52 protein-coding genes and 4 pseudogenes (1 of these 56 running past the window's edge) are annotated in these 57,671 nt (G+C 41.8%); 44 read left to right on the plus strand and 12 right to left on the minus strand.

Features of this window, described 5'->3' with window-relative positions:
* From AC5590_RS14695 to AC5590_RS14740, 10 genes and pseudogenes are all read left to right on the plus strand, one after another.
* The coding region (locus tag AC5590_RS14695) for a hypothetical protein (RefSeq protein ID WP_211178370.1) at nucleotides 1–182 on the plus strand (182 nt) is incomplete at its 5' end.
* Nucleotides 183–603: 421 nt separating this feature from the next.
* A pseudogene (locus tag AC5590_RS14700) lies at nucleotides 604–3,819 on the plus strand (phosphorylase b kinase regulatory subunit alpha/beta).
* Nucleotides 3,820–4,565: 746 nt separating this feature from the next.
* Nucleotides 4,566–5,111: a phosphate-starvation-inducible PsiE family protein gene (locus AC5590_RS14705; RefSeq protein ID WP_169264359.1), complete on the plus strand. Its 546-nt coding sequence runs from the start codon at nucleotides 4,566–4,568 to the stop codon at nucleotides 5,109–5,111.
* A gap of 377 nt (nucleotides 5,112–5,488) precedes the next feature.
* A complete protein-coding gene (locus tag AC5590_RS14710; RefSeq protein WP_211178371.1) occupies nucleotides 5,489–5,896 on the plus strand; it encodes a hypothetical protein in 408 nt (135 codons plus the stop codon).
* Nucleotides 5,893–6,051, plus strand: coding sequence for a hypothetical protein (locus AC5590_RS14715; protein WP_169264360.1), 159 nt, complete (start codon nucleotides 5,893–5,895; stop codon nucleotides 6,049–6,051). Before AC5590_RS14710 ends, AC5590_RS14715 begins: the two co-directional genes overlap by 4 nt.
* A 151-nt stretch (nucleotides 6,052–6,202) precedes the next feature.
* Nucleotides 6,203–6,385: an HNH endonuclease gene (locus AC5590_RS14720; protein WP_348982699.1), complete on the plus strand. Its 183-nt coding sequence runs from the start codon at nucleotides 6,203–6,205 to the stop codon at nucleotides 6,383–6,385.
* Nucleotides 6,386–6,405: 20 nt separating this feature from the next.
* Nucleotides 6,406–6,870, plus strand: a complete 465-nt coding sequence (locus AC5590_RS14725; RefSeq protein WP_169264361.1) for a hypothetical protein — start codon at nucleotides 6,406–6,408, stop codon at nucleotides 6,868–6,870.
* Between the two features lie 87 nt (nucleotides 6,871–6,957).
* Nucleotides 6,958–7,281 carry a hypothetical protein gene (locus AC5590_RS14730; protein ID WP_211178372.1) on the plus strand — a complete coding sequence of 108 codons (324 nt, stop codon included), beginning with the start codon at nucleotides 6,958–6,960 and terminating at the stop codon, nucleotides 7,279–7,281.
* Nucleotides 7,282–7,333: 52 nt separating this feature from the next.
* Nucleotides 7,334–9,133 carry a DnaJ domain-containing protein gene (locus tag AC5590_RS14735; protein ID WP_169264362.1) on the plus strand — a complete coding sequence of 600 codons (1,800 nt, stop codon included), beginning with the start codon at nucleotides 7,334–7,336 and terminating at the stop codon, nucleotides 9,131–9,133.
* A gap of 225 nt (nucleotides 9,134–9,358) precedes the next feature.
* A pseudogene (locus AC5590_RS14740) lies at nucleotides 9,359–10,230 on the plus strand (Rpn family recombination-promoting nuclease/putative transposase).
* 24 nt (nucleotides 10,231–10,254) lie between these two features.
* Here AC5590_RS14740 and AC5590_RS14745 read toward each other — a convergent pair.
* Together AC5590_RS14745 and AC5590_RS14750 are read right to left on the minus strand one after the other, a co-directional pair.
* Nucleotides 10,255–11,058 (minus strand): sugar phosphate nucleotidyltransferase, encoded by an 804-nt coding sequence (locus AC5590_RS14745; RefSeq protein WP_169264363.1) that lies wholly within the window; start codon nucleotides 11,056–11,058, stop codon nucleotides 10,255–10,257.
* A 178-nt stretch (nucleotides 11,059–11,236) separates the two neighbouring features.
* Entirely contained in the window at nucleotides 11,237–11,551 is a 315-nt protein-coding gene (locus AC5590_RS14750) for a YkvA family protein (protein WP_169264364.1), read from the minus strand.
* 218 nt (nucleotides 11,552–11,769) lie between these two features.
* Between AC5590_RS14750 and AC5590_RS14755 the strand changes: the two genes are divergently transcribed.
* Nucleotides 11,770–12,552, plus strand: coding sequence for a MotA/TolQ/ExbB proton channel family protein (locus tag AC5590_RS14755; RefSeq protein WP_169264365.1), 783 nt, complete (start codon nucleotides 11,770–11,772; stop codon nucleotides 12,550–12,552).
* Nucleotides 12,553–12,589: 37 nt separating this feature from the next.
* Nucleotides 12,590–13,282: an ExbD/TolR family protein gene (locus AC5590_RS14760; protein ID WP_169264366.1), complete on the plus strand. Its 693-nt coding sequence runs from the start codon at nucleotides 12,590–12,592 to the stop codon at nucleotides 13,280–13,282.
* Between the two features lie 236 nt (nucleotides 13,283–13,518).
* On the opposite strand, the gene psb29 is transcribed toward AC5590_RS14760, so the two are convergent.
* Nucleotides 13,519–14,226 carry a photosystem II biogenesis protein Psp29 gene (gene psb29 / locus AC5590_RS14765; protein WP_169264367.1) on the minus strand — a complete coding sequence of 236 codons (708 nt, stop codon included), beginning with the start codon at nucleotides 14,224–14,226 and terminating at the stop codon, nucleotides 13,519–13,521.
* A 208-nt stretch (nucleotides 14,227–14,434) separates the two neighbouring features.
* On the opposite strand from psb29, the gene AC5590_RS14770 reads away from it, so the two are divergent.
* Nucleotides 14,435–15,031 carry a chromophore lyase CpcT/CpeT gene (locus tag AC5590_RS14770; protein ID WP_169264403.1) on the plus strand — a complete coding sequence of 199 codons (597 nt, stop codon included), beginning with the start codon at nucleotides 14,435–14,437 and terminating at the stop codon, nucleotides 15,029–15,031.
* A gap of 436 nt (nucleotides 15,032–15,467) precedes the next feature.
* Here the strand turns inward: AC5590_RS14770 and AC5590_RS14775 are convergent, their stop codons facing one another.
* Entirely contained in the window at nucleotides 15,468–15,836 is a 369-nt protein-coding gene (locus AC5590_RS14775; protein ID WP_169264404.1) for an STAS domain-containing protein, read from the minus strand.
* A 347-nt stretch (nucleotides 15,837–16,183) separates the two neighbouring features.
* The gene (hemF, locus tag AC5590_RS14780; RefSeq protein WP_169264405.1) at nucleotides 16,184–17,233 is read right to left on the minus strand and encodes an oxygen-dependent coproporphyrinogen oxidase; all 1,050 of its coding nucleotides are present in this window, start codon (nucleotides 17,231–17,233) and stop codon (nucleotides 16,184–16,186) included.
* 751 nt (nucleotides 17,234–17,984) lie between these two features.
* Here hemF and AC5590_RS14785 point away from each other — a divergent pair.
* From AC5590_RS14785 to AC5590_RS14820, 8 genes are all read left to right on the plus strand, one after another.
* The gene (locus AC5590_RS14785) at nucleotides 17,985–18,509 is read left to right on the plus strand and encodes an SRPBCC family protein (protein WP_169264368.1); all 525 of its coding nucleotides are present in this window, start codon (nucleotides 17,985–17,987) and stop codon (nucleotides 18,507–18,509) included.
* Between the two features lie 186 nt (nucleotides 18,510–18,695).
* Nucleotides 18,696–19,766 carry an Mrp/NBP35 family ATP-binding protein gene (locus AC5590_RS14790; protein ID WP_169264369.1) on the plus strand — a complete coding sequence of 357 codons (1,071 nt, stop codon included), beginning with the start codon at nucleotides 18,696–18,698 and terminating at the stop codon, nucleotides 19,764–19,766.
* Between the two features lie 107 nt (nucleotides 19,767–19,873).
* Nucleotides 19,874–21,187 (plus strand): rod shape-determining protein RodA, encoded by a 1,314-nt coding sequence (gene rodA / locus AC5590_RS14795; RefSeq protein ID WP_169264370.1) that lies wholly within the window; start codon nucleotides 19,874–19,876, stop codon nucleotides 21,185–21,187.
* Between the two features lie 169 nt (nucleotides 21,188–21,356).
* A complete protein-coding gene (locus tag AC5590_RS14800) occupies nucleotides 21,357–21,554 on the plus strand; it encodes an NAD(P)H dehydrogenase subunit NdhS (RefSeq protein WP_169264406.1) in 198 nt (65 codons plus the stop codon).
* A gap of 592 nt (nucleotides 21,555–22,146) precedes the next feature.
* Nucleotides 22,147–22,803, plus strand: coding sequence for an HAS-barrel domain-containing protein (locus AC5590_RS14805; protein WP_169264371.1), 657 nt, complete (start codon nucleotides 22,147–22,149; stop codon nucleotides 22,801–22,803).
* Nucleotides 22,804–22,946: 143 nt separating this feature from the next.
* The gene (locus AC5590_RS14810; protein WP_169264372.1) at nucleotides 22,947–25,097 is read left to right on the plus strand and encodes a cation:proton antiporter domain-containing protein; all 2,151 of its coding nucleotides are present in this window, start codon (nucleotides 22,947–22,949) and stop codon (nucleotides 25,095–25,097) included.
* A gap of 1,151 nt (nucleotides 25,098–26,248) precedes the next feature.
* Entirely contained in the window at nucleotides 26,249–27,187 is a 939-nt protein-coding gene (locus AC5590_RS14815; RefSeq protein WP_169264373.1) for a UDP-glucuronic acid decarboxylase family protein, read from the plus strand.
* Between the two features lie 139 nt (nucleotides 27,188–27,326).
* Nucleotides 27,327–28,718, plus strand: coding sequence for a UDP-glucose dehydrogenase family protein (locus AC5590_RS14820; protein ID WP_169264374.1), 1,392 nt, complete (start codon nucleotides 27,327–27,329; stop codon nucleotides 28,716–28,718).
* 86 nt (nucleotides 28,719–28,804) lie between these two features.
* Here the strand turns inward: AC5590_RS14820 and AC5590_RS14825 are convergent, their stop codons facing one another.
* Nucleotides 28,805–29,599 carry an LmeA family phospholipid-binding protein gene (locus AC5590_RS14825; protein ID WP_169264375.1) on the minus strand — a complete coding sequence of 265 codons (795 nt, stop codon included), beginning with the start codon at nucleotides 29,597–29,599 and terminating at the stop codon, nucleotides 28,805–28,807.
* Nucleotides 29,600–29,676: 77 nt separating this feature from the next.
* Between AC5590_RS14825 and AC5590_RS14830 the strand changes: the two genes are divergently transcribed.
* The 5 genes from AC5590_RS14830 to AC5590_RS14850 all read left to right on the plus strand — a co-directional run bounded on the left by AC5590_RS14830 (nucleotide 29,677) and on the right by AC5590_RS14850 (nucleotide 33,716).
* Complete coding sequence (locus AC5590_RS14830) at nucleotides 29,677–29,895, plus strand: hypothetical protein (protein WP_169264358.1); 219 nt, start codon at nucleotides 29,677–29,679, stop codon at nucleotides 29,893–29,895.
* A gap of 506 nt (nucleotides 29,896–30,401) precedes the next feature.
* Nucleotides 30,402–31,001, plus strand: coding sequence for an EF-hand domain-containing protein (locus AC5590_RS14835; protein WP_169264376.1), 600 nt, complete (start codon nucleotides 30,402–30,404; stop codon nucleotides 30,999–31,001).
* Between the two features lie 182 nt (nucleotides 31,002–31,183).
* Nucleotides 31,184–31,609 carry a cupin domain-containing protein gene (locus tag AC5590_RS14840; protein WP_169264377.1) on the plus strand — a complete coding sequence of 142 codons (426 nt, stop codon included), beginning with the start codon at nucleotides 31,184–31,186 and terminating at the stop codon, nucleotides 31,607–31,609.
* A gap of 94 nt (nucleotides 31,610–31,703) precedes the next feature.
* Nucleotides 31,704–31,976 (plus strand): hypothetical protein, encoded by a 273-nt coding sequence (locus AC5590_RS14845; RefSeq protein WP_246163122.1) that lies wholly within the window; start codon nucleotides 31,704–31,706, stop codon nucleotides 31,974–31,976.
* Nucleotides 31,977–32,141: 165 nt separating this feature from the next.
* The gene (locus AC5590_RS14850) at nucleotides 32,142–33,716 is read left to right on the plus strand and encodes a mechanosensitive ion channel family protein (protein ID WP_169264378.1); all 1,575 of its coding nucleotides are present in this window, start codon (nucleotides 32,142–32,144) and stop codon (nucleotides 33,714–33,716) included.
* A 278-nt stretch (nucleotides 33,717–33,994) separates the two neighbouring features.
* Here the strand turns inward: AC5590_RS14850 and AC5590_RS14855 are convergent, their stop codons facing one another.
* Nucleotides 33,995–35,980 (minus strand): CASTOR/POLLUX-related putative ion channel, encoded by a 1,986-nt coding sequence (locus AC5590_RS14855; RefSeq protein WP_211178373.1) that lies wholly within the window; start codon nucleotides 35,978–35,980, stop codon nucleotides 33,995–33,997.
* A gap of 444 nt (nucleotides 35,981–36,424) precedes the next feature.
* Between AC5590_RS14855 and AC5590_RS14860 the strand changes: the two genes are divergently transcribed.
* The 6 genes from AC5590_RS14860 to AC5590_RS14885 all read left to right on the plus strand — a co-directional run bounded on the left by AC5590_RS14860 (nucleotide 36,425) and on the right by AC5590_RS14885 (nucleotide 42,973).
* Complete coding sequence (locus tag AC5590_RS14860) at nucleotides 36,425–37,147, plus strand: tetratricopeptide repeat protein (protein WP_169264379.1); 723 nt, start codon at nucleotides 36,425–36,427, stop codon at nucleotides 37,145–37,147.
* Between the two features lie 374 nt (nucleotides 37,148–37,521).
* On the plus strand, nucleotides 37,522–38,232 hold the full coding sequence (locus AC5590_RS14865; RefSeq protein WP_169264380.1) for a tetratricopeptide repeat protein: 711 nt from the start codon (nucleotides 37,522–37,524) through the stop codon (nucleotides 38,230–38,232).
* Nucleotides 38,233–38,282: 50 nt separating this feature from the next.
* The gene (locus AC5590_RS14870; protein WP_169264381.1) at nucleotides 38,283–38,978 is read left to right on the plus strand and encodes a hypothetical protein; all 696 of its coding nucleotides are present in this window, start codon (nucleotides 38,283–38,285) and stop codon (nucleotides 38,976–38,978) included.
* Nucleotides 38,975–41,875 (plus strand): CAAX protease, encoded by a 2,901-nt coding sequence (locus tag AC5590_RS14875; protein WP_169264382.1) that lies wholly within the window; start codon nucleotides 38,975–38,977, stop codon nucleotides 41,873–41,875. The genes AC5590_RS14870 and AC5590_RS14875 overlap by 4 nt, the downstream gene beginning before the upstream one ends.
* A 138-nt stretch (nucleotides 41,876–42,013) precedes the next feature.
* On the plus strand, nucleotides 42,014–42,607 hold the full coding sequence (locus tag AC5590_RS14880; protein WP_169264383.1) for a MarC family protein: 594 nt from the start codon (nucleotides 42,014–42,016) through the stop codon (nucleotides 42,605–42,607).
* 75 nt (nucleotides 42,608–42,682) lie between these two features.
* Nucleotides 42,683–42,973 carry a nucleotidyltransferase family protein gene (locus tag AC5590_RS14885; RefSeq protein ID WP_169264384.1) on the plus strand — a complete coding sequence of 97 codons (291 nt, stop codon included), beginning with the start codon at nucleotides 42,683–42,685 and terminating at the stop codon, nucleotides 42,971–42,973.
* A 193-nt stretch (nucleotides 42,974–43,166) separates the two neighbouring features.
* Here the strand turns inward: AC5590_RS14885 and AC5590_RS14890 are convergent, their stop codons facing one another.
* From AC5590_RS14890 to AC5590_RS14900, 3 genes are read right to left on the minus strand one after another with little or no spacing between them, the layout of a single operon-like run.
* Nucleotides 43,167–43,385, minus strand: a complete 219-nt coding sequence (locus AC5590_RS14890; RefSeq protein ID WP_169264385.1) for a toxin-antitoxin system HicB family antitoxin — start codon at nucleotides 43,383–43,385, stop codon at nucleotides 43,167–43,169.
* A 6-nt stretch (nucleotides 43,386–43,391) separates the two neighbouring features.
* Complete coding sequence (locus tag AC5590_RS14895) at nucleotides 43,392–43,814, minus strand: putative toxin-antitoxin system toxin component, PIN family (protein ID WP_169264386.1); 423 nt, start codon at nucleotides 43,812–43,814, stop codon at nucleotides 43,392–43,394.
* A 48-nt stretch (nucleotides 43,815–43,862) separates the two neighbouring features.
* Nucleotides 43,863–44,183 carry a prevent-host-death protein gene (locus AC5590_RS14900; RefSeq protein WP_246163124.1) on the minus strand — a complete coding sequence of 107 codons (321 nt, stop codon included), beginning with the start codon at nucleotides 44,181–44,183 and terminating at the stop codon, nucleotides 43,863–43,865.
* Nucleotides 44,184–44,641: 458 nt separating this feature from the next.
* On the opposite strand from AC5590_RS14900, the gene AC5590_RS14905 reads away from it, so the two are divergent.
* The 3 genes from AC5590_RS14905 to AC5590_RS14915 all read left to right on the plus strand — a co-directional run bounded on the left by AC5590_RS14905 (nucleotide 44,642) and on the right by AC5590_RS14915 (nucleotide 47,416).
* The gene (locus AC5590_RS14905) at nucleotides 44,642–45,151 is read left to right on the plus strand and encodes an SET domain-containing protein (RefSeq protein ID WP_246163126.1); all 510 of its coding nucleotides are present in this window, start codon (nucleotides 44,642–44,644) and stop codon (nucleotides 45,149–45,151) included.
* Between the two features lie 345 nt (nucleotides 45,152–45,496).
* Complete coding sequence (locus tag AC5590_RS14910) at nucleotides 45,497–46,378, plus strand: DMT family transporter (RefSeq protein WP_169264387.1); 882 nt, start codon at nucleotides 45,497–45,499, stop codon at nucleotides 46,376–46,378.
* A gap of 249 nt (nucleotides 46,379–46,627) precedes the next feature.
* On the plus strand, nucleotides 46,628–47,416 hold the full coding sequence (locus AC5590_RS14915) for a HalD/BesD family halogenase (protein ID WP_169264388.1): 789 nt from the start codon (nucleotides 46,628–46,630) through the stop codon (nucleotides 47,414–47,416).
* An 89-nt stretch (nucleotides 47,417–47,505) separates the two neighbouring features.
* Here the strand turns inward: AC5590_RS14915 and AC5590_RS14920 are convergent, their stop codons facing one another.
* Nucleotides 47,506–49,098: a helix-turn-helix domain-containing protein gene (locus AC5590_RS14920; protein ID WP_169264389.1), complete on the minus strand. Its 1,593-nt coding sequence runs from the start codon at nucleotides 49,096–49,098 to the stop codon at nucleotides 47,506–47,508.
* A 450-nt stretch (nucleotides 49,099–49,548) separates the two neighbouring features.
* Between AC5590_RS14920 and fdxB the strand changes: the two are divergent.
* The 8 genes and pseudogenes from fdxB to AC5590_RS14960 all read left to right on the plus strand — a co-directional run bounded on the left by fdxB (nucleotide 49,549) and on the right by AC5590_RS14960 (nucleotide 56,796).
* Nucleotides 49,549–49,839: pseudogene (fdxB, locus tag AC5590_RS14925) on the plus strand (ferredoxin III, nif-specific).
* Between the two features lie 738 nt (nucleotides 49,840–50,577).
* The gene (locus AC5590_RS14930; RefSeq protein WP_169264390.1) at nucleotides 50,578–51,579 is read left to right on the plus strand and encodes a cytochrome c oxidase subunit II; all 1,002 of its coding nucleotides are present in this window, start codon (nucleotides 50,578–50,580) and stop codon (nucleotides 51,577–51,579) included.
* 120 nt (nucleotides 51,580–51,699) lie between these two features.
* Complete coding sequence (ctaD, locus tag AC5590_RS14935; RefSeq protein WP_169264391.1) at nucleotides 51,700–53,388, plus strand: cytochrome c oxidase subunit I; 1,689 nt, start codon at nucleotides 51,700–51,702, stop codon at nucleotides 53,386–53,388.
* 347 nt (nucleotides 53,389–53,735) lie between these two features.
* Entirely contained in the window at nucleotides 53,736–54,329 is a 594-nt protein-coding gene (locus tag AC5590_RS14940) for a cytochrome c oxidase subunit 3 (RefSeq protein ID WP_169264392.1), read from the plus strand.
* Between the two features lie 61 nt (nucleotides 54,330–54,390).
* A complete protein-coding gene (locus tag AC5590_RS14945) occupies nucleotides 54,391–54,876 on the plus strand; it encodes a hypothetical protein (RefSeq protein ID WP_169264393.1) in 486 nt (161 codons plus the stop codon).
* 196 nt (nucleotides 54,877–55,072) lie between these two features.
* Nucleotides 55,073–55,684: a cysteine dioxygenase family protein gene (locus AC5590_RS14950; RefSeq protein WP_169264394.1), complete on the plus strand. Its 612-nt coding sequence runs from the start codon at nucleotides 55,073–55,075 to the stop codon at nucleotides 55,682–55,684.
* Nucleotides 55,685–55,769: 85 nt separating this feature from the next.
* Nucleotides 55,770–56,219 (plus strand): ArsC/Spx/MgsR family protein, encoded by a 450-nt coding sequence (locus AC5590_RS14955; RefSeq protein WP_169264395.1) that lies wholly within the window; start codon nucleotides 55,770–55,772, stop codon nucleotides 56,217–56,219.
* Nucleotides 56,220–56,517: 298 nt separating this feature from the next.
* Nucleotides 56,518–56,796 (plus strand): DUF7219 family protein, encoded by a 279-nt coding sequence (locus tag AC5590_RS14960; RefSeq protein ID WP_169264396.1) that lies wholly within the window; start codon nucleotides 56,518–56,520, stop codon nucleotides 56,794–56,796.
* 62 nt (nucleotides 56,797–56,858) lie between these two features.
* Here AC5590_RS14960 and AC5590_RS14965 read toward each other — a convergent pair.
* Nucleotides 56,859–57,311 (minus strand): annotated as a pseudogene (locus tag AC5590_RS14965) (SRPBCC family protein).
* A 313-nt stretch (nucleotides 57,312–57,624) separates the two neighbouring features.
* On the opposite strand from AC5590_RS14965, the gene AC5590_RS14970 reads away from it, so the two are divergent.
* Nucleotides 57,625–57,671: the beginning of a mechanosensitive ion channel gene (locus AC5590_RS14970; protein ID WP_169264397.1), read on the plus strand. 1,606 nt of this gene lie beyond the right edge of the window; the window shows 47 of its 1,653 coding nt (coding positions 1–47); it begins with the start codon at nucleotides 57,625–57,627; the stop codon falls past the right edge of the window.

Below are 57,671 nucleotides of genomic sequence, written 5' to 3' on the forward strand. Positions count from 1 at the left end.
CGGAGGGAGACCCTCCCGCAGCACTGGTCTCACCTCCTGCAGCGCTGTCTCACCGTGGGCGGGTCCCCCGACTTGAGGCACCTGGCGTGGTGAGGTTGAAAAATGTACTTCATGCAAACGAGAACTGCTATAACTCCACTGGTATCAATTCAGTCGTGCAGTTGACTTTGACTTGGGAATAAACAACTTTTAGTAATTGAGAATTATTTTGCTTTTCAGGTATAAACAGATATTAACTCCTTCTAAAAAAATGATAATTAGATATCTGTTTTATGTTTTGAAAAACTACAATTTTTCTAGCGATTTCCTACGTGTCTATGACCCTTATGTAGAAGTTTATTCTTATGGAGTATTAATAAAACTAATTTTCAGAACAAGAGAAAGTCGTCTAATAGCTGATAAATATTTGAAAAAATTTGACATTTCGAGTATCTTTCTCTAAAAATGGAGAAGCTAACTTGTATCTTGACAGGAGACGACAATTCATTTCTCATTTCGATCCACAAAACAAGTGCCTACTACAAAGGTAGTTTTGGCTTTGCTGACATAATTTACTTCACGATCTCAGGGTTGCATTCGGTGAAACAACGTAACAAATTAACTATGAAAACAGCCACTCAACTACAAGCTCGTCTTGAATGTTATTATCAGCAAATCAAGACAATTATCCTTACCCGTCAAAACCCAATTACAGGTTTGCTACCAGCAAGCACAGCGATAACTGCCCACGGAGATTACACTGATGCTTGGGTACGTGATAACGTTTACAGCATTCTGGCAGTTTGGGGGTTGGCGATCGCCTACCGGAAAGTTGATGATGACAAGGGACGCACATATGAGCTAGAACATAGCGTCGTTAAGTTGATGCGGGGTTTGTTATTTGCTATGATGCGCCAAAGCGCTAAATTAGAGCAATTCAAGCACACTCAATCTTCGTTGGATGCTTTACACGCTAAGTACAACACTGCTACGGGTGATATTGTTGTTGGTGATGACGAATGGGGACATTTGCAATTAGATGCCACATCAATATTTATTCTGATATTGGCGCAAATGACTGCTTCAGGATTGCAGATCATTTACACATTTGATGAAGTGAATTTCGTCCAAAATTTAGTTTACTATATTGGACGGGCGTATCGTACTCCAGATTTCGGTATTTGGGAACGAGGTAATAAAATTAATCATGGCAATGCAGAATTGAATGCCAGTTCTGTAGGTATGGCAAAAGCTGCATTGGAAGCGATTAATGGTTTGGATTTATTTGGTGTACACGGTTGTCAAGCATCGGTGATTCATGCGCTGCCAGATGAAATCGCTCGTGCCAGGATTACGCTAGAATCTCTATTACCTAGAGAATCGTCTTCAAAAGAAATCGATGCCGCGTTGTTGAGCGTTATTGGTTTTCCAGCATTTGCTGTAGAAGATGTAGATCTGCGGGAACGTACCCACAACGATATTATCAATAAACTCGAAGGAAAATACGGCTGCAAGCGCTTCCTGCGTGATGGACACCAAACAGTTTTAGAAGACAAAAACCGCTTACACTACGAACCATTAGAACTCAAACAATTCGAGCAAATTGAGTGTGAATGGCCTTTATTTTTCACCTATTTATTTCTAGATGGTTTGTTTCGTGGCGAACAAGAACAAGTGAAACATTACCAAGAGCGTTTAGAATCTTTATTGATTGAGCGTGATGGTTTGCATCTAGTTCCAGAACTTTATTATCTCCCAGAAGAATCTATAGAGGCAGAGAAGTTAGCACCTCAAACTCAGCCACGTTTACCTAACGAAAATGTTCCGCTCGTATGGGCGCAGAGTTTGTATTTTCTAGGTCAAATGTTAAGTGAAGGATTGATAGCAGTTGGAGATATTGACCCTTTGGGAAGATATTTATGCGTAGGAAAAAACCAGCAAGCTGTCGTACAAATCGCTTTACTTGCAGAAGATGAAGATTTACAAGCCAAACTGGCAGTTCATGGAATTGAGACACAAACACCCAAACAAGTCGAACCAATTCAGGTTCGACTCGCAGAGGATCTTTCAGCTATTTATACCCAAGTTGGACGCAACGATAAACTTGGTTTAACAGGACGTCCAGTGCGACGTTTGAGAAGTCTCACAACATCTAAGATTTTTCGTATTCGTGGGGAGACAGTTGTTTTTCTGCCCTCGGTTTTGGACTCTCAAGTGTTTTACTTAACTCTTGATTACCATTTTCTGGTTTATCAAATTAGAAGTGAACTTGCTTATATCCAAAAATATTGGATTGATTTAGGGCGTCCTATCCTGACTTTAATGTTGACTCATACCATGTTGGAAACAGGTAGTGAGGCATTACTTGCTCTGATGCAAGAACTAAATAACGGCATTTGTAACGGTGTACGGGTAAAATTGGGGCGTCTTAATCAGTTGATGTTGACTGCTGGAACACAACGGATTGATTTTCTTCAAGATGATTTTGAATATTCTCTATCTTCCATCAAAGATACTGCGCCTCGCTGCTCGTATCTAATTTACAATCCAGAAGGAAATTGGCCCTTAAAACATACTCAAGAATTTAAAATGGAGTGCGAAACAACCTTAAAATTGTTGCTCTCCTCTTTACGTTCATCGGAAAATCTCTACGAGCAAATAGAATTATTGCAGACTTTGGTTCGTTTGGAAGGGTTAGAATTTGATACAGGCTTTGGCGGAGCAGAAAATCCCGTAACTGTGGCAGATTTGCTGGATGAAGTTTACACTAAAGCAGGCGATTCCGGCATTTGGGCAGTTGTGCGTCGTGCTGCAGGGTTGCGACAAATGAGCGATATCGGCTTGTCGGACGTAGTGACAAGTATTGTGGTGCGGGGTAAGCAAGTTGCTGTGGGTAAGTCTTACAGCTAAGATTCACTCATCACTATTCCTCTGTCGCACAGCGAAATTGTTGAGAAAATAAATGACTATTGTCGGGAAGATATAAGCGATCGCGTTCTGACTCAAGAAGTTCTGATTTATCTGAGTGCTTTAATCAAGACAGAACCAGAACTGTTTAAAGGACTACTTACCCTCAGAATTGGTTACATGATTCTGTTGATTACCAGCGAACTGGTGCAAGAGTTAAACCTTACTCAGGATGAGGCTTATGAACACCTTATGCAACTGTCACCTTCGGAAGTTCAAACACGAGTACGTCAGGTATTATTTGAATACGTCAACTTGAGTCAGCTATTACGTCAGCAAGAATCTCTGCACCTCAAACAAAAAGAAAGTGACATAGATTGGATCGTGGTACCAGCTTCAGGAGATGAAATAGATGTACCATCCGGCGGTTGGCGACGGTTCCGCCAAGCTGAGGGAGCAACAGGACGTGTTCCAAAAGACTTTTTCAAGCAGGTTTGGCTGGTGATGGAACATTGCAAAGGGTTGGTGATTGGCGATAAGCTAGAACGCCGCAACCGTTTGGATAGCGAAGTCATTTTGTCAGAAATGACAGCAGGAGAAAAGAATTTTGCCTTGCAAGTAGAGCATTTGCTAAATAAAATAGAGGCTCCCGAATACCGACAAGTTAATATTGAGGCGTTGACGGAATTAGCAGCAGTTGCATCCAACAACCCCAACTTACAAATTGAAGAATATATCGTGTTGGATGTGTTAATCGGTCACGCCGTGCGATTAGCATGGTTAGAGAGTCATCCGAAAAGGGGCGATCGCTATGATGAAGATAAAGCCAATGCATGGCGATCATTCTACAACACCTCTCCAAAAGAGTGTGCTAGCTATATTCTGAAAGCGTTCCGCTTCTTGATAGAGTTTGGGCAAAATATAGCAGCTTAAGTCTGAAGTGGGTATAGGGTGCGTTACCGCTGCGTTAACGCACCTTTTTAAAGCAAAAGCTGTGAATTAAAGACTCTCCGAGATAGAAACAAAAATATGAATCAACTAACAATAGAACAATTGGATTTACTCCAGAATACTTTACGCCTTGCAGGGCAATTGTGAAACATACTACCTCAGCTACACTGACCAAATGCACCTGCGCAAGCTATAACATTAAGGGGGATTAAACCCAAGTTTTGGTATCAAATAATCTCTCATAAAATATAAAAAGTGTTTCTTGTACCACACCTCTGTAAGGATGTTTGGAAAGTGTCGTCTTGTACCAAGATTTATCGGCGAGTTCCCTAAATCCTCGGTGCCTTGAGAGCATTCTAATCTTGTGAACCTAATGCGAGCCGGAAAACTCGCATTAGTACACGAGCTTTCCGGCTCGCACTGCATTTAGGATGTTTCCGGATGCGGTTGGGAGGTAAAGGGAAATCTAAATGGTGTATTTGTTGACAACAATACTTCTCAAACATCCTGTTCTGAGATTGTGCCAGCTACATTTTGAAAGCTTTTCGTAATTTTCTTTAGGTAAGAAAATTACGAAAAAGATCGTTTGGGAATATTTTGCAAGCAATCGTAAATAATTTTTGTTCAAAGCTTGCCACTCATAGAACTCTCAAAAAAACTCTAGTTCTTGTTAATAACATTAGGTGGACTGACTAATTTGCTCTGTAGTTGTGCCGGTGGAAATGAAAATGCAAAAAAAAAAGCGCCAGAAGAGTCAATATTTATTTCACAATCGCTGGATTGACAGACAACGAATTGTTCGCAACATGGAGGCTTTCCAAGACTTAATTGTGATTGTCCTGTGTTTGAGTTTGTTTGCCTACATGGTTATGCAACTGTGGGAGATATTTACCCAGCTTACAGTGCCATTAAATCATCAACAAGTGACTGCAAAAATACTATTTTTGTTGATTTTGGTCGAATTATTCCGACTTCTAATGGTTTACTTGCAGGAGCATAGCATTGCTGTAGGAGTAGCAGTGGAGGTGTCAATAGTATCTGTACTACGAGAAGTCATTGTTCACGGAGCACTGGAAATTACTTGGGTTCAGGCTGCATCAATTTGTGGTTTACTGTTGATTCTGGCTGCGCTACTGCTAGTTTGTGCCAAGACACCACACATGGATTACATGATTAGTAAGACTAACCATAGCGCTCTTAACCACAGTGATGATGAGGAACAGGAAAACGGGAATAAAATGTCACATTCAACTCAATATGAGGAGATTGTTTAGAGGTAGAAGCTATTTTTATTTCATTTTCTTGTCTACCTAAGAATGGATGCTCACGGTGATTGTTGTTAGAGTTTCTTGTAAATAAGTTGACATAATTCCAGACTATACTGCAAGGTATGTCTGGAATTTTCAAATTCATCTATGCCAAACTTGGTGAAAGCGTAACAAATAGTACTTTTAAATTCTGAATAAACACTCTTGGGTGAGGGAGTGAGGAAAGTGTTGGTTTCATCCATAACGGGTTGCAATCCCCAGCAGTGGAGGGCTTTAAACAAACTTTAAGAAGATTAGACAATATTTTATTGATTATTCCTGGACAGTAACAATTTAGTTGTTTAGGTTAGATGTAATATACTTAAGCATACGTAAGTCAAATAATGACAGATAATCATAACGAAGAACTGAAAGATAAAGTAGAAGGTACAGCATTAGTAGCTGGAGGAACTATAGCTGGTGTTAGTGTATCCGCAATCGTTGGCGGTATGGGATTAGTTGGAGGTTTTGGAGGCGTAGCAATCGGCATGGCTCCTGTGACTGCTGCTGGTGCAGTTATTGGCACCGCTGCTTATGGGGCTAAGAAGGCAATAGAAGAGGGAGACGCCACAGCTATAGGTGCAGTCGCAGGAGGAGCAGCAGTTGGAGTAGGAGTTTCTGCTGTCGTTGGAGGTATGGGTTTAGCAGTTGGAGGAACTGCTGTCGCTATTGGTGCTGCGCCGGTTGTAGCAGCTGGCGCAGTAGTTGGACTCGCAGCTTATGGTTTGAAAAAGCTGTTTGATAAGTCGTGACAAAACAGACTCCCAATCCTGTCCAGAAATTTGTGCGTGGTTTGATTCGGGATTTGATTCATCAGGCTAACAGTGAAAAGGCTGATAAATCTAAAAAGCCAAAGGTGAAAAAGTCTGCTGCTACCAAATCCCGAACTAATACCAATTCTCCATGAAGATGCACTTAATATTTATTAAACGAACCGCCAAGACGCCAAGAACGCCAAGAATTAAAGAGTAAGTATTAAGTGCAAGTTTACAGAGAACTGGTATAAGTCAAAGCAAGATAGTAGTAAACGCTCCCGCCACATTCCTGCATCAGTTCGTGTGTCGGTTTTACACAAAGACGGTTATAAGTGCGTTTTTTGTGGTCGCAGTAGTCAGCAAGTGCAATTAGAAGTTGATCATATTGTACCTTTTTCCAAAGGTGGTAGTAATGACCTCAACAATTTGCAAACGTTGTGTACAGATTGCAATCGTGGGAAAGGAGCGCGTTTCTTGAAAAAGTAAGACTGAGTAAAATTAATATTATGTTATTTGATGTTTTTCAAGCAGGAATTAACTTATTTCGTGAAGTACATGAAACCAGATGGAATCCTTATGGTTTAGAAAGAGATATTTTACTATTTTTTAGAGATTTCAAAAAATCAATTGACTCCAAAGACGTACAAAGACTTCAAAGCTTAATCTCTGACAATTATTATAGTAGCTCTTATGTGAACCAGGATAAAAAACAGCTAATTTCCTGGTTTCAGACAGTTTTCCAAAAAATACCATCGTTTATATATCCTTCTCTAGAAATCGAAATATGTAAAGCACCAGAAGTAAGAAGTGAGGATACAGTTTATCTCGTCATCAGACCAACTCTGAATATTCACATTCTAGGAATTAATTTAGCATCTCAACTATTTGGAACTAACAATCGCATAGCTATGCTTATAGAGAGAAATGCCAGTTCTGGCTTATTCTCTCTTATCAATATGGAAGAAGTTTGATAACGAGTTGAAAAAAATAGTTAAAAAACACAAATCATTGGTTAAGTGTGGAAACAAAGTAATATAACAACTTGGATAAGGAAAAACATGGCTTACGTACACGAAATAAAATTCTACATCAGCAGCGAATCTGGCAAGTTAAAAGTAGCTCTCTATGACAGACCTGCAATTTTTTGCGACGAATTCTGGATCAAGAATGTCGATGCTTCAGAGATGGGTTTCATTTGCATACCAGATGGTTTGAAGCTTGAACAAAAATACAAAGTAGAAGTACTTGGTATCAAGCCTTTTCATGCTTCTAAGCCGGAATTTGATTTTATTGACAAATGTGCTGAAGCAGCTTTTTACGCAGCTAAACAAGCAGCTATGCAGGCAGTAATACCCAATCCGGGTTTACTACCTCCTTTGTGAGCTATGGGGTGTGAGTAGCTTAGGTAACTGAAATTACAGAGGACAAAAATAAGTGACACACAACTCCAAAACTGGTGCAGCATTTATTGCAGGAGGAACTATAGCAGGTGCTGGTATTTCTGCAACAGTAGGCGGGATGGGATTAGCCGGAGGATTTGGGGCAGTTGGAATTGGCACAGTTCCTGTAGTTGGTGCTGGCGCTGTCGTTGGTGCTGCTGCTTATGGTGTTTTCAAGGGAAGAGCAGAGGGAGATGCAGCTGCTTATGGTGCAATAGGGATTGGTGCAATAGGCGGTGCTGGTGTTTCTAGCGTTGTCGGTGGTATGGGATTAGTCGCACCCAAAATAGGTTTAGCTTTTGGAATTGGCACAGTTCCTATGGCAGGAATTGGTGCTGTGTTTGGACTCGCCGCCTACGGTATTGCCAAGTTGCTAGACGAAACCAGAACAAGAGAAACACCACCACAGGTTTTCGACAGAATGGAAGAGAAAATCTTGCAGATGGAAACTTATTCTGCTGTGTTCGAGTTAGACGCGTTGATGGAGTTAGAGGCATTTTTGACTGGTGAAGATCTCAACCAAAAATTTGCCGCTCTGGAAGTTGAGGATGAGTTACAGATGCTCAAGACAGAATTACACAAAAAAGCTCAAACTTCTCCTCCTAACATTGAAACAGAAGTTGTCTCCCTCAAAGGAGCATCACCTGAAACTTGGAAATGTGTGCAGACTCTTAGGGGACACACAGCCGCAGTGAATGCTATCGCCATCACTCCCGACAGCCAAACCCTAGCGAGTGCAAGCAATGACACAACAGTTCGTCTGTGGAACTTAAAAACAGGAAAATGGCTTTACACTTTAGCTGGGCAAGAAGAGGCAGTTTTATCTGTTGCTATCACCTCCGATAGTAAGACACTTGTCAGTGGGAGTGTTGCTCGCAAAATCAGCAGTTGGTATTTAGACACAAAAAAATTTTCCCGTACACTCTTCTATTTGAACTCTCCCTACAGTCATACTGGCTTTGTTTACTCAGTAGCCTTCAACCCTGACGGAAAAATTCTAGCAAGTGGTAGTGCCGATAAGACTATCAGAATTTGGGGACGATACACAGGAGAAGTAAAACGTACCTTAAATGGACACTCAGATGCCGTTTTGTCTGTTGCTTTTAGTCCCAATGGCGAAATTCTTGCCAGTGGAAGCGCCGATAAAACTATCAGAATTTGGGATTTAAAAAATTGGGGGCAATCTCATATTATCAGAGGACATTCAGGAGCAGTGAACACAGTTACTGTCAGTCCTGTTCGCGCAGCGTCCCCGAAGGGGTTTAATCAAACTCTAATTAGTGGTAGTACAGACACTACCATCAAACTGTGGAATCTCCACACTAGAGAATTGCTCAAAACTCTAAATGGACACTCAGCATCGGCTGTATCTGTTGCGATAAACCCAAATGGGCAAACTCTTGCAAGTAGCAGCACAGACGGTATTATTAATATTTGGAATTTACGAACTGGGCAACTACTACAAACTCTTTCTGGATGCAGTCCCGTTGCCTTCAGTTATGATGGCAAGACACTGGTGAGTGGTGGAAAAAGCGGCACAATCAAGATTTGGCGTCAAACCTTTGGCAGTGATGAATCCATACTTGAGTTTGTACCATCTGGAGAATGGTGGGAAGTTTTAGGTGTAGAAAAAACTGACAATCCAAAAGATGTAAAACGTGCTTATTTGAGATTAGCAAGGCTATATCACCCTGATGTCAACACTTCTAGCAATGCAAAAGCTGGAATCCAAGCAATTAATCAGGCTTATAGAGAGTACCGTCAAAAAATTAACGGTCAAACTTTTATAGTTTAAGGTGACACGCATTTGTCAATAAGCAATATTGCTAAAAAATAAGCAGAGATTGGGGTTGAAAGAGTTCTCCACCGTTCCGGAGTGAGGGTAATCGGATGCTTAATGGGTAGGCGATAGCTTCGCTTGCCTCACGCGCAAAGCGCACGCACTCGCGTTCGGCAGATCGCCTTTTTACCCATAACCTACTAAAATGAGTCATCGCCACAACCGCGCATCAACTCCCTCATGCCAAAATCCGCTGACATCAGCACCAAAAAATTAATCAGCCTCGCACCCGATAACTGGGTGAAATGGGTAACGCAACTTCCCGACATTACAGCCCAAGAAGTTCTCAACTCCGAATTCCAATGGATTAGCCGCGAGAGTGACGTATTAATCCGCGCTCAAAGTCCTCAATATGGGCAATTTCTCGTACTCAACGAGTTACAATTACGCTACAAACCGGAAATGCCTAAGCGAATGCGAGCATACGCTGCACTAGCGAGAAATTTGATTTGCCTACCTACCCCGTACTTATCAATATCCTTAAAGACAAAGAAGGTGATATCGAAATTCCCACGCGCTATGAGTCAGAGTTTGCAGGTTTACAAGTGCGTCAAGACTACCGCGTAATAAATCTTTGGGAAGTCGATGTGGAAATAGCTTTTCAACAACCCGTGCTATCTTTGCTTCCCTTTGTACCAATCCTCAAGGGAGGCGCCGAAGAAACCACCATACAACAAGCTTTGCAAATTCTCCGCGCAGACGAGCAATTGAATCAGTTAGAAACCGTTCTAGCATTTTTTGCTAGCTTCGTATTAGACAGTGCATTAGTTCAGCAAATCATGAGGTGGGATATGGCAGTGTTAAACGAATCTCCCTGGTATCAGCAAATTTTGAGAGAAGGAGAAGCACGAGGAGAAGCACGAGGTGAGGAACGAGGACGGCGAGAGGAGAAGCTGTCGAGTATTGAAATGGGTTTGGAAGTAAAATTTGGCACTGAAGGGTTACAGTTGATGCCAGAAATCGCTCGAATTTCCAATTTACAGCGATTAAAAGCAATTCAACGAGCTATCCTAACGGTAAATACTCTAGATGAATTACGGCAACTCATCTGACATACCCAGATGACGCCATCGCCTTTACTCACCTTCCTCACCAACCAAAGCAGCAAAATGCCGCACAGCCCGCACTAAATCATCTGGTGTACCAATATCAAGGTAAGTACCATCGGCAAATACTTCTGCTTCCACGTGAAAACCTTTATTAATCGCAGCTTGAATCACATCGCCAATCGGTATTTCTGGTTGCAGCGATAGGTTACTATTTACCGGAAGAGTCATAAGATACTCGTGCAAAAACAGTGTGAAAGCAGGTGTCCAAACTGCAATACCCCACATGTATCGCAAATCTGACTGGGGAGGTTTTTCAATTATCAGCCGTACTTTACCTTGATCGTCAAAGTCAACCATACCTGCTTTGTGAGGTTTATCAGTCGGGAATAATCCTAAGACGACATCAGCGTTACTAACTTCAAGGCGTGTCAAGATTCGTACGTAGGCATCTTTAGGTTGAAATAAAATATCAGGAAAACCCAAGGCTATGATCGCATCTTGGACAAAAGGATAAGCCTGATCTAAGGTGAAAGGCACACCATAAGACAAGCCCATAATGAGATAGCCCAAACTCATGGAAAGCATCGTGCCATCTCCAAAATATGCTGGTATATCCCACTTTCCAGAACGCAGTATAAAATATGCTTTATCAATGCCTGCTAGTTGCATTTTTTCTAGCAGATATTGAGAAACAACCTTCGGACGCCAGTTAGATTTAACACCAAAATCTTGAAAACCAATCGGATATAACTCTTTGCTAAGTGGTAAAGGAGAAATCCGGGTTGCTTGTCCACCAGCAGGTAGCAGTCCGATGATTTGGCGTTTTGTCATAGGTAATGAAAAATAAATAATTAAAAATTCTCTCTGCTATATTTGGTATATATTTTAACTACTTATAAGCTGAATAACTAATGACTAAATAAAAAATATCCCCCTTCCTAAAAAGTCCATTTGTCAGCAGCGACAAACAAAAAGGAGGGGGTTGTTAGGTTTTATAATGTTAGAAATACTACTTAACAGAAACAGCATCCACATCAATTGTATTCGCGCTGGAGGTAGAATCCTGGGTAGTAGTATTAGTGGCTTGAGGGTCAACCTGACCTTTACGCGTTTTAAAGCCTTCAATCATTAGCCCAGACACCTCAGTAACTAGCAATGTCATCAGAAAGACATCATCAATTTCTCCTACAATCGGAATGAAGTCCGGAACAACATCAATTGGGCTGACAAAATAAAGCAGTGTTCCTAAAATTACCCACCAGCGGTACTTAGGGTTACGAAGTACATTGCGGTACCAAGTATAAAGTGATTGGATCGGATTCATAGATTTTTACCTTCAGTTACCTTTAATTTTGGCAAATAATGACCTACACTTCCTGTGGGAATAACCGCCCTAGTTGGTCTGGAAGATGCTACTCGTAAGTTATTGCACTCATCTCAACTCTTGAATGGTAAACAATTATGATAGTTGTGCTTTAATCTCTAAAATAATCGGTGCTTCAGGACAATTGTACTACAAATGAAAGGAGGAAACTTACAACAGTGGATATCCTAGACTTGTTTAAGAAGGGCGGACCAGCAATGTGGCCATTGCTTGCTCTGTCGATTTTATCTTTAAGTGTGATTTTTGAGCGTTTGTGGTTCTGGTTACGAATTTTAAGCCAGGAAAAGGAGATAGTTAATCGTGTTTTGGATGCAGCTCGTGTTGATTGGATGTCGGCTGCTGATATTGCAAGACTTGCAACAAAGCAGCCCATCGGACGGTTTCTCTATGCACCTCTAAGTCTTCCCAAAAGCGATCTAGAAAGTTTCCGACTGGCGTTAGAAGCAACAGCAGAAGATGAATTGGCTGGAATGCGACGCGGCGAAAAACTCCTAGAAACTGTGATTGCTCTTGCACCTTTGTTAGGATTGTTAGGTACGGTTTTAGGGTTAATCCAATCTTTACGCTCTATTCGCATTGGTGATCTAGGAACCGAATCTACAGCCGGAGTTACCACTGGTATTGGAGAATCTTTGATTAGTACGGCAACAGGACTTATTGTTGCGATCGTTACTTTGGCATTCTACCGCTTATTTCAAGGCATAGTCGTTAACCAAGTGAAAATTTTTCGCAGGGCAGGCAATGATATGGAGTTGCTGTATCTCCAGTCTCCACCTGACTACACAAAGATGAGATCTGAAAATATAATACCACCTGTAACAATCATAGGGGATTCCATACCAGATAAGCTCAATTCTCCTCGAAAAAGAGGTAAATCCAAGTTTTCTGAAACACCTGAACCCTCCTCAGAGTCTGATTTGTCGGAACCAAAAGATAGTTAACAAAAAAAGCCCCAAACTCAGGTAGAAGAGCAAGAAAATGAAAATTAACCTACAGACTCCAGTAGAAGACGTCCAAATTCAAATCATTCCCTTAATAGATGTCGTTTTTTGTATATTGACATTTTTTCTTTTGGCAGCTTTGCAATTCACTCGCCAAGAGGAAATTAGTATAAATTTACCGAAATCAACTACCAGTACGCCATCTATTACTAATAAACCTAATGCAAATACACTTAGTGCAACAGCTCAACGGCAAATATTAACTTTGACGATCGATGCTATAGGGCAAACTTACGTAGAGAATGACTCAGTTAAACGGGAACAGATCAAAGAAACTTTTAAGAGCCACCTGCAACAAACTCCCAACGCTATTTTAGCTTTGAAAGTCAGTCAAACTGCGACATACAATGATGTTATATCAATGATAGACTTGTGGCGACAAGTGGGAGGCGATCGCATATCTTTTGTCACAACACCATCTTTCTCTAATCAACCGACAACTTCGCCTCTACCCTCGTCTGGTTCTGCGCCAGCAATACCATCTCTACCCAACACTTCACCCATCACTCCCATCAATCCACAAACTAACCCCTACTTCAATCTTCCCACAATACCCAATCCATCTCAAATTAACCAAGGTGTTAGCCCAGTTAATCCAGGAACTTCTCCTGTATTACCTAAAGTACCAACAGCGCCTTCCGGACAAACCAATCCTACTCCGAAAAGGTAATGAGGATGAGGGGGAAGTATTTTCTCTTCCTGCTTCCCCTGCACAAGATGGTTTGTTGTTGCTAAAACCTAAACATATAGAAAATAAATTTTAGTAAGTCTTTCGATTATTAATAGCTTTATATACAAACTACTACGTTTCTAAAGTAAGGGATAAACGAGCATCAATGATGAATTGTGAATCAGAGGTCTAGCTTCATAATTCATCATTATGCGTTTTATAGTTACAACTTATAACTATTCGTTAGCTTTTGGCGGAGCGACTTTGGTATTTGATTGTTGAGCACGCTGTTCCCGCTTTTTTCGGTCGGCTAAAACCATATCTGACATCGCTGTCAAAGCTTGTGACATCTTCTCTATATTAGAATAATAAATCTCTAAATCTTTGTTGAGTTTGTCATCAGAGATCTTCAAGCCATTGGCTATTGTTTTTAGTGCTTCGTTGCGTTTCTTTTCGTCCTTCACTAACTCTGGCTCTGAGTATTCTAATAAAGAGAATAAACCGATCGCGAACAAGCGGCTGTATTTAAATTTTGGATTGTTCGCTATTGCTTGTAAAGAGCCTTGAAAGTCAGCATCTCGATTGAGAGGAGTTTGTTGGCTTAACCACGCAGTGAGTTCTGAAGCGCTTATGCTTGTCGCCAATGCTTGTAAACGTTGAGCATCATGTTTGTAGCGTTGTGGATCTTCTTCTACAGATCGAAGGAGCGCATTAAAAATAGACTCCTTATCCCGTTCTGGCTGATAGCCTTCCATGAAGCGGTCAAAAGCAGTGATGACGCCCAAGGCATAAATAGGATCGTAGCTACAATCAACTTTTACTGACAGTAGGTGCATTTCCACCATTAATTCTTCCACAACCCGACGATAAATAGTGTTTATCGGACGGGTATGAAGGTTGTAGAAAGTTCGCTTAGTATCAGATACGGTACGGAGGTTATTCACAAAGCAAATATCAAGGGCGACGTAGTATTATTCTCTCGCTTTAATGGCACTTTGCCAAGTTTCAGTTTTAAGCGCGAAAACTGTAGTGCCAAAATTACTTTTATGGTGTGCAATTCTTTGAGCACAGAAGATGTAAGCTGTGATTATAACAACAATTCACCACATTGCACAACCAAATTGCTTGCATGGAATCGTGAATATGACACCTATGACTTTTCCAGCACAACTACTTACCGTAGCTAATTATCTCTCTGGTGAATTTGATAATCGAGAACAAGCTGTTGCAGAGCCGGCTTGGTACGTTCACCTTCGTCTGTGGCACAGACTTGTCCCTCTTTTTTCAGAAGACAGCGTTACCATATTTGCTGAACAAGCCAATATTGTCAACCTAGAGCGACCCTACCGCCAGCGCATTATGCGGATTTTGCAAGGAAGTGAGCCTGATGTAGCTCTAAAAATCCAGTATTATATGATCAAAGACCCAAGTACTTTGATTGGTGCTGGTCAAAATCCTGCTTTACTCAACACATTGACACCCAATCATTTAGAGTTACTACCGGGCTGTGTGCTTAACCTTACCCAGCAGTTATTAGCCCCCAATAGTTATAAGTTCAACGCTACCCCACCTCCAGACACTCCTTGCTGCTTTAGTGTCGGTGGTAATATCGTGCAAGTTTCCTTAGGCTTTGAGGTCACTGATGATAAATTTCTCAGCTACGACAAAGGAATTGATCCCACCACTGGAAAAGCCACTTGGGGAGCACTTTTAGGTCCCTACTGCTATACAAAGAGAGAACAGTACTGAGTTGTAACGTGAAAATTCTTCTGTTGCTCATACCAAGTTGCATTCAGAAATAGCATCTAGAAATAGGGGGATGGTAATGCGTGAATTATCTGATCTCCACGCCAGGTGCTACCCTATGGCGCTCCGCCACGCCTGACGGCTATCGGGAAGCCTTCTGGCGGGCGTCTACAAGTCGGGAAACCCGGACGTCCTTCGGGGAGAACCTCCGGTTCGGCTGCGCGCTCCCCAACGCACTGGCTCCAGTAGATGCTATGGGGGCTTTTGACTACTACACCTCTCCAAAAATGGCTATGAAACCAATACCCCGCGCTTGTACTAAAAATCATTTTTGGAGAGGTCTACTCACCGAACAGCCAAAATCCGTGTGGTGAGTAAGTGCACTGCTTCTTAATCCAAGCTACTACCTTTGAATGCAACTCAGTACTAGCTAGCAATATTAGCTAGCAATACTATCAGATTCACTTTCTAAAGCCTCCTGTTCTGTTTCAAATATTTCAAAAACTGTATCCATCATGGTGACTTCAAACACCAATTTTGCTTCTGGATGTACATTACAAATGCGAAAACTGCCCTTAACTTTATCAGCATCGCGCATTCCAGCGACTAAAGAGGTCAGACCGGAACTATCTATGAAATTGATTTGACCGAGATTCACTACAAGATGACGACTGAGTTTAGAAATACACTCTTGCAACTTCAGACGAAATTGCCAAGCAGTAGTAATATCCAAGCGACCAGTCGGTGTTAAAACGGTAACAGTTTTCCCCTCTTGGGTAGTATAAGTTTTTTGATCTATGTAATATATCACTGAACTTTCCCTTGACACTCCTCTATAAAGAGACTACGGTATAGTTTCCTCTTCACAGGATAAAAGCCAAAACCCTTGTTTTTGCGACTCTTCTCCTCGTTTTTACTACTGGAATAAGTTCCAGACTGAGTGAGGAACCCAAACCTGCGACAAGTTTATCGATGCTGTAGCTTATGATTTAAAAGCTACAACATCAACTGTCATATTTATTGCTAAGTGCTTCTCTTTAGTAGTCTAACTCACTAAAGAAGTAGTGAGTGCTGAATACTGAGTGTAGAATTTTCGTATTTAGCTTCTCAAGGGAATTTGGAGTTGCAGATGATTAATACTTCACTTCTTGGAACTCATGATTTCGGACTACTCGGTATCCAGTTTACCCAGTCTTGAGGTTTGAGGAAGATTTCGTACAACTCGGCTTCAGGAGAGTTTGGTTCAGGTTGATAACCGTATTCCCAGCGGACCAAGGGTGGTAGAGACATCAGAATTGACTCAGTGCGTCCGTTGGTTTGCAATCCAAAAATCGTCCCTCGGTCATACACCAAGTTGAATTCTACATACCTTCCCCGGCGATACAGTTGAAAATTTCGTTCGCGATCGCCATATTCCATTTTGTGTCGCTTTTCAACAATTGGTACATAAGCTGGTAAAAAGGCGTAACCACATTCTTGTGCAAAAGCAAACAGTTCTTCCCAACTGCGTGGTTCTAGTGTACCGACTTGGTTACTGTAACTAGCTGCAGGACCATCATTCTCAGGACCGCGATACAAGGAACCCCGACCTTCTTGGTAATCAAAAAACAGTCCGCCAACACCCCGCGTTTCTCCACGGTGTTTTAAGTAGAAGTATTCATCACACCAGCGCTTAAACACCGGGTAATATTCTGGGTGATGAGCATCACACGCTTGCTTTAGTGTTTTATGGAAATGGACTGCATCTTCGGCAAAGGGGTAATAAGGCGTTAAATCTACACCGCCACCGAACCACCACACTGGACCGGCCTCAAAGTAGCGATAATTGAGGTGAACAGTTGGTACATACGGACTACGTGGATGTAACACCATTGAGGTGCCTGTGGCATAAAAACCGTGCCCTGCTGCCTCTGGGCGCTGGGCTAAAATTGAAGGTGGTAGATGAGAACCCCAAACTTCCGAAAAACCGACCCCAGCTTGCTCAAATATTGCACCCTCACGTAGAATGCGCGATCGCCCTCCGCCTCCTTCTGGGCGTTCCCACGTATCTTCTTGAAATTTCCCTACACCATCCAGTTCTGCCAACGTTTGAGTGATTTTGTCTTGCAATTGTTTCATGAACTGACTAACTCTGGCTTTGGCGTCAGCTGGTAGAGTTTGAGTAGATTCTGCCCGCATTGTTGGAGTTTGGGAGTTGATGACCATAGACTCAAGAACCATTTATTACAATTTTGGTAAAAGCAAGAATTTTTCAACTGAAAATTTCTGAGCAACTGACACCAGAAAGCAGGCTAAAATTGCCCAATAAAAATATAGTCAAGCATTAATCACAACTGACGCACCTGACTACAGATAGTTATTTTCCCTCAAATGGGTGTGTACTTGTGCTTTTATTGATTTTTTTCAAGTTGTTTATGTTTATGTAAAGTTTTAGGATGGACACAACACTCTGGCAAATAAGTCTATAAGCACTTTTTATCTAGGAAATTTCAACTTCTGTCCAAAGAATAATTTCTGACCACATTAGCAGGGGGCGCTGATTGATATATATAAGGAAAGTTGTTTTTCGCCCAGAGGATTTCTGATCTGGCCGTCACTAACCAAGTAGTTTCACAAGAGCACTATGTTAATTTTTTTTTTGCTGCCCAAATTAACACGCTAGAGTGATAATCGAGTTATGAGCCAGGATTTGAAAATAATGCACGATGGATTTTCGATGAGCAGAGACTTCCCCGAAAGGCGAACGTATATTAATGTCCCCGGACTCAAAGAGCGTATTTGTTAATCAAAGTTAATGAAAAAGTCTGAGTTACACTTCACTCATCAAATTAGCATATATATGAAATGGCGACTTACTATGCTGAGGACAATTTTGAAAAAATTTAATGCAAGGGCTGAAGGCAAATGCTGACCATGCCAGAGTTTCCAAAAAGGTGTAGCGAGGAGAAATAGGAAAATGGGATCTTGGTTATCCAAATTCGTCCAGCGCAAACGTCGTCGGTTTTGCCTTTCTCTAGTGCGGACTTACCAAGAAATCAGTTCTGCTTCTGTGGATGAACTTTGGCAAAAAGTGGTTGATATAGCAGATGTTTCTTGGCATCCATTATTCAAAAGCACTAACGTTCCATATGGATTAGTACCCAAACCTGGACTCATCTATCAAGCGGTTACACGCTTGTCGCCAATTCCGATTCGCATTTTTGTAGAACGCGTCAATCCTAGGGAATTACTGAGTGTCAGAGTACTAGCAATTCCAGGTGTAGAAGAACGGGTGACTTATAAAGTAGAATCTACAGTCTGTGGCACTTGTTTGTCATATTCTGTAACGTTACGTGGTTGGTTGTCGCCCTTAATCTGGTCTTTTTCTCGTCCTTACGCAGATCGCGTAGCACGAGCCTTAGTCCAAGCAGTTGAGGAAGCAACATTACAAGCGGTATCCAGAAAACGAAAATCTCTCAAGGATGGTTGTTTTGATTGTTAGTCATGAGTCATGAGTCATTAGTCATTAGTCATGAGTAAAAGAACGACTGAGTTTGGACTCACCGACTACAGATTACTGCCTATTGACTTAAGACTGTGAAAAATTAAGAGTCACTAAAAGTTAAGATTCTAGTAGATAACAAAACGTTTTGTTAAAAATTATTGCAATCGAAAGACTAAAAACATTATGTATGATGTCCTTGATACTCGTTCAGTCCTAAAAGTGTTGCAACCAGTGCAAGACCCAGAACTTCGCAAAAGTCTGGTAGATCTCAACATGATTCGCAACGTCAAAATTGAGGGAGGCAAGGTTAGCTTTACCTTAGTGTTGACAACACCTGCCTGTCCTTTGCGTGAATTTATTGTGGAAGATTGCCAAAAAGCTGTGAAACAGCTTCCAGGAGTCAAAGAAGTATCTGTAGAAGTTACAGCCGAAACACCGCAACAGAAAACTTTAAGCGATCGCACTGGTATTGCTGGAGTTAAGAATATCATTGCAGTTTCCAGTGGCAAAGGAGGCGTTGGCAAAAGTACGGTTGCTGTAAATGTCGCAGTTGCTTTGGCTCAAACAGGGGCGAAGGTTGGTTTACTAGATGCTGATATCTATGGTCCTAACGATCCCACTATGCTAGGACTGGGTGAAGCCGAGATGGTAGTGCGTTCAACAGACAAAGGCGAAATTCTGGAACCTGCTTTCAATTACGGCGTCAAATTAGTCTCAATGGGGTTTTTAATCGACCGGGATCAGCCAGTCATTTGGCGTGGACCAATGCTTAATGGAGTGATTCGCCAGTTTCTCTACCAAGTGGAATGGGGAGAAATAGACTATCTGATTGTGGATATGCCACCTGGAACAGGCGATGCTCAACTCACATTAGCCCAAGCAGTGCCAATGGTGGGAGCAGTTATTGTCACCACACCCCAAAATGTAGCACTGCTCGATTCTCGAAAGGGCTTGCGAATGTTCCAGCAGATGAATGTGCCCATCATAGGAATAGTAGAAAATATGAGCTATTTTATTCCACCAGATATGCCAGATAAGCAGTATGACATTTTTGGTTCCGGCGGTGGTTCCAAGACAGCCGCTGAGTTAGGAGTGCCATTGCTGGGGTGCGTACCACTGGAGATTTCTACTAGAATTGGTGGTGACAAAGGTGTACCAGTGGTTGTTGCTGAACCAGAATCGCCTAGTGCCCAAGCATTAAAGGCGATCGCCCTGACAATTGCTGGCAAAGTATCAGTTGCTGCTTTGACATAACTTGACAAAAAATTCAAATTTTTGCCTGGTTGGAGTTGCTCAGTCTAGAATACAGATTTTAGGTTATTTTAATTTAAAATCTCATACTTAAAGTGTAAACGCATACAATGTTGGCAAAACGTTCGCTTCCCAGAGTTAGTTGGAAGTTCTGGGTCAAACCTTGGCATCAAGTAGATTTATTGTTATTTTGTTTACCAATTGCTCTCACCATATTTGGCGGTATCATGATCCGCAGTACGGAGTTGAATCAGGGACTCACTGATTGGTGGTGGCACTGGCTCATGGGAGGCATTGGCTTAATTATTGCCCTATTTATTGCTAGAAGCCGTTACGAAAATTTGATTCACTTGCACTGGATCACTTACGGCATCACCAACTTTAGCCTGATTGCTGTGATGGTAGTTGGTCAAAGTGCTAAAGGAGCACAACGGTGGATTAACATTGCTGGTATTGCGGTACAACCTTCAGAATTTGCCAAACTAGGATTAATTATTACCCTAGCAGCACTGTTACACAAGCGCACTGCTTCTAATCTTGATAATGTCTTCAGGGCTTTAGCAATCACCGCTGTGCCTTGGGGATTGGTCTTCTTACAGCCAGATTTGGCAACATCATTGGTTTTTGGTTCGATTGTCTTGGGAATGTTGTATTGGGCAAATGCCCATCCTGGCTGGTTAATACTACTAATCTCTCCGATTATTGCAGGGATTTTGTTCAGCATATCTTGGCCGTTATCTGAACAACCGATAGTTTTGTTTAATCAACTATCCCTCACAGCCTTAGGGTTAATCTGGTCAGCTACTATGGGACTGGTTGGATTTTTAACTCTGCCTAGGAAACAAAACGTCATCGGCGGTATAGGCGCGATCGCTCTTAACCTTTTGGGTGGTGAATTAGGTATCTTTGCCTGGAATCATGTTTTGAAGGAGTATCAAAAAAACCGACTGACTGTATTCATGAATCCTGAACACGATCCTCTAAACGCGGGATATCACCTTATTCAATCGCGCATTGCCATTGGTGCTGGTGAATGGTGGGGATGGGGTCTTTTCAAAGGTCCTATGACTCAATTAAATTTTGTCCCAGAACAGCATACAGACTTTATCTTCTCCGCTGTAGGTGAAGAATTTGGTTTTATTGGCTGTCTAGTCGTATTGGTTATCTTCTGCTTCATTTGTCAGCGGCTATTACATGTTGCCCAAACTGCCAAAGATAACTTTGGCTCTTTGGTCGCTGCAGGCGTTTTGTCTATGATTGTGTTTCAGATGATTGTTAACATTGGTATGACCGTTGGTTTAGCACCAGTAGCAGGGATTCCCCTTCCTTGGATGAGTTATGGTCGTTCAGCAATGCTAACAAACTTCATTGCCTTGGGGCTGGTAGAATCGGTCGCAAATTTTCGACAACGGCAGAAGTATTAGTTGTTGAAACTCAGCCGAAAGCAGCGACTGTCTGTCCCACTTCTTGTAGGAGTGGGTTTTATTAACCCAAATTATAGTGGTTAATCAATAGCATGAGTAAATAGTACTAATACAAACCTAGCTTAAGAAAGATTAAGCTATTAACAGGAAACAACCAAGGGAAAAGATGATGATCTTACCAGGAGCAACTGTTCGCGTCAAAAATCCACAAGACACCTACTATCGTTTTGAAGGACTTGTGCAACGCCTGAGTGATGGCAAAGTTGCTGTCCTGTTTGAAGGTGGAAACTGGGATAAACTCGTTACCTTTCGCCTCTCGGAATTAGAAGTTGTAGAAACCACAGCAGGACGTAAGAAAGCGAAATAGTCATTAGTCGTTAGTCATTAGTCATTAGTTAAACAACCTTGCACCTGTTAGTCAGGAGGAGGTAGCGCTATGGGGAGCCAGCGCCCTTCGGGTATCTCCTGCCCAGACGCTACCTTGTAACTCCCAAAGGGACACACTTGCGCTTACGCAGTCGCCTTTGTCGGGAGACAAGGACTTCGCCGTGCTGTCTTACCGTGCACAGGTTCGCTCCGTTGAGGCGACTGGTATCGGGTTTCGCGACTTGTGGACGCCCTCTAGGTAGCTTCGTGTAACGTGGCGACTGTCGCCTCCTGGCTAAGGGCTTTGTTAAGCTAAGTGAATTTTTGATTGAGTGGTCAACAACACACTGGCGCTTTGTTGACCTTACTAATTGCCTTCTGACTTGTGATCCCTTGGGGGTTCGCCAGTCGCTCATGGGGAGCCAGTACTGTTCAAAGCAGCGTGGCACTTTGTGCCATAGTCCTGGTTTCCCTCTCCTGACCCAGACGCTACTTTGAACACGCTTGTTCTGGCGTTGGAAACCCCCAACCCCAAGACCGCCCTGGCTCACTTCTGGCTTGGGAATTGGTAAATTCTTCTTTTTGAATTGCTTATGCGCCTTCCTTTACCACAGTTTGATAGAAGCGATCGCCATCCGAATCATATCGCGGAGGTTATCGAAACTTCTAGTTGCGAATTTTTAGCTCAGTGTTTGGAACCCGACGATTTGAGCTTTCCCTCTATGCCGAGCTTTGGCAGCTGGGTACGTTCAGTTGATGAGGAGTCAGGCAATCAAATTTATGCTGTGGTGTATTCTGCAACAACTATGCCTGTGGATTCCGTACATCGGGCAGTTGCTCTAGGATTGTCACTGCAGGACTTGCGAGAGGAACAACCCCAGATATTTGCTATGCTAAAAACAGAGTTTCGTGCTGCAATTGTAGGATTTGAGCAATCACCAGATGCTCATGTTTCAAATACTAGGGTATTTCAGTATCTGCCTCCTCGTCCCCCACAAGTTCATCAAGCGGTTTTCCGATGTGAAAGCGAAGCAATTATTAAGTTTACCGAAGAATTAGATTTTTTGCGAACACTACTTTCTATCAATGGTGCTCCTGTAGAATCTTTAACTGCAGCTGCCATTCGAGAGGTTTATCAGTTACGCAAAGCTGATCGACAATGGATAATCAAAGCCGGACGTACCTTGAGCGTATTGCTTAAAGATGACTACGATCGCTTACGGTTCATATTGAGCCAGATCCATCCATAGATAGTTAGTTCTTAGATCATCGTTTTGGTAGTCTAGCTAAGGTTTTTTGATTTTTTCATTAGGGTGACTTTTGCAATTGAATAGATTCAGCGATTACGCTTAAGTAATCAAAGTTTCACTATGCCCACTTCTGCGTCCTACCTATGGAACTCATCTTACAAGTTCTTGCGTTGGAACCAACTTCCCAAATTTTCGCCAAGGAACCAATCGTTCCCTTTGCGATTTTACTGGTAGTTATTTTAGTCGTGCCTATCCTGTTTGAGCGGTTGCAACTACCAGGATTAGTAGGTTTGCTAGTTTCCGGAGTCGTGCTTGGTCCTTACGGCTGGAATTTATTACACACAGAATCAGCGATGATGCCTGTGCTATCAAACATTGGGTTAGTTTACTTAATGTTTGTCGCAGGCTTAGAAATAGATATACAGCAGTTTCGTCGCACAAAAAATCAATCGTTGGGATTTGGCAGCTTGAGCTTTTTGGTTCCTTTAGTCGTGGGAACTTTTATTGGGCGGTTTTTTGACTTTGAGTGGAATTCGTCAATATTAATTGGCTCTTTGTTCGCATCTCATACCCTTTTGGCATATCCCATTCTTAGTCGTTTGGGTGTAGTCAATAATGAAGCCATAAGTGTTTCTATTGGGGCTAGTATTGTTACTGATCTTGCTGCCTTGTTAGTGTTAGCCATCTGTGTAGCAATCAAAGATGGATCATTCAGCTTTGGGCGGCTGATGACATTAATAACTTTATTAACACTCTACTCAATTGTCGTTTTAGTAGGTTTTGATTGGGCAGGTAAACAATTTTTTCGCCGTTCTGGTGATGAAGAGGGCAATCAGTTTTTGTTTGTGTTACTCTGTGTTTTTCTTGCTACTGTGGGAGCACAATTGATTGGAGTAGAAAAAATTGTTGGAGCCTTTTTAGCAGGGTTGGCTGTTAATGAAACTGTGGGAGAAGGTCCAGTTAAAGAAAAGGTCGTGTTTGTTGGGAGTGTATTGTTTATTCCCATCTTCTTTGTTAACGTTGGCTTGCTCGTTAATGTGCCTGCCTTTTTACAAAGCATTGATACCCTTGAGCTAACATTTTTTATTATTATCGGTTTAGTAGCAAGCAAATTTATCGCTGCTTATTTGGTAAAACTTATTTATCGCTACAACTGGCAAGAAACGCTTACAATGTGGTCGCTGTCTGTACCTCAAGTGGGTGCAACGTTAGGAGCAACCATTATGGGATATCAAGCTAAGCTGCTTGATGATAGGATATTGAGTAGCGTTATCGTCCTTATGCTCATCACTTCAACCTTGGGACTATTCATAACCAGTCGAGTCGCTGTAGGTTTGACGAACTCAGGAATGAAAGACATAGGGACTGTCAATCTGACTTACCAGAACCAAGAAGAAAACGATAGCTCATACAGTATAGTAGTTCCTGTCCACAATCCCCAAACACAACAGCACCTGATTGAAATGGCGGCGCTATTGGCACGACAGTCTCATGGCAGAATTATACCACTAGCGATCGCAACCGCTTTTGCTCATATGGATGCACCCCAATTAGACGCTTCTGTGCAAAGAAGTCACCGCTTACTGGCAAAAGCCACCGCACTGAGTAAAGTCTTGGGAGTCGAAGCAGAACCATTGCTAAGAATTGACGATGCTTTTGCCCAAGGAATTAGTAGGGCTTCGCGAGAACAAAAAGCTAGTTTGATTATCATGGGTTGGGGTAAACGTACTGGATTCAAAGCACGTTTATTTGGTAATGTAATTGATAACGTTTTGTGGGCATCCCATTGTCCAGTAGCAGTCACACGTCTGGTAGAATCACCAAAAAAATTTCAGCGCATCTTGGTACCACTGGAAAATTTGATGACACCTTCATTGCAGCCTGTAAAATTTGCACAGATTTTAGCAGATGCAAATCAAGCCCAAGTTACCGTATTAAATGTCTGCGAACGACGTACTAGTTCAAGTAAGATTGCTTGGAGGCGATCGCAATTATCTCTACTGATTTCTAGATTAGCACTGCAAAATCCACCAGAAATCCAAATCATACCTCATGAGAATACTGCTCAAGCGATTTTGCAAGCAGCACGATTATATGACTTAGTTGTATTACCTTTTATACGTAATCGCACTGTTCCAGGAGGATTAGCTATTAGCGATGTCACAACTCAATTAGCTAAGCAACTCACCTGTTCAATTGTTATGCTAGGAGAACCTCAACGTACTCAAGATATTATTGTACAAACTGAAGTCACTAGTAGTACCACAGCTGCTATGTCAGAAGGAATTGTGTAATTCAACATGGTTATATAGGACTGGTTTGGTTTATGAACAAACTCGTTGAGGTAGAGAACTCTTAACGCTTAACACAAACTGTACTGACTTGCGTTCAAAAATCTGCGGAGGAATCGTATATGTCGATAGAGTTCAGTTAATCAGAAGAGTTTTTTTAAACTTTTGAGTGTGATCCTTAAAGAACCCCTTAAAAATCGTCGGTTTCACCTAGATATGTATAAAACTGATAGATATTATATTTTTTTCTCTATCATATAGCAACTTGGTATTAATTCAAAGAACGAAAACTTCAGCAAGCCCCATAACCTATAAAACTTACTTTTCCTACTTTTCCCGCCTATTCACAATACTGGAAAATGAAACGAAAAAGTTTTCCTCTTCTATGAGCAACAACGCAGAACACAAAACTCAGAATCCAATACGGTTCAGTTAAGAAATTTATCTGTTGATACCAAGTTTCATTCATACAGGTAATCTTCTTTTTTCTTCCTTAGCGCTCTGTGCGCGAAGGCGCACGCACTCGCGTTCGCGTCTATGTCCTATGGACACGTTAGCGTTCGCAAAGCGTGTCGCTTTGCGAACGCTAACGTGGTTCGTTTATGAAATTATCTCTTTGAACGCAACTTAGTATGAGGTAGGTAGAGGAAGTAGAGGGAGTCAAATGTATCAGGATTTTTGTGAAAGGGTATTAATTGAAAAATTGAGGAATCAAAGACTGTGGACATGAGCATAGATTATAACCTCTCCACTCAGTTGTACAGAATTCACACGCTATATAAGGTAAAGCTTGTTTTAGTTAGCTGATTTAGTTCTTTTATGGTTAAAATTTAACCGGCTTTACGTAAGTAAAAACTTTGAATATCTACGAAAAACTTTATATTTTTAAAGATTCGGTGAAATATTGCGAAACAGCTTACATTTTTGCGATGATTTTGCTATTTTTCTAGTGTAAACCAAGGTATTTGTGACTTACAATCAAAAAAATTGAAGCAAAAAGATGCAAAGATAACAAAAATGCATTTCTGGGTAAACTGCTAAGTTTAACAAAACCTTATCAATGAGACACTAGTAGTGTACTTTGGTTTCAAGGCTGGGTCATCTGAAGACAAGCGCAATCACTACTGCAAATATCTGTAAGTAATTGGGGAACTATGAGAATTTTGGTAACGGGCGGTGCTGGGTTTATTGGCTCCCATCTAATCGACCGATTAATAGCTGGTGGGCACGATATCCTTTGCTTGGATAACTTTTACACAGGGCACAAAGGGAACATACTCAAATGGTTAGATCATCCTTCCTTTGAAATGATCCGCCATGACATTACTGAACCGATTCGCTTGGAAGTTGATCAAATTTACCATCTGGCTTGTCCAGCCTCCCCAGTACATTACCAGTACAACCCCGTGAAAACAGTCAAAACTAACGTTATGGGGACGTTAAATATGCTGGGGTTGGCTAAACGTGTGAAGGCACGGTTTTTGTTGGCTTCTACGAGTGAAGTCTACGGTGATCCAGAAATTCATCCTCAAAGCGAAGAATACTGGGGTAACGTTAATCCTATTGGAATTCGCTCATGTTATGACGAAGGCAAAAGAATTGCTGAGACTTTGACATTTGATTATTACAGACAAAATAAAGTCGATGTTCGGGTAGCCCGCATATTTAACACTTATGGGCCTCGAATGCTAGAAAACGATGGTCGAGTTGTCAGCAACTTTGTCGTTCAAGCGTTGCGGGGTATTCCTTTAACCGTTTATGGAGAGGGTTTGCAAACCCGTAGTTTTTGTTACGTATCAGATTTGGTAGACGGACTGATACGACTGATGAATAACGAATACGTTGGTCCTGTCAATTTGGGAAATCCTGATGAGTATACGATTTTAGAATTGGCGAAAGCAGTACAAGATTTGGTGAACCCCGACGCACAGATCAAGTTTGAACCATTACCTTCTGACGATCCACGTCGCCGCCGTCCCGACATTACAAGGGCAAAAACTTGGTTAAATTGGGAACCTAGCATTCCTTTGCAACAGGGGTTAAAGCTGACTATAGAAGATTTCCGCGAGCGTGTGGCGCCCCGTAACTCCTAGCCCTCGAACGAAAGGAAACCCCTTGATGCAACAAGGGCGATATCTCCTGAGTTGTTATTGGGTGAGTTTGATACTCAGGACTTCAAAACGGAAAATATCTTGTAAAAAATTAACCCCTAAAAGTGAGGAATAGCAAAAAATGCGTGTTTGCGTCATCGGTACTGGTTATGTAGGTCTGGTCACAGGTGCATGTTTAGCTCACATCGGGCATGATGTTGTTTGTATAGATAACAACGAAGAGAAAGTCAAAATAATGAAGTCGGGGCAGTCGCCTATCTTTGAACCTGGACTATCAGACATTATGCAATCTGCGATTAATACAGGTAAGATTGAGTTCTCAACAGACTTAGCTGCAGGAGTAGCCCACGGGGAAATTTTATTTATTGCCGTGGGAACACCACCTTTACCAACAGGGGAGAGCGATACCCGCTACGTTGAAGCAGTTGCCCGTGGTATTGGTGCCCATTTAGACGGTGGGTACAAGGTGATTGTGAATAAATCTACAGTGCCCATTGGTTCAGGAGACTGGGTGCGGATGATTGTTTTAGATGGCATTGCCGAACGCCAAAATACACTCATCACCGCAGGTGGAGCGCCAAGCTACGATAACTTAGCTGAGACAACAGCAAAATTTGATGTCGTTAGTAATCCAGAGTTTTTACGGGAAGGGTCGGCGGTGTCTGATACGTTTAATCCTGACCGTATCGTCTTAGGAGGCAACAGTCCCAGAGCGATCGCCATGATGCAAGAACTGTATGCCCCGATTGTTGAGCGCAAATTTGCAGCTGATCCATCTCTACCCCCAGTACCAGTGCTGGTAACAGACTTGAGTTCAGCGGAGATGATTAAATATGCTGCTAATGCTTTTTTGGCAACTAAAATTAGTTTTATAAACGAAGTTGCAAATATTTGCGATCGCGTTGGTGCTGACGTCACTCAAGTGGCAAAAGGTATCGGTTTAGATTCCCGTATTGGTAACAAGTTCTTAAACGCTGGTATTGGTTGGGGTGGTTCTTGCTTCCCCAAAGATGTTTCTGCACTTATTCACACCGCCGATGATTACGGTTACGAGACACAATTGCTCAAAGCTGCTGTGAGTGTCAATGAACGCCAGCGGTTACTTGCTATTGAAAAACTCCAGCAAACCCTGAAAATTCTTAAAGGTAAAACTGTCGGATTGCTAGGTTTAACTTTCAAGCCTGATACCGATGATATGCGGGATGCTCCAGCGCTTAATGTTATTGAACAGTTGAATAGATTGGGAGCAAGAGTTAAGGCATACGATCCAATTGTTTCTCAAACAGGTATGCGTCATGGTCTTTCTGGTGTGCTGGTAGAAACGGATGCTGAAAGACTTGCTGATGGTTGTGACGCCTTGGTGCTTGTGACAGAATGGCAGCAGTTCAAAAACTTGGAATACGCAAAAATGGCACAGTTGATGAGCCACCCTGTGATGATTGACGGTCGTAATTTCCTTGATCCCGAGACGATGATTAGAGCAGGTTTCCAGTACGTAGGTATTGGTCGCTAACTCAACACTTAATTTCTCGTTCCCAGGCTGTGCCTGGGATCGCTATTTTGGAGACTCTGCGTCCAGCAGATGAAGATAAATAAAAATCAGGGATTTTTGGGGATACGCTCAATTTCTGCATAACCACTAAAAATCAGCCGTTCACCCTCTGTTTCTAAACGATTAAGACGCATTTTCACCCCATCCAAATCAAAGCGGTCTAAATCCACCATATTATCTAAAATTTCCACCAGCGCTAGACTCAAGGTTCGTGAGATTTCCTTTTGTGCTTCGCTTACCTCGTTAAGATCAATTTCTGGGTTTTTAAAAGAAATACGTCGTCGCCGTTCGATACCTATAGTTACGGTCATATTCAGGGGTACAAGTTCACCATTGTTTAAATCTGCCTTGGCTAAAATTCGCAATCGGTTTTGAGGCAATAACTTTACTTCGACTTCGGGAAAAGAGACTGGTTGACCGCCAGATAACGCTGTCAGTGCTGGTGTAGTAAGATTTTCTAAGCGCGTTTTCACCAATTCTGCTTTAAAAGATTGGTTGATGCCTGCTTCTAGTAAGGTAACTTGAGCAATAGCCTGAGTCGGTTGCTTTAGGCGCAGCTTACCGCTTAAAACTGAGCTAAAATCAATGGCAACGGCATCAGTTTCTACAAAAAGTTCTTCAGCTGCGAATTGTCTGCGGATAACTAAACCACGACCTTTCATTGTGAAGCTATCGATGCTGCCCTGCAAAAGTTTACTTGAAGGATTGCAGCGAACAGAGACTTCCACTGACTCGCTTTGAGAGAACAAGTGGCGAATCGTTTGGCTCGCGACAGTGTTGAGCATACGCTCGCCCCAGTCACCGCCTTTAGGATCTGTTAAACCAGTAAGTCCGCCTAGCATTCTAGTTTAAGTTTATAGAAGTTCTCTGTACTTTTGTAACAAATTGTGGATGATTAAGCAAGTTTATAAAGATTGAATTGTTAGCGATACGCCCAGGAGTCTCAGCCCTTTGGGCGATCGCCTTCTGGCTCATTCCCCCAGCAGGTCTTTTATTAATGTCAAGCTTCTTGCTCCCTGGTGATCCTGCGCAAGCTGGCTGGTGGTCTTACCCGCCCATTAGTATCCAAAATTTATCGGTCAGTAGCGATCGCCTCCTCTGGAATTCCTTTAGTCAGCATTTTCGTCTGGTTGGATAAGTTGCGGCGATATTTACCGAATTGGCTGCAGCGCTTCCTAACCGATAGGTGGGGGAAGCGCTGATGACGAGCATGGCAAAACGTTGTTTGGTTTCACTGTACTGCGCGAGCGTGCAAAGTATTTTTGCATTTTTACCATAAAGCGTAAATTTTTTTAACTGTCTGCTTAACGATTTACAACTCATAAAATATCTAGCTGTGGAACACAGCTGGATATTTTATTTTTTCTTATCTTCCTTAACTGTCTTATCTGTCCTAATAATTTTTTAACTGTCTGCTTAACTGTCTTATCTGTCCTTTATATCTTCCTTATGTGTATGATATGATGAGCACAAAATAATACATCATAATATACGTAAAAAAACCAGCTACTATACTGCTTTTTGAGTGGTTCTTATCCAGATGAGGCGCTGATTGATCTAATGTGGTGTGTTATTTTTTACGGGTGTTGTCTATGCGCTTCGCCACATCTAACCCAAGTTGCAAACACATAATGGAGATTAAGTATGTCTGTCGCAGCACCTCAAGATTTGTTAGATAGAAAATTCGATGTTTGTTTTACTCACGCCGATATCGACGGTAACGGTTTTTTTGAATGGGAAGATGTACTCGCTCTGGCCACTCGTATTGCTGATTGTCTCGGCGAGCCTAAGGACAGTCCCAAAGGACAAAAACTGTTCCAGACGTTTACAGACTTTTGGACTTATGTACAAGCCAAGATGGATGTCGATAACGATGGCAAAGTGAGTCCAGAGGAGTGGCGCAATGGCTTACGCAATGCATTCGCCAAAGACCCCGAAGCTTATAAAGCAGGCTTCCGTCCCCTCGCGGAAGCGACCTTCAAAGTCTGCGACCGAGATGGTGACGGTTCCCTCGAACAAAGTGAGTTCGCCAAATTTCACGAAGCCTTTGGCTGTAAGTCGGCAAACAGCGAGCTAGCCTTCCAGAAGCTCGACAGTGACGGCGACGGAGAGCTTACGGTCGATGAACTCCTGAGCGCGTGGGAGGAATACTACACCAGCAACGACCCAAATGCGCGAGGCAACTGGCTGTACGGTGACGTTTGGGACGAAACCGTGGTAGTAGGTAGCAAGATAATAAGATAACCGGGAGCGGGGACGCCGTTGCCAGACTGACGCGAAGATCGCTCGTCTTGTCTCGGTCGGCGTCTAAATAAATATTTTTTGACTGTCTTAACTGTCCTTGTATTCTTAATTAAGAGTCTGACATGTTAAAAAATGTAACAACTAATTTCTTTTGAATAGTATAGTTTTTAAGCTGATAGTTTATGAGTTCTGAAATTTTAGATACTTCCATCCCACAGCAAGTGAGTAGTGTTGTAGTTGTTGAGGAGCCAGAAAGGATTTGTGATACAGATCATGGGTATGTTCGAGGCTGGGGTGTAACTGAAGAAACTGTCGGCTCAAAGCACCTTAGTATGGCTCACGGGGTAATTCCTCCAGGAGCAGGTGCAACCCCACACTATCATCCTTTTGAGACTGCGATATACATTATTACAGGAACGTGTAGAGTTTTATTAGGTGTTGAAAATAATAGATTTGTAGATATAAAAGCAGGTGATTTCCTATATATTCCAACTGGTGTCGTGCATTGCCCGGTTAATTCTGGGCAGGAAGTGATGGAATATATCGTTGCCCGAAGTTCGTCACAAGAGATTTGTCTTTATCATGACCAAAAATATAGCTCATCTTAACCTTAGAGACTTCCAAAAAATAAAACATCCCGTTTTATATAATGCTAATCATTAATATAAGCACTGACTAACATAAGAAACATTTCAGCATTATATGGCGATCGCACTGATGTTTGGCGTCCAAGCCGTTGACCTTCGCACACATGTAATTGCTGGTCATTACGATGCACGTGTGTGCCTTTCCCCCGCTACTGTAGAATTATACACGGCAGTTCGCAAGGTCGTTGCACAGCCACCAACTTCCACCCGTCCATACATTTGGGATGATCATGACCAGTTCTTTGATGAGCATATTGCTCTGATTTCATCTGATATAGCTGCTGGTGGTTTAATTGTGCAAGCGGTTGAAAATATCTTGTCGGGGTAAAAGTAGCTGTAGGAGCCTGCAATAAAAAACGTTCAATATGCAGCTATGACTACGCCACGCAAGCTATCAGATAGGATTGGTGTAAGTACTTAATATTCCCAGGTTTGACTGCAGTTGATATTATTAATAATACTATCTCAATTATTTGACATTCATGTTCAAAAAATGAATATACTAATTGTTCTGGCTGAAGTCGTCTCTTTAATAGTTATTTTCTCTCTATTCAACTTGCTGATTGGAATAATTTTCAGACAGATTACTAAAGTTTCTTGGCTTCAAGGAAGAACTGCGAATATCACCTTTGTGCGCAGAAATATCAGCAGACTTTTGATTTTGATTTGTGTGGTGCTGTGTCTTGCGCTGATTGGTGTGAATGGGATGGTGATTTATCGAGCCGGAAACGTCAAGGAATTCCAACTTAACTTTGTTCGCAGTATTCCCACTCAATTCTGGGTCAATATCTTCACGGCAACCTTGAAAAGTCTGAGCTTACTGATGCTGGTTAAATTCAGCATACCACCCTTACAGCGAGGTATAGACTCGGTCTGCGATTACGCCAAGAGCGCTGATCAAATAAAAGCTAATGATGAGAGTACCGAGGCTTTTTTTAAGGTATTAAAAAGAATTATCACTCATACTATTTGGCTCTCATCTGCTATCTTATGCGCTAAATTTTTTAACCTTCCAGAAGTCGTTCCCAAATATCTTTACATTGCCTTAAAAATCTATATCATCATCACAGTTGGTTTACTCATTGTCAAAGCCGTTGCTACTATCGTTGACACCCTTGATGCTCTTAGTCTTAAATACTCCAGTTCTAACAATCTACTCCGTTTATACGAGCGTTTACGCCATCTAATTCCACTCTTCAAAAAATGTTTGGAATACGTCCTTTATGTCGGCATAGTAAATCTCGTTGTTCCAGAAATAGAGTTTATCGCTTGGCTCGGTACTTATACCCCCAAAATTGTTCAGATTATTGGTGTTTTCTTTCTCAGCAATGTTTTGATTCAAGTCGCCTACTTCATCCTTGATGAATTCTACCTAAGAACTACAGATTCAGATGACTCAAACCGACAGAAACGGCTGACGCTCATTCCCTTAATACGGAGTTTCACCAAATATTTTATCTACTTCACTGCCGGAGTTACCATACTCAAGGTCATTGGCATTGATCCTGCGCCTATCTTAGCAGGTGCAGGGATTGTGGGTATAGCAGTTGGTCTTGGAGCACAAAATCTCATTAATGATGTCGTTTGTGGATTTTTGATTCTGTTTGAAAACTATTACTTGGTGGGTGACTATATCGAAGCTGGGAAAATGGAAGAAAGACCTGTCGAGGGGATTGTGGAGGCGATTGAATTAAGAACAACTCAGATTCGACATCCTGATGGTCAATTACAGATTATTCGTAATGGGGATATTGGATCAATTATCAACTATTCTAAGCAGTATATATATGCAAGAGTGGAAGTTAGCGTTTCCTATGACTCCAATTTAGATCACGTCTACAGAGTCGTTGAGAACATAGGACAAAAGCTAAAGGCAGATGATCACGATGTTCTCGAACCTACGCGAGTCGCTGGAATAGAACATTTTGGGCAGGATAACCTGTTGCTTCTGACACTGACAAAAGTAAAACCAGGAAAACACCTTAATATCCAGCGTGTTCTCCGCAAGATATTAAAAGAAACTTTTAGGCAGGAAGAGATTGAAATTTTTGGTTTTTCCAAGGATTGATAAGTGTAGTTCCCCATGAACTCACCATCTGTATTGCAGTTTGGTCACTATTTTTATCGCCGCTAGCCCCTTTGAGGGGCGCTACGCAAACGCGACGAGGGTGTAAGGGTGTAAGGGTGTAAGGGTTAAGGCGCGAAGGTTTCCAGTGCTTTCCATAACTTTAAACTTCTTCGGAAGTTGAATTGATGGAAACTTAAACTCATCCAACCGCCCTAAACTCGAAATGGTCTTCTAAACTTCTTCGGAAGTTGAATTCATAAAAACATAAAATTAGCTTCTCATGTTTCATCCTCAGCTAAAGTAATCAGTGCATCATCAAAAGTCAAATTTAGTGGCTTATCTAAACTTGGTACTAAGTCAATCCCAAAATTTTGATTTTTATTTTGAGCTAGTGCGCTAATTTTTACACCAAGACACAATTCGTCACGTTCTTGTGCAGCTTTTACACAGTCAGCGAAAGTCAACCTACCAAGTTCTTTGCTTGAGAAGTAAAGCGATATCGGCTTGATATACAGTTCACTCCCGTCTACTGAAAACAAATCCTCATAGATTGACATCACACTAGGCTCTTGAGATACCTGAGCGAGAATTTTAGAAACAAATTGGTTAGTAAGGATAAAGTCTTTAACACCTGCTTTAATGACTAGATCGGTGTCTTGTGAGTCAATTATTTCTGCAATTAATTCGGTGGTGACTTGGTTTTTGGTTTCGGCGGTATATTCTCGGAAAATTTGCCGCAGTTCTAACAAAATGGTGAGGGTTTTAGCATCAATTTCTTCTGAGTTTTCTCCTCTACCTGCCAAAATTGAGATGCTGTTATATTCATACGGTTTGAGGCGAAGAAGCTGCTCAACTGAGTCTAGATTAACTTGCAGAGCATCCATCTTAATGTCTGAGTAACTTTCGGCAATAATATCAAATTCAGCTTTCACTTGTGATGTTAAATCTTGTACCACCAGATTAACCTCGGAACCTGAAATTAGATATTTAGCATATTCACTTAGGGTAATAGGAGTTTTGCCATTCCAACCAATAATAAGATGTTTTTCAGGTTTTCGCTCTAGGGTTTTGCAACAGTCACCATAGTTAAAATTATTAGGTTGCACGACAGGTTGTGAATGAAACTGGATACTTGAGTCATCTTCTGCCAGAATGATAACTTCATCACTTTCAAGTAACTGGTAATCTTTGCTTGGTTTTATTGTTAAGGTGGCATTTGCATGACGCAGACCTATGGCTATACCATTTGAAAAATGAAATGGTAATTCACCGAAATTCAGGCTATGCCAGCCTTTTTCTGGACGATAAAAATAGAATTCGTTACCTTCAAAACCCACTAAGTTTAAGTAAACTGCCGCTAGTCCTACACTCCGCGAAGTCTGAACTAAAATCCGAGCCAAAATATCAGCTTCATTCAGAGTGGTAACTGCTCCTGGAGCAATATTTTCCGCGAGTCGCCGATATTGGTGCGAGTGTAATTCTACAACAATAGATGGCAGGGAGTCCTCTTCGTTAGCTGCCAACACTGCCAAGACTGCTTTGACAACCCGTGCATCTGCTAAAGTCTTCACTTCATCAGGATCTGAAGTTTTGGCATCATTCAAAATGATTACCGATTTAGCAACTTTTATTCCAACTTTATTTAATTCATTTAAATTAGTGATTGATCCATTACGAGTCACCACTCGTGTGGTTTTAAGCTCGCCAAGATTATTTCTCAGGAAATTATCCATCTCCTCTTTCTCTTGTTTAGAGAGGATAACAACTACTGCATCTGGTTCTGATTCATTACCAACTACTAACTCTTGAATAATATCTATAACTCTGTCGGTAAAGCCTAGAATAAGTGTATGATTTTCTTCTATAACTGGACTTTGACCCTGACGCAATATCTGAAGTCTTGATTCAAATTCTTGGGTAATGAAAGCTACTAGGCTGGAGAACAAAACTAAACCAAGAAAAATTGTGATCACACCAATAATCTTAGTCGCTAAATTGGCATTGTCTCCTGTGTCTCTAAGCCCAATAAGCTGTACAAATACCTCCCAATATAACTCTGAACTACTTTCTATATCTTTGTTGGGAAACAACAATTCAGATATATAACGAACAATTGTCATGACAACAAAAGTTCCAAAAAATAAGGACAACAATGCCAGAAATACTGACAATCCCCCCTTAGACATAAAATTGTCGAAATTGTACTGTAGGCGCTTCTGCCAAGAAACTTGATTTTTAAAATCTCTGTTAGTATTGCTAGTCAATTTTACTCCTAACCTTTATCAGTAATTGTTAGTAATTGGTAATCGGTAATTGGATGAGGTATGAGTCATTACCTATTACCACATTAGCAGTTACCAAATACTTATCGCGTGCAATCAATACGTGTTAATTATACTTCAACTGAGTTGAACGACTTTCTCGCGAAGCGAGCTATTTTTATCTACAGTATGATATTTGCGATCCGATCGCCTTTAAGCACCTTATTACCCAAAGTTTCTACTTTGAGTCCGCCTGTTGCCGGAGGAATAAGCTTGGCAAAACAAGGGCGATGCTTCACATATAGACCAAAGATATTTTATTAAGGACTAATTTTTGAAAGTGGAAATTTTAGGTAAAATGTTCTCAACGGCATATGCTCACTCTACTTGATGCTGAATGTGCTTCCCTAAAACCATTAACGATAAATTATTCAGGTAATGTGCGTTATGAACCTGAAAAGTCTAACTTATTCGGTATTTGCTAAACCTCTTATTTTTATAATACTGGGGTTTTTATCTGTTATTGATACATTACCATTAGTACTAGCCGATACTACAGAACCGCCAAAAAATCATACTGATTCTGTTATTACTGACCATAGCCTCTCAGCGTTACCCCAGAGTCCTAGAAGATTACAGACCAATTTTATACTAGCACAAATAGGCGATCGGGACGATCAAGAGCGATCGCGCCTCATTCAAGAAGCAAATGTTTTGTATGGTCAGGGGAACTTTGCAGCTGCAGAGGAAAATTTACGCAAGTTGATTAAGAAATTTCCTAAAGATGCTTTTGCACACTATCAACTAGGGAATGTCCTTTATCAACAAGAGAAAGCTGAAGAAGCAATTGGTGAATACAAACAAGCAATTCGTTTGAATTCAAGCTATGCTCTTGCTCATAATGCGATGGGCATTGCTCTTGCTAGCCAAACTCGCTGGGAAGAAGCTATTGCAGAGTTTCAAAAAGCACTAAAAATTAACCCAGAATATGCTGACGCACTAGCAAGTTTAGGACAAGTGCTGTGGCAAAAAGGTAACCGAAATGAGGCGTTAACATCTGTGAACAAAGCTTTGAATATTTTTAAGGCACAAAATAGACCTGATAAAGTTTACCAAGTTCAACAGCTTTTACAAAAGATGAAAACAACCGAAGATCCTTCTGTGTCGTAAAAAAACTCTTTGGCGCAGATGCCAAAGAGCTTGAGAATAAGACTTGCTAGAGTTTTATAGGCGCAGCAAATTCAAATTATGCTTTGTCTACATCAAACAACTGGACTCTAGACTAGTCTTTTTTGCAGAACAACCAGCGAGTGCAAGCTTATATCATGTCCGGATAAACACTTATAACAAACGAGGTACCTCACCCCTTCCCCTCTCCTTATGAAGGGGATGGAGGTACTGAGCTTCGCTGAACGTCTGAACGGGAACAGGGAATAAGAATGTACAAATGTACTTTGTTTTTAAGCGCAGAGCGCAGGCACTTTCACACAAATGAAATAGGACTGCTATAACTGATAACTGATAACTGATAAAGGAAACTGAATATGAAGGTGTTGAAACCAGCAAAAGTAAAGATAACCAGTGGAATTTGTGCATCTCTATTCTTGACTTTTGCCCTCGGTACACCTTTAGCCAGTGCAGCCAATACCGCTGGTGACTATCGACAATTAGGGCTTTTGTATCGTCAACAAGGACGGCTACCTGAAGCTATTACCGCAATGCAAAAATCTGTGGAACTCGAACCCAAAAATCTTATGGGACGAGTTAATTTGGGTTGGACATTGCATTTAGCAGGAAAAGAACAACAAGCAGCACAATCTTTATGGCAAGCAATATATCAAAAGCCTACCTTTGTTCCTGCGTACAATGCTTTGGGAATTGTCTATCTGGTTGATAGCAACTTAACAGCAGCAGTTCTAGTTCATACTTTGGCAGCAATTCTCAAGCCAGATAATGAAATTGCCTATTTTAACTTAAGTTTAGCGTTGGATAGATTACAAATTTATAACTTAGCTATTCTAACTGCCAACCGTGCTGCTATTCTTGAACCAAATAATCCTCACCCTTTAGTTGCGAGTGCGATCGCCTATTGGGATAATGGTGCTCAAAATACCGCCAAAAAAGTTTATACCAAAGCCATTTACCTAGATTCCCGGTATAGCGATAGAACTTTTTTGGTTAATCTCAAGCAAGCCGCTTTTAGTCAAGACCAAATAAAAAAAACAGAGTTAATACTGAATTTTAAGGTGAATTAACATACACTATAACAGCTAAAACAGTTATAAGCTTTTTTATGCCATTTGCCATGACACAAACTGCCCTCGACAGGTTTTGGGAGCTTGCAGGTGGGGCGATCGCCCTCAACCCGCAAGCCTTTGATCTGATTCAAACCCTACCCCAAGCTTCACTAGCAGCGTTATACATTATACTCGTTGCTGGGTTTTCTCAAGCTGTAGGTCAGGGGACGGTACTATTCATTAACCGAGTCAGACCACTTCGCTTTCTTCTGAGTCTATTCATTTCATCTGTGTTATTTGTATTCACCGTGTTATTTTGGGGTTTAAGTACATGGCTGGTGAGCTTTATACTATTTCATGCTAATATCCCCTATAACATCGTGTGGTCTACATTAGGATTCGCTTACGCACCGCTGATATTGAGTTTTTTAGTGGCATTGCCTTATTTGGGTGTGGCAATTCAAGTCTTGCTTTCTATTTGGACACTGTTAATATTTGTCATGGGCTTGCGTGTCGCCATTGGTATTGGTACTTGGCAAGCGCTGTGGTGCGGTGTGTTGGGATGGGTTGTCTTTCAGATTGTGCAGCGCACTATTGGACGACCAGTTGCAATACTTGGCAAGTGGCTGTCTAACACAGTGGCGGGAACACACTTGGTGACAGATATGCAAGGAGTAGAACAACTTCTGCAAGCGGGACCGCAGATATTACGTAGAATCAACCAAAATAAAGCAGGTGATAAAGGAGACAATACAAGAGTATGAATGTGAAGCGAGTCAGCATATTTTTAGGAATTGTTTTCATTGCCGTACTTTGTACTGTACTCTTTCCGGAACTGAGTCATCTGTGGTTAGGTTGGTACAACGCTTTGGGAGGTGCGTTAAAACTAACAGTTGATTTGTTACAAATTAGTTTTATAGCCATCCTCTTTGCTGGACTCCTAGCACCCCTCGAAGCGTTGGGTTGGTGGGCTGGTTGGTATGGTGATAAAGTTGATACTAAACTCAACCTAGGAATATTAGAACAACAAATCCCACCGCAAACAAATGTTGTTCGTTATGTTATTTACCTTGATGGGATTGGTCAAGCCTCATTCAAGTACTTCCCAGATGGCGATCAGTTTTTGCATGAGTTAGCGATCGCTTTACCAGATAATATGGTGCTCATTAAAGGAATCATCCCTTATTCAGTCTTCAATCGACCACTGACCGAAGGTGGAATACTCTCGCCCTTTTGGCGCTTCGCTGAACGACGCAGTCAATCCAAGAATGGTGGTATCTTCAATGCTTTGCTCGCCTTAGCGATTAATATTCGCAATTTGCTTGTTGTTGCGGTTTCTGCTGACCAGCGCTTCGGACCAATTTATAATCAAGGTACAGCGCAGGTTATGTACAATAGCCTGATTAACCACGGTTACAAACCCGGTAGCGCAGTCCCAATTACACTGATTGGTTTCAGCGGTGGTGGACAGATAGCAATGGGAGCACTTTCTTATCTCAAGCAAGCACTAGACAAGGCACCCATTGAGGTCATTTCTTTAGCTGGCGTCATCAGTGGAAATACTAATGCACTATTAGCAGAACATCTTTACCATCTCGTGGGTGACAAAGACCCAGTTGAGCGCTTAGGTCCGATTTTGTTTCCAAAACGGTGGAAAGTCTTCTTCTTATCCTACTGGAACCGTGCCAAACGGCTAGGTAAAATCAGTTTTGTTTCACTCGGTCCAGTCGGTCATATGGGCGCGGGTGGTCCTTTAGATGCCAATAAATTCTTAAGTGATGGTCGCAGCTATCTGCGTCAAACAGTTGACATCATATCAGGAATTTTGCGAGACGAGTATCCCTACAATGAAGAACTCGTGATCACAAAGCTTAGCAATTACGAACGGTATCGAGAAGCTGCGTTTAATCGACCAGAATACTATCCTTTTAATCAGTCGGTCAACACAGAATTTTATGAACCAATCGCGCCTTGGATGGGAAGACTAATTTTACCGCCTCAAGATCAACGTGCTAATGGTGTTCTGTTTGAAGTGCATCACGCAGATGCGAAACACAAACATCTGGTAGGACAAGTCGTGTATTTGCAATGGATTGACGATCCTGAATCAAAAGTATCGGTTCAGTCAACCAAAAAGGATGTTCACTTCAACGCGGAAGCACTATACAACTACACACGGGGGAAAATTGTTCCGATTCGGATAAATCACTGGCGTCAGGTGACACCATTGGAGTCGCTGGCTGGTTCAAGACCGAATGATGATATAGTCGTGAAGCTGCGCGAGCCGATTGTGATCGAACAGAATGGGAAAATCACCCTTTCCATTATCAGTGAACCGGTGCAGATTTCTGGACGCTTTTACGGATTAGTCAAGTTTTTGCAGCCCATCCAGCCAGGAAGTGAACAGTTCCGAGTTATACATTTCAATCGTGCTTCCCGTAAGTTTAACTCTGTTGAGGAAGTCGTGCTTTTGCCTGAGGTGATTCCTTCTGAGCAAAATATTTCTTCATCAACCAAGCATGGTCTGGAAAAGTCTCCCCTGAACGAGACAGGCTGGTATATTTACGGTGCAAAAAACGCTGCCGGAATGTTTGTTGTGCAGGCGATCGCCCCCCGTGCTTTGTTGCGAGTCCAACCCCGAGAGGTGGTTGTTGGCAGAAAACTAGCGATGGAATTTCTCAAGAAACGCTCGTGGAATAATATCACCACAAAGAAAGGACAAATACAATCTGTGCTTTTGAATCGCAAGAGTAAAGATATTCCGCAAGCAGTGTCCAAATGGCGTGAAGGTGAGTGTGCTTTGCTTCTACACGTTTATGGCGGTATTGGCGGCAAAAAACGAGAAATCGCAGCGAAAGGCCCTGTTTACTTTGGTCATTCTGCGTATGGGGTGGCAGAAGTGGTGCGCGAACCCCTGACAGGAGAGTTACGCTTTGAGATTGAGTATCACCAAGTTTATTGTCACAACGTTGATGGGCTGATTGCAGGAACGCTTTCTTGGACTCGTTATATGGGCGATCGCCAGTTTGGTTGGTTAGGAATTCGCCCCGTTTGCGATACGCTGATAAAATTAGATGCTCTGACAAATGACTACGATGCCGATGAAGTCAAGCGTACACTCTTGGGAGTTTTGGTGCGTGAGTTGGAAATCATGACAGCGCGTTACCGGATTGGAGATGGGATGGGTGCAACTTATGTTGGTGCTGCAAACAACTGTGCTCAAGATTCTAACCAGGCCTTATATGCAGCGATTAAAGTTATTCAGGCTGCCATTCAATTCGATGCTAAAGATATTGCGTATGCGATCAAAAATAATCCAGAGTTTAAAAACTGGTTACTTCGTCATCCCGAATATGCGACTAGTTTTAAGCAGTTGGTGAAGTTAGACAAAGCTATCAGACATGATCTGTTACCCTTTGGGATAGCACGAGCTGACTGGGAGGACTCTTCTACTACAAGTATAGGCAGTTCTCTTGCGGACAGTCCTCTACAACAAATCTTGAAAGCTTTGGTGAGTTGGCGAAGCATTTTACCACGAAAAGCGAATGATAGCGTGACTGAGATATTTCATAAACAGGGAGCGTGTTTATGGATACTTAGCACTAGCCAGGTAGGTAACTCAGATCCGGAGATTGCGGCGATCGCTCCTGTTACCTTTTAAGATTTTACTATTTCTTTGGCTTCACCAGCATCGATCATAACTCATATCATCTGGCTTTTGGTTTCACCTATTTAGTTATAGGAAACTAAAGCCGATTTGGGGTAATTTTTTAGAACAACTAATAAATTATGATCTGCTGTGAATATCTCGATTCTCGTAAAAACCTTTATTGCTGTCTTTGTTCTTGCAGATGCAGTTGGTAACATACCAATACTTTTGGTTCTTACTAAAGGCATGGAACCAGACAGCAGAAGCAGAGTTATAGATAAAGCCATAGTCGTAGCTATAGCAGTGCTTTTACTTTTTGCCTTTGGTGGTCAATTTATATTACGTTACTTGGACGTCAGCTTGGGGTCTTTGCGAGTTGCTGGGGGGCTACTGCTGTTGTTGATTGCTTTACAAATGCTTCAAGGAGACTTAGATACACCCGTTATTGATCAAGAACGTGATGTTGCAATTACTCCTCTTGCCTTGCCACTGCTAGCTGGACCAGGTACTCTGACAACAGTCATGCTCTTGATGTCGGAATCTCCCAGTCCACATCTTAGCGTTATCGTGGGTATTGTCGCGGCAATGTTTGTCACTTGGTTGATTTTGCGTTTGGGGAGTGGTATCGACAAGTGGATTGGCGTGGAAGGAGAAGTCATTATCACCCAGCTTTTGGGTTTTTTACTAGCAGCACTTGCAGTGGAAATTGGCAGTACTGGAATTAAGGAGTTGTTTTTCACTTAGTGAACTGCCCAGCAATACAGCTGGTGCTATCCTACAAGCAGAAAATGCTGATTTCAGTACTTGGGGAGAAAAAGAATGAAGCGCGATGAGGTTTTGGCAATTGTCGCAGCTCATCGGAAGCAGTTGCAAGCAATGGGGGTGAAGTCTTTAGAATTGTTTGGTTCGGTGGCACGGGATGAAGCTGATCCAGATAGTGATGTAGACTTTCTGGTAGAGTTTGATCGCCCAGTGGGATTGTTTGAATTTATTCAGGTGCGACTCTATTTAGAGGATGTTTTGGGGTGTTCGGTAGATATGGGAACGCAGGATGCTTTGAGGGAACATTTAAGAGAACCTGTTCTTAAGGATGTGATTCGTGCTCTTTAGAGACTGGTGGCTTCGTATTTAAGATGCAGAGCTTCTACGCACTTTTGGTGATTAGGTTCAAACAAGACCATTTTCCAACTGAAATTTGAGAATATTCTACAATAGGCGTTCTGCCAAAGGCAGAAGCGTTGCAAGAGCGTCTTGTAGAAAAGCTATCGCCTCATGTTAGTGTTTATATCATCGCCTAAAAGCTTTATTCTGTCAGACTATCAAGTTTAGCCAGTATTTTTAAGCCTTCTTCTGGATTGCCCGTCGCAGCCATTGCTTTAAATCTTGTATTGGTATCAAATTCGGCTATTGCTATGGTGGAAAGTTCTTCAATCAGCTTATTAACACTTATGCCTTTGGTTTGAGCAAGTTCTTTCAACCTATGATGCTTATCGTCTGGTAAACGAATAGTTAAAGTTGCCATTTTTGTTTAACTCCTAATAATTTCTTCGGGTTTTAATATTGATAAGCTAGGAAATAACAATTCAGCGTTTTGGAAATCTTTTACATTGTGAGTAGCAATAATTTGAGCATTACCCGCAACTGCTAATTCAATTAAGTGATTGTCAGCTTCGTCTTTTAAATTAGGTCGCCATAAATAGTAAATAGAAATCCATTTACTGACACTCATAAATGATGCAAGTAAAGTAGAAATTTCTTCACTAGTTAAAGGGCATTTGGCGGCAATTTCTGTTCGCTGAATGACTGACTCATACTCAGAAAATAAAGCATTTCCCATCAAAGGCTGATATTCACCTTTCAAGCAGCGTCGAATGAGTTCTCTGCTAGAGCCTTTAGAGCTAATCAGCGCACTAATAAAAACGCTGGTATCAACTACAATTTTAATTGCCATGTTATTATGATAGCATATACGCTATCACAAAACTTCGAGTCAAAAGACTTAAAAGCGATACGCCCTTGGCGTCTGCGCTCTGCGCAATCGCACGCTTCGCAACTTTGTCAAATAATTGTTGCGGTCGCTTCGTGCTGGTATTTCTAAAGTATAATTTTCTTCGCTACATAATTGCTGAAGTTCTTTAAAGACTGGAGCTAGAGATGTTTTCGCAGTTTTTTGCCGCCAGTTTAAAAATTCTTTAAAAAGCTCAGGATCTACAATTGCAGCCACTAATTCCTCTTGAGTATAAATTAGCTGAGGTTCAAGACTTGTAGCATTAATTATTAAAGGAAGCTGTTTTTTGGCTTCTTCAAGTGTCCATTTCATTGTAAAAACCTCCAAGTTTTGGAAGTATTGAATATAAAGGCTGTTCTCAAGTTAGCTTATTTTCCCAAGCGATACGCTAAGGGCGTCTGCGACTATGCGCGATTGCCCAAGGGGCAGTGGCAAAGCCAATCGCACTCTGAACAACTGTGTCTGATCAGCGATGTAAGCGCGACAAGAAGTAGAGCTTTTACGCACTTTTGATGATGGGATTGATGTGGGCGTTCTGCCACTATGCAGCAGCGAAGCGTTAGGTGAGGGGAAAGAAAACAAACCGCCTTAGCGCAGCGTGTCCGCAGGACATAGACGAGGACACTTCCGTGCGCACAGAAGTCTGAGGGTAATCTTAGACTACCGAAGGGAGTAGTTGAATTCCGAGTGCGTACAATCTTCCCTTTTTAGGACAATCGTGCCTGAAAGAACGGTAGACTAATAATGACGGAACGTTGGGATAAATCAACTTGGAAACACAAAGAACTGCCTCGTTTGTAGACAGCAACCATTTGCTGCTTGCACGCGATCAAGATCTGTTTGAGGTTGTTGGACAAAGAAACTTAAATAGAACAGCGATCGCAACACGTGAAATTAAGGAGGGCGAGGTCATCTATGACATCTTGCCTTACTTATCCAAAACAGATGCAGATTTTTTAAGTGTTCAGATTAGCACTCAAGAACATATTCTTGATCAGCTACTAGAAGCCATGAATCATTCTTGTTCTCCGACAACATTTGTAGATGTTCATCGGATGCAAGTGATTGCTGCAAGGGACATCTCGGTAGGAGAGGAGTTAACCTTCTTTTACCCTTCAACAGAATGGGAAATGGATAGACCATTTCAATGTCAATGTCAGTCTCCTCAATGCATTGGTTTTGTGGCTGGAGCTAAAAACTTATCAATTAGTCAAATGATTCAATTTCAACTTAATCTCCATATCAAAGGCTTGATAAAACATTCGTTGAATCTTGACTGAGAAAAAGACCAACTATTAATAATGGAACTTCCAAATATGTCGAGTAACAGATTATTTGGGTTTTTTCCCACTTTTAGTGATGAATGGGCGTGATTGCCAATTTATGCAACGTGGATTCTAAATTTCAGAGAACCTGAAATACCCAATTACTAAAATTGGATAACAGCTTAATTAATTTGTGATTCGACAATTGCGTTATGTGTGATACATATAGCGTCAAGCCACAGGCTTATTGCCACTTATAAGGACAATACACTTAGTGGGGTTATCCCAAAAAATTGCGTACCTCCCGCAGCAGATTTCGGCTGGATAGCTACAACCTAAGAGAATCCAATCAATTTATTTATGCAAACCGAAAACGCCTTGCACGTTAAAGGAATAATACTGCTGATTTTTATTAATTTAGTTGGGGCTACGACTTTCCCATTGACTAAAGATATAGTTAGTGATCTTTCACCAAGTGCATTGATCGCCACACGCTTTGTGTTAGCAGCAGTGTTTTTTGCCGTAAACTTACGGAGTCTCAACGCGCTTTTGCTTCGCGATGGTCTGATTTTAGGACTTTTATTCTTCCTCTACTTAGCTACCGAAACAATTGCACTTCAAACCATACCAGCAAACCGAGCAGTATTTATTGCCAGTCTGAGCGCACTCATTGTACCTCTGCTGGGATGGCTAAGCGGTCAGCGCGTGCTGCTGAGAACTTTCCTTGCTGCTGGACTCGCTGCGATCGGTATTGGGGTGATGTTTTGGGAAGGGGGAGAGTTAGGAATTGGCGATTTGTTGATGTTTAGTGGTGCTGTTGTTTATGCACTCTATACACTGTTCATAGAGCGAGTCACCTCACACCACCCTACTTTATCACTCACTAGTGTCCAACTGTTGTTCATTGGAGGGCTAGGGGCACTCTGGAGTAACTCGCAAGTCCTCAACCAATTTGAGGCAATAAGCCAGCACTGGAGAGCGATTGTTTACCTAGCGCTGGTGGCAACTGCTGCTGTCATCTGGCTTCAAACTTTGGTACAGCGCTGGATTTCAGCTTCCGAAACAGCCTTACTCTACACAATAGAGCCAGTGTTCTCGGCAATCTTCTCGTTTTGGCTACTTGACGAGCATCTTGGAATACGCGGTATAATTGGGGCGATTTTTGTCTTAGCTGCAGTGGTTTTAAGTCAAAGCGCTCAGAAGGGCGAGCCAGATATCGAAGTTAAGATACAGAGCAGCTAACCGATTGTTACCTTGTTGGTTATCTTAAATACTCGATGAACCTGATGTTAAAGAATCTTGCTATTAACTTTTTTGGAACTGTGTTTGGTGTCTCTAATATATCGCCTGATTTTTTACAAAAATATAAACTAAACAAGTATATTGAACTACTGCTCTAGCTGTAGAACAGCAACCTATAAACTACATAAAGCCACTAGAGAGCCGATCCGAAGCAATCTTCAAAATTCTACATTTAAGGAACAAACAATTATGCTGTCTAGCACTACCGCATTGCAAAGTTCAGAGGTAAAACGCTCTTTAATTATGAATCTCCTTTCTGAGAAATACAGTCAGGAGAAGATTCTCGTTGAACTGCAACAGGAGTTTGCTTGCAAGGGCTATGTCAAACTACCTAGCCTACTCAATAGTGAGGCGTTTTCCTTTCTTCAAGCAGAAGTCAAGAGGTTGGAACAATTTGTAACTAAGAGAAACTTTACGATGCCTGGTTACGAGACACCTCGTCTGATGAGTATTCTTGGAGGGAGAAGAATACTACAAGAGTCTCTAACATTATGGAGCCTGTACTCGAATTACGAAGTAGTCAAACTCATCCAAGCGATCATAGGAGGTAAGATTTACCCTTGTCTTCATGGAGATGAGTTTATGATAATGAACTGTCTGCTTTCTAATCAGGCAACTCACGGATGGCATCTAGATGATACAGCATATGTTCTCACATTAATTTTTGAAGCTCCTCCTGTGGAGAATGGCGGCTTGGTAGAGTTCGTACAAGGTTGGCGTGAGTGGTGTTCCAGTATTGGAGCTGCTCCTGAAGAAAAAATTAAGCCTGCTGTTGAAAAGGCTAGAGCAGAAAATCTTATTCAGGTGAAACACCATCTCCCAGGAGATGCATACTTACTTCGCGCCGATCAATGTCTTCATAGAGTGACAGAACTTGTCAGGGAAAACATCTGTCGTGTAGCAGTAAGCCTAGCCTATGAAGCAACACCTGATCCAAAATATGGATTCACAGCAACCAGACTCTACAGTGAAATTTGATAGTAGTGCTATATTTAAGCACAGCAATGCTGTGCCCCTACGACAGATGTGGTTCAAATAAATGAAAACTGCTGTAAAATCAAAAATCCCTATCCAGCAATTCCCAGCACTTTCCTTAGCACCACTTGGTCTTCTGACTTGGCTTTGAGGCGACCATTTTCCAAATCTCGAATCCAACTTTGGCTTTTACCTGCCATTTTCGCCAATTCTCTTTGGGAAAGCTTGAGATTTTTCCTTGCTTGCAAAATCTGTTCGCCTAGCAGATACCCTGCTGTGGTTTTTGATTTTGTTCGATTTTTTGTTGTGCGCTGCTTTTTTTGAGATGTAGTGGTTTGTTGCTCCCAGTCTGGAGGGAGTGTAAATGACAGAATCCGGGCATTCATTAACATGTTCCACTTGCCACGGGGAGCTGTATCCGTTAGGCTTGTCTTTGCGCTGCCGTCCTTAATCCAAAACTCTAAGGCATCATCTGGATCTTCAGGAATATCGACCAATTTCGCCCATAACGGTTGAATCGCTGCTGGGTATGTCACCGGATCGAAAGCTGGTTTGATACCATAGTGATTGAGGACTTCCAAATCGTTTTCAAAAGTTCGTAGCAGTCGCTTGCGTTCTTCTCGTTTTCTGCAAGCAAGCGTGACTTTCTCTTCACCGTAAGCAACACGCAGCAAGGTGGGAACTGTAATCCGCTGTTCTTTACCCATTTTAGTTTTGAACAACAACCACAGCATCAGTCGCGCTGCTCCTTCGTGTTGCTGCCAAATACTCATCACAGTCGTTAACAGGGATTTGGGCAAGCTACCATATTGATAAAATGTGGTTTGTTCTTTGCATCCTTGTTTGTTTAGGAAATACTGCGCCCATATACCTGCTTTGACTTTAAAAGTGAGTCCAACCAAATATTTGCACCCCAAGTCATCTTCTTGAAAGTGATGGTGAGTTTCTACTAAGTGCCACAAACGGCTTCCTTCCACTGAAAATCCCCTAATTCGACCTTGTTGGGGCCAATTAAGCGAGGTGATCAGCGAGCAAGTTTGCTGCACCAAGTTTTTCATTAAAGTCAATTTAGTAGCTTTGCTCAAGTCTTTGCGTTTCTCTAGCCCTAAATATTTCTCAATTTGGCGATCGTCGATGGTGAAGACTTGCTCCCAAGGCTGATCTAAAGCTGTTGCATGAGCTGCAAAAATCAAAGGCATACAAGTTGCTCTGATATCGAGCTTCTCGACAACTCCTAATTCTGTTGCGAGTTCGCTTGCATTGCTTGGTTCGGTGATGTGAAATGCGATCGCCCCTCGCCCGTGGTTCACTTGTCGGCTATAACACGCCTTTCCGTATTCATCAATTTCCCAAGGTAGTGAAGAACGCTGTGCGAGTACATTGCAAGCCTCCCAGATAGCAATTGCCGATGCAAATGGGTTGCTCTTACCGTTGGCAAATAAATCTGGGCTAGTAGCATCTCTGATATCAACTTTACATCTGCCTCTTTTCGCTTGCATGGGGATGGGCAAATCAATGGGACAACTAGCTACACATTGGGGTTTGGAATAATAGCCTTCGCAGTTGTTACATAGACTTGGGTCGATCCAGTATTCATTGTTCTCTAATTTTATTGCACCAGTAGGACATTGGGGACGGCAGTTGTCACATCCAACGCAACTGTTGTTAGGAATTGTATAAGACATAAGGCTTTTTCCTACTTTAATCGTTGAGATGTCTGGCTCAAGTCTCCCTGGATGTGTCCTCTTCATTGACTACTCACTACTGACTCACTACCACATTATTTTTCCGACAATAAGAAATTTTGCTTGCCGTACTACTTAACCACATCCTTATTTCGCGTATCCCATTGGAAGCTATTTAAGGCTTGTAACCAGAGCCTAATTTTTAATATTTCTTACTATTTAATATTTCATAAATATTTATTTCGGTTTGTTACTAATGAGCGAAACATGAGCTTATGGAGCTTATATATCAGAAGTCATTAAATATTTATTGGAAATGAGATTTTTTTTAAATTGTTATTGAATAACAAGTCTTCATTTGTTGTTTATTTCAAAGCGGATTCAAATTTGTAAGAACTTCTCACAACATTACAGTCAAACAGATGTGTAACGATAGCAGAACGGAACTTCATGGCAACGCTAACAGGATTAACATTTGGTGGTAAAACTTGGACACCCAAATTCGTTCAGGAAATTGACAAAGAAAAATGTATCTGCTGTGGTAGATGTTTTAAAATCTGCGGTCACAATGTACTGTTGTTAAAGGCAATGAACGAAGAAGGAGAATTTGTCGATGATGAGGATGATGAAATTTAAAATTAAGTCATGACAGTTGCTAATCCAGATAACTGCTTCGGTTGTGAAGCTTGTGCCAGAATTTGTTCCAAGAACTGCTATACTCACTCCGCATTGAATAACTAGAGTTTTTGGGTTGTTCAGAAATTGGTTCAAAAGTTGCTGTTTAACCCTCCGGGTATCTCCTCACAAGACGCGCCTTTGAACGCCACTTTGCCAAACTCCTAAACACAGACATTGGGCATACGACACAAAGTGTCAAGGCGGCAAGTGGCTCACAAAAGTTTTAGATTTAGGTATCTAGAGAACAACTTCTCACTTTAGTAGCAAGGTAACGAGAGGGAAATATTTAAAGTTACAGGAACGTAAGAGTAAAAAGTTCAGAGCAAACAAATCCGTAAATCTTAAAGTGTAAGCTGTTAACAAATAAAAATTTGCTGCTTAGATAGGCTAAAGAATCACCAAGACTCTGATCGACCTCCTCTACAACTCAATTATCTGAAAGTGCAAAGCCTTGTACTTTAAGTTGAGAGATAGTTTTCCGTTTTTTGGGGGAATAAAAGAATTAAAAAATCTTAAAATTCCCCCGAGTTTTCCCTAAAAAACATAGAAAATAAATGTGGTGAATCAGCTAATTGTGCCATGAGGATCATTAGTCATTAATTACTAGTCATTAAAACTAAACAAATGATAAATGACAAGAAACACATGACTAAAGATGCTACTAGCAATTAGCTATGTAAGCAAGAGACACAACTACTCTGTTTTCTCGCTCTTACCATATATCAAGAGCACAGGATGCGGTGTACTGAGGTAAAACCCAGAAAATTACACCTTCAATGACGTTTTACCGACCAGGTATTTATGCAACAAATTCCTGTTTCACTATGGACCCTACTTGCTGGGATAGTAGTTACAGTTCTCAGCATTTGGGTTGGACAAAACCACAGTCTACTACCGATACAAGCATCGCAACAAGCGCCTTTGGTAGACGGTTTTTTTAACGTTATGCTTTCTATTGCCACCGCTCTGTTTTTGGTGGTAGAAGGAACCATTGTGATTTTTTTGGTTAAGTATCGTCACCGTCCAGGAGATGATACAGATGGCGTGCATGTTGAAGGCAACTTACCACTAGAAGTTTTTTGGACGGCTGTCCCATCTATTATCGTCCTCTGCTTAGGAATCTACAGCGTTGATGTTTTTAACCGCATGGGAGGGTTTGAAGTGGGGAGTCATCCTCATATGCCCCATTCCCCAGCTCATGTTGCCCAAATGCCAGGAAGTGCCATTGCTGCTACTCTAAGTGATGCCTCACTCGATGAGTCAGAAATCCCTTCCCCTGCACCAATCCCTAAAATTGGTATTGGCGCAACTCCCACAGAGCTAGGTAAACCAGCCGATTTGGTTGTCAACGTCACCGGAATGCAGTTTGCTTGGCTGTTCGACTACCCCGAAAGTGGAGTGAATACTGGAGAATTACACGTTCCAGTTGGTGCTGACGTGCTACTCAACATTTCTGCAACGGATGTGATTCACTCGTTTTGGGTGCCACAATTCCGGCTCAAGCAAGATGCCATTCCTGGTATTCCAACACAACTGCGATTTGTCGCCACCAAACCAGGTACATATCCAGTAGTTTGTACTGAACTTTGCGGCGGCTACCACGGCTCAATGAGAGCACAAGTTGTTGTTGACACGCCCCAAGAGTTTGAAAGCTGGCTCTCTGAAAACCGCATTGCCCAACAGCAAGACATGCAAAAAGCGGTTGCTAGCAATCCGGCAGACTTATCCACATCAGAGTTTCTTGCTCCCCACGCGCAAGAAATGGGAGTCACATCTGCAACTCTGGCTCAAATTCAAAAATAGCTGTAAGGAGTCAGAAGTCACAAATCAGGAGTCAGGAGTCAATAATTATTATTCTCCCTACCTCCCCACCTCCTCATCGCCTCATCAGCTTAAACGAGCAAACTAAATGTTTAGCAGCTTATGACCCAAGTAGAACTTCCACGTAACACTCCACCCGAAGACAATCCATCTGGTAATCAGACGGTTGTCCAAAAACATCCCAAGGCGTGGAAATGGTACGATTACTTCACATTCAATACTGACCACAAGGTTATTGGTCTCCAATACCTGGTTACGGCATTTGTGTTTTATCTGATTGGTGGACTCATGGCTGTTGTCATGCGTGCTGAACTGGCGACACCAGATGCAGATTTAATTGACCCTAACCTGTATAACGCCTTCATGACCAATCACGGGACGATCATGATTTTCTTATGGATCGTACCCAGTGCAATTGGTGGATTTGGTAACTATCTAGTGCCATTGATGATTGGTGCTAGGGATATGGCTTTTCCCAAGCTGAATGCGATCGCCTTTTGGTTAAACCCACCCGCTGGCTTACTGCTAGCAGCTAGCTTCATCTTCGGTGGCTCGCAATCTGGTTGGACAGCTTACCCACCCCTAAGCTTAGTCACAGCTAACACCGCTCAAAGCCTGTGGATACTTGCCATTGTCTTGGTAGGAACATCCTCAATTTTGGGTTCGCTGAACTTTGTCATCACCATCTGGAAGATGAAAGTTCCCAGTATGAAATGGGATCAATTGCCCTTGTTCTGCTGGGCAATTATGGCAACCTCCGTGCTCGCACTTCTCTCCACACCTGTGTTAGCAGCGGGGTTAGTGTTGCTGTTGTTTGACATCAATTTTGGGACATCGTTCTTTAAACCAGATGCAGGCGGTAACGTTGTTATTTACCAACACTTATTCTGGTTCTATTCCCATCCGGCAGTTTATCTGATGATTCTGCCTATCTTCGGCATCATGTCCGAGGTGATTCCGGTTCACGCGCGTAAGTCAATCTTTGGGTATAAGGCGATCGCCTATTCCAGTTTGGCAATCTGCGTCGTGGGTTTGTTCGTCTGGGTACACCACATGTTTACCAGCGGTACACCTGGTTGGATGCGGATGTTCTTCACTATCTCCACCCTAATTGTTGCCGTTCCCACTGGCGTGAAGATTTTCGGCTGGGTAGCAACCCTTTGGGGCGGTAAAATTCGCTTCACAACTGCCATGCTCTTCGCCCTTGGCTTGTTGTCGATGTTTGTCATGGGTGGCTTAAGCGGCGTGACAATGGGAACAGCCCCCTTTGATATGCACGTCCACGACACCTATTATGTGGTGGGGCACTTCCACTACGTCTTGTTTGGTGGTTCCGTGTTTGGTATCTACTCCGGAATCTATCACTGGTTCCCGAAAATGACCGGACGAATGGTGAATGAAACCTTAGGTCGTATTCACTTTATCCTCACCTTCATTGGCACAAATCTCACCTTCCTACCCATGCACGAGTTGGGTTTACAAGGAATGCCCCGACGAGTTGCAATGTATGATCCGCAATTTGTCAGCCTGAATCAGATTTGTACCATTGGTGCTTATGTCTTGGCGGTCTCAGTGATTCCGTTTACCATCAACATTCTCTGGAGTTGGGTTGCTGGAGCAAAAGCAGGTGATAATCCTTGGAATGCTCTGACTTTAGAATGGACAACCAGCTCACCACCACTGATTGAAAACTGGGAAGAATTGCCCGTCGTTACTCACGGTCCCTACGACTACGGCTTGAACCATAGTCTTGAGGTACAGCCATCTGCTGCAACTCAGGTCGGTGCTTAGTACACAATTGCCAGGGCTTAAAATCCCTGGCTGATAACAAAAGCTTACCAACTCAGATCTTGCACCACTATCAATAACGCTATTTTTGTAGGGGAGCCAGTGCGTTGGACGGGTTTCCCGGCTTGAAGCATCTGGCGTTGGGCACTGCCTACCAACATTAAAATGAGGGTTTGCGATTTTGATGGGCAGTGCCCACCCTACGTTTGTTGAGAATGGTGCAAGTTATCAACCAAGGTGGTTTTGGGTCCATTTTAATGGACTTGGGCTATAAGCCCGGAACTTCAGTTCTGGGCGAGTAAGGGGTCTTCGCTTCACCCGTTTTGACACATACTCACAGCGCAGACGATATGACTATAGCAACATCGACGAGTACAGAACATCATCACGAAGAACATCCAGATTTACGAGTCTTGGGACTGTTAGTGTTCCTCGCCTCTGAATCTCTGATGTTTGGTGGATTTTTTGCCAGTTATTTATTCTTTCGAGGCATTACCGAAGTTTGGCCTCCAGAAGGAACCGAAGTAGAGTTATTGTTGCCTGCAATTAACACTATCATTCTGGTTTCCAGCAGTTTTGTGATTCACTTGGGTGATACAGCAATCAAAAAGAATGATGTCCAAGGTATGCAGAAGTGGTACAAAATCACCGCTATCATGGGCGCAATTTTCTTAGTCGGTCAGGTAATTGAGTATCTCAGTTTAGGATACGGCTTGACGACCAATGTCTTTTCCAACTGTTTTTACTTAATGACTGGATTCCACGGTTTGCACGTTCTTGTCGGAGTGTTATTAATTTTGGGTGTGGTATGGCGTTCCCGCCGTCCCGGTCACTATTCTGACACCAAACACACTGGCATTGCAATGGCAGAAATTTATTGGCACTTTGTAGACATCATTTGGATTGTTCTTTTCACCCTGTTGTACATTCTCACCAGGTTTTAAATTGAGAGTCGGGAATAGGAAATTGGTAATACCTATTCCCCATTCCTAAAGGAGAAGTCTTATGCAAGTTGATACCGAAAAATTTTCATGGTTTGAGGTTCCAGAGGACATCAAACAGTTGTTAATATTGGCTGCCGAACATTGGGAAAATACTTCCGAATCAGAAAATTATATTAACCAAGCTTTAGCAAAAACGCAAGAGAGCACTGATGTCTTAGTGGCAGCATATAGATACTTTTTCTATAAAAATAACTATCACATGGCGTGGCGAACAGCAGTTAAAGTTCTAGAAAAAGTTAAAATATCAGAGCATTTACCTGAGGATTGGCAGCAACTTAAGCAAATATTAATCACTCGTCAAGAAGAACAAAATATTAGATTATATCTAACTGCTTATGCAGCTTCTGGACTGGTCTTGGCAAAACTAGGAGATATAGAAAAAGCTAAAGAAATCAGTGCGAAAGTCAAGGAAGTAGATAAAAAAAATGAATTTGGAGGAAGTATTGTACACAATATTTTGACACGTCCAGTCGAAGAAGATGAATAAATTATGTAAGAATTCAGGAGTTAGCAGTAATTAACCCAATCTAAAATCTAAAATCTCAATTTTTGTACCCCAATAGCTACAATCACTTGATTCATGCTGTATTCTGGATTCCCCGATCCAGAATTATTACTAAATAATAAGTTATCAAGTTTTAAGTTGATGCTCAATATATCATTGATTATACGGTCTAAAACATATGAAAGGAAGGGATTGGCTTGTTACTGAAGACGGGCAGTATCAAACCTGTCAATCTGTCAGACCATGGGACTTACTCAGAGAGAATTATCGCTTTTATCGATTCCTGACTGAAGTAGAAGATGCTCTCAGTAATACTGAAGATCAAACCAGTCATCTTCCAGAAATTCGGATGTTAGTCAGGCGGTTAATTGTTAACTCGTACTGGGTACAAAGTCGATATTTAGAGCCTTCTTCTAAAACAGGAGTTTCTGTTGTTCTTCTTTATGATGAGTTAGGTTTTCCTTTTACTGTACAAACGGTAACATTTGCGCCAGGAACGTTATCAACTATTCACAATCATGGAACTTGGGGTATTGTCGCTGTGTTAAAAGGAGAAGAAAAAAATACATTTTGGCAGCGAACCCCTAATTCAGAATTTCAGGATAAAATTGAACGAACAGGAGAATTAACTTTATTTCCAGGGGATATAATTAGCTTGACTCCTGATGCAATTCACAGCGTGGAGGCAGTGGGTTCTCAACCAACTGTAACCTTCAATATTTATGGTGAAACTCGTATGCAAGATCGTTTTGAATTTGATACAGTGAGCCATACGGCGAAGAATTTTTAATCTTTTAATTTCTCTGCGTTTCTCTGCGGTTCCAAATAGCCCCATACCGGATTGTTGCAAGAAATTAACTAATTAGGACGATACTATGGCAACAGTAATTTTCTATGAAAAACCAGGCTGTCAAGGTGGTACAAAGCAAAAAACTTTGCTTACAGCTGCAGGTCATCAAGTCATAGCATACAACTTGCTCACTGAACCTTGGACTGCTGAACGTTTACGCTCATTTTTTGGCGATCGCCCTGTATCTGAATGGTTTAATCGTTCTGCCAAACGGGTAAAATCTGGTGAGATAGTTCCGGAAAATTTGGATGCCCAAACAGCCTTAATGCTGATGTTAAAAGAGCCACTATTAATTCGCCGTCCTTTGATGGAAGTGGGCGATCGCCGTGAAGTCGGCTTTGAGGTAGAAAAAATAGATGCTTGGATTGGCTTAATACCCAAGGATGCAACTCTTAAAGACATTACTGAAAAACTGATGCATCAAGATTTGCAAACTTGTTCTCATAACTCTGAACATAAACATCAGCCAGGTTAGTGCAACCACTAGATCACTTGATTAGACCAATGCACAAAAGTGCTTTTTGCACTCTTGTGGGAAAAGGTTAAAGGGGAAAAGGAAAAAACACAACCTTTCCCTTTTCCCGACAACTACCAGGAAATCTATTTACTGCTGAGATGGCTTGGGCGGATTGCATTTGAGCAATGCGCCCTTTTTGCTCTGAACCAAACTCTCTCTTTAGAAAGATTATACATAATTCCAAAGAGTTATTTGTTAAAAAAAATACTCTATTTAAGATAAGGTTAAATACCATAAAATAAATATCGCTAAACTGATGGAAGATCAAAATCAAAAAGACAAAGACAGCTTTCTTCATCCTCGTGGTCGCTACTATGGTCAATTTAAGCCCAAAAACTTAGTATTTAACGCTAATCTCCAACAATTCGCTCAAAAAATAGGCTATATCACGTCTTTAGAAACATCTGGCAAAATCTCTCCCTCAGATGCTTACAACCAGATTAAAGCACTATGGAAACAGTTAAAACGCAGCAAAAAACAGCTTGGCATTGGTAACGAACCACCAAGTGAACCAGAATCACCAGATGTTACGTGAAATCCGATGCATCACATAACCATATCTTAATCAAAAAGATTTGACTTTAAAGTACAACAAGCTTATTGAAACCCTTGTTGGATTTCCTCTGCAACCCGCTTAAGCCGACGCAGTTGAGATTGCATATCTTGTTTTGTCCAATTTTGGGCAAAGGTTTTGAAACCCCAACTGACAAGAGGGTTGGGAATCTCGAACTCAAAGCGGTTAACTAGACAGGTTCCTTTGTCTAGAGGTTGACATTCCCAAACGTCGCGCCCTTTAAAAAAACCCTGGAACTCCCACACAACCAAACCGGGCTGTCTTTCCACTACTGTGCTATCCAATGTCGGCTTTATGACTGGTATTTGAATCACAAACCGACTTTTGCTACCAACATTGGTACTCCACACACCAACAGGTTCGCAACGCAAGACGGGATTGAGTCAGCGATGCATAAGAGTATTTTCGGTAATGCAGCGTTCCACAGTTGTGGCTGTGGCGTTAATTTGAATTGACTGTTCAAAGACTTGAGACATTCCACATCTTTTTTGGTATGGCTGCATTTAGAGTAACGCGAAATTCCGCACTGCCAACGGATTTGTAAAAGTATGGCAACTCAGTTGAGTGTTGCTCTGTATATGGTATAAATACTCTATTGTTTAAGAAAATCAAAAAAAAGTATCAAAGTCAAAAAATTACTCTTGATATTCATTTTTTTGTAGAACTTTGCTGGTAAATTTATAGACAAAACGCTGATAATTTACGGAAGCGTAGGATTATCAGGACAATTTACATCAGAAACATCTAGGTGTTTTCTGCAATAACACTCAACTTTAATTCTGAACAACCATGAACACAACTTGGCAAGACATAACCCAGGTGATGGAAGTTGGTTT

It is taken from the genome of Brasilonema octagenarum UFV-OR1 (genome assembly GCF_963888615.1).
GTDB classification, from domain to species: domain Bacteria; phylum Cyanobacteriota; class Cyanobacteriia; order Cyanobacteriales; family Nostocaceae; genus Brasilonema; species Brasilonema sennae.

What these genes read in the sequence shown, in the direction of transcription:
- AC5590_RS14705 (WP_169264359.1), top strand. Translation starts at nt 4,566, where the DNA reads ATGCAAAAAAAAAAGCGCCAGAAGAGTCAATATTTATTTCACAATCGC.
- AC5590_RS14710 (WP_211178371.1), top strand. Translation starts at nt 5,489, where the DNA reads ATGACAGATAATCATAACGAAGAACTGAAAGATAAAGTAGAAGGTACA.
- AC5590_RS14725 (WP_169264361.1), top strand. Translation starts at nt 6,406, where the DNA reads ATGTTATTTGATGTTTTTCAAGCAGGAATTAACTTATTTCGTGAAGTA.
- AC5590_RS14730 (WP_211178372.1), top strand. Translation starts at nt 6,958, where the DNA reads ATGGCTTACGTACACGAAATAAAATTCTACATCAGCAGCGAATCTGGC.
- AC5590_RS14745 (WP_169264363.1), bottom strand. Translation starts at nt 11,058, where the DNA reads ATGACAAAACGCCAAATCATCGGACTGCTACCTGCTGGTGGACAAGCA.
- AC5590_RS14750 (WP_169264364.1), bottom strand. Translation starts at nt 11,551, where the DNA reads ATGAATCCGATCCAATCACTTTATACTTGGTACCGCAATGTACTTCGT.
- AC5590_RS14760 (WP_169264366.1), top strand. Translation starts at nt 12,590, where the DNA reads ATGAAAATTAACCTACAGACTCCAGTAGAAGACGTCCAAATTCAAATC.
- AC5590_RS14770 (WP_169264403.1), top strand. Translation starts at nt 14,435, where the DNA reads ATGACTTTTCCAGCACAACTACTTACCGTAGCTAATTATCTCTCTGGT.
- hemF (WP_169264405.1), bottom strand. Translation starts at nt 17,233, where the DNA reads ATGGTCATCAACTCCCAAACTCCAACAATGCGGGCAGAATCTACTCAA.
- AC5590_RS14785 (WP_169264368.1), top strand. Translation starts at nt 17,985, where the DNA reads ATGGGATCTTGGTTATCCAAATTCGTCCAGCGCAAACGTCGTCGGTTT.
- AC5590_RS14790 (WP_169264369.1), top strand. Translation starts at nt 18,696, where the DNA reads ATGTATGATGTCCTTGATACTCGTTCAGTCCTAAAAGTGTTGCAACCA.
- rodA (WP_169264370.1), top strand. Translation starts at nt 19,874, where the DNA reads ATGTTGGCAAAACGTTCGCTTCCCAGAGTTAGTTGGAAGTTCTGGGTC.
- AC5590_RS14800 (WP_169264406.1), top strand. Translation starts at nt 21,357, where the DNA reads ATGATCTTACCAGGAGCAACTGTTCGCGTCAAAAATCCACAAGACACC.
- AC5590_RS14805 (WP_169264371.1), top strand. Translation starts at nt 22,147, where the DNA reads ATGCGCCTTCCTTTACCACAGTTTGATAGAAGCGATCGCCATCCGAAT.
- AC5590_RS14810 (WP_169264372.1), top strand. Translation starts at nt 22,947, where the DNA reads ATGGAACTCATCTTACAAGTTCTTGCGTTGGAACCAACTTCCCAAATT.
- AC5590_RS14815 (WP_169264373.1), top strand. Translation starts at nt 26,249, where the DNA reads ATGAGAATTTTGGTAACGGGCGGTGCTGGGTTTATTGGCTCCCATCTA.
- AC5590_RS14820 (WP_169264374.1), top strand. Translation starts at nt 27,327, where the DNA reads ATGCGTGTTTGCGTCATCGGTACTGGTTATGTAGGTCTGGTCACAGGT.
- AC5590_RS14825 (WP_169264375.1), bottom strand. Translation starts at nt 29,599, where the DNA reads ATGCTAGGCGGACTTACTGGTTTAACAGATCCTAAAGGCGGTGACTGG.
- AC5590_RS14835 (WP_169264376.1), top strand. Translation starts at nt 30,402, where the DNA reads ATGTCTGTCGCAGCACCTCAAGATTTGTTAGATAGAAAATTCGATGTT.
- AC5590_RS14840 (WP_169264377.1), top strand. Translation starts at nt 31,184, where the DNA reads ATGAGTTCTGAAATTTTAGATACTTCCATCCCACAGCAAGTGAGTAGT.
- AC5590_RS14845 (WP_246163122.1), top strand. Translation starts at nt 31,704, where the DNA reads ATGGCGATCGCACTGATGTTTGGCGTCCAAGCCGTTGACCTTCGCACA.
- AC5590_RS14850 (WP_169264378.1), top strand. Translation starts at nt 32,142, where the DNA reads ATGAATATACTAATTGTTCTGGCTGAAGTCGTCTCTTTAATAGTTATT.
- AC5590_RS14860 (WP_169264379.1), top strand. Translation starts at nt 36,425, where the DNA reads ATGAACCTGAAAAGTCTAACTTATTCGGTATTTGCTAAACCTCTTATT.
- AC5590_RS14865 (WP_169264380.1), top strand. Translation starts at nt 37,522, where the DNA reads ATGAAGGTGTTGAAACCAGCAAAAGTAAAGATAACCAGTGGAATTTGT.
- AC5590_RS14870 (WP_169264381.1), top strand. Translation starts at nt 38,283, where the DNA reads ATGACACAAACTGCCCTCGACAGGTTTTGGGAGCTTGCAGGTGGGGCG.
- AC5590_RS14875 (WP_169264382.1), top strand. Translation starts at nt 38,975, where the DNA reads ATGAATGTGAAGCGAGTCAGCATATTTTTAGGAATTGTTTTCATTGCC.
- AC5590_RS14885 (WP_169264384.1), top strand. Translation starts at nt 42,683, where the DNA reads ATGAAGCGCGATGAGGTTTTGGCAATTGTCGCAGCTCATCGGAAGCAG.
- AC5590_RS14890 (WP_169264385.1), bottom strand. Translation starts at nt 43,385, where the DNA reads ATGGCAACTTTAACTATTCGTTTACCAGACGATAAGCATCATAGGTTG.
- AC5590_RS14895 (WP_169264386.1), bottom strand. Translation starts at nt 43,814, where the DNA reads ATGGCAATTAAAATTGTAGTTGATACCAGCGTTTTTATTAGTGCGCTG.
- AC5590_RS14900 (WP_246163124.1), bottom strand. Translation starts at nt 44,183, where the DNA reads ATGAAATGGACACTTGAAGAAGCCAAAAAACAGCTTCCTTTAATAATT.
- AC5590_RS14910 (WP_169264387.1), top strand. Translation starts at nt 45,497, where the DNA reads ATGCAAACCGAAAACGCCTTGCACGTTAAAGGAATAATACTGCTGATT.
- AC5590_RS14915 (WP_169264388.1), top strand. Translation starts at nt 46,628, where the DNA reads ATGCTGTCTAGCACTACCGCATTGCAAAGTTCAGAGGTAAAACGCTCT.
- AC5590_RS14920 (WP_169264389.1), bottom strand. Translation starts at nt 49,098, where the DNA reads ATGTCTTATACAATTCCTAACAACAGTTGCGTTGGATGTGACAACTGC.
- AC5590_RS14930 (WP_169264390.1), top strand. Translation starts at nt 50,578, where the DNA reads ATGCAACAAATTCCTGTTTCACTATGGACCCTACTTGCTGGGATAGTA.
- ctaD (WP_169264391.1), top strand. Translation starts at nt 51,700, where the DNA reads ATGACCCAAGTAGAACTTCCACGTAACACTCCACCCGAAGACAATCCA.
- AC5590_RS14940 (WP_169264392.1), top strand. Translation starts at nt 53,736, where the DNA reads ATGACTATAGCAACATCGACGAGTACAGAACATCATCACGAAGAACAT.
- AC5590_RS14945 (WP_169264393.1), top strand. Translation starts at nt 54,391, where the DNA reads ATGCAAGTTGATACCGAAAAATTTTCATGGTTTGAGGTTCCAGAGGAC.
- AC5590_RS14950 (WP_169264394.1), top strand. Translation starts at nt 55,073, where the DNA reads ATGAAAGGAAGGGATTGGCTTGTTACTGAAGACGGGCAGTATCAAACC.
- AC5590_RS14955 (WP_169264395.1), top strand. Translation starts at nt 55,770, where the DNA reads ATGGCAACAGTAATTTTCTATGAAAAACCAGGCTGTCAAGGTGGTACA.
- AC5590_RS14960 (WP_169264396.1), top strand. Translation starts at nt 56,518, where the DNA reads ATGGAAGATCAAAATCAAAAAGACAAAGACAGCTTTCTTCATCCTCGT.